Origin of the sequence: Dyella sp. EPa41, from assembly GCF_016586165.1 — a bacterium.
In the GTDB taxonomy this organism is placed as follows: Bacteria; Pseudomonadota; Gammaproteobacteria; order Xanthomonadales; family Rhodanobacteraceae; genus Dyella.
Window position 1 is genome coordinate 1 of the sequence record NZ_BCPR01000024.1, and the last position, 57671, is coordinate 57671.

At 59.3% G+C, this 57671-nt stretch carries 48 protein-coding genes and 1 pseudogene (1 of these 49 running past the window's edge); 24 read left to right on the forward strand and 25 right to left on the reverse strand.

Going from position 1 to position 57671, the window contains the following annotated elements; genetic code table 11:
• On the reverse strand, positions 1-2781 hold a 2781-nt coding region (locus JMF82_RS09725), incomplete at its 3' end, for an exo-alpha-sialidase (protein WP_201314337.1).
• A 115-nt stretch (positions 2782-2896) separates the two neighbouring features.
• A complete protein-coding gene (locus JMF82_RS09730; protein WP_201314338.1) occupies positions 2897-5086 on the reverse strand; it encodes a TonB-dependent receptor plug domain-containing protein in 2190 nt (729 codons plus the stop codon).
• 244 nt (positions 5087-5330) lie between these two features.
• On the opposite strand from JMF82_RS09730, the gene JMF82_RS09735 reads away from it, so the two are divergent.
• The 11 genes from JMF82_RS09735 (at position 5331) to JMF82_RS09785 (ending at position 22360) form a co-directional block, all read left to right on the forward strand.
• Positions 5331-6098 carry a hypothetical protein gene (locus JMF82_RS09735; protein ID WP_201314339.1) on the forward strand — a complete coding sequence of 256 codons (768 nt, stop codon included), beginning with the start codon at positions 5331-5333 and terminating at the stop codon, positions 6096-6098.
• Complete coding sequence (locus JMF82_RS09740) at positions 6095-9328, forward strand: hypothetical protein (protein ID WP_201314340.1); 3234 nt, start codon at positions 6095-6097, stop codon at positions 9326-9328. The genes JMF82_RS09735 and JMF82_RS09740 overlap by 4 nt, the downstream gene beginning before the upstream one ends.
• 134 nt (positions 9329-9462) lie before the next feature.
• Complete coding sequence (locus tag JMF82_RS09745; protein ID WP_201314341.1) at positions 9463-12585, forward strand: hypothetical protein; 3123 nt, start codon at positions 9463-9465, stop codon at positions 12583-12585.
• Positions 12586-13508: 923 nt separating this feature from the next.
• The gene (locus JMF82_RS09750; RefSeq protein ID WP_201314342.1) at positions 13509-13718 is read left to right on the forward strand and encodes a hypothetical protein; all 210 of its coding nucleotides are present in this window, start codon (positions 13509-13511) and stop codon (positions 13716-13718) included.
• A 73-nt stretch (positions 13719-13791) separates the two neighbouring features.
• Positions 13792-15024 (forward strand): radical SAM protein, encoded by a 1233-nt coding sequence (locus JMF82_RS09755; protein WP_201314343.1) that lies wholly within the window; start codon positions 13792-13794, stop codon positions 15022-15024.
• Positions 15025-15034: 10 nt separating this feature from the next.
• Positions 15035-16948 carry a prolyl oligopeptidase family serine peptidase gene (locus tag JMF82_RS09760; protein WP_201314344.1) on the forward strand — a complete coding sequence of 638 codons (1914 nt, stop codon included), beginning with the start codon at positions 15035-15037 and terminating at the stop codon, positions 16946-16948.
• 83 nt (positions 16949-17031) lie between these two features.
• Positions 17032-18036 carry a hypothetical protein gene (locus JMF82_RS09765; protein ID WP_201314345.1) on the forward strand — a complete coding sequence of 335 codons (1005 nt, stop codon included), beginning with the start codon at positions 17032-17034 and terminating at the stop codon, positions 18034-18036.
• A 128-nt stretch (positions 18037-18164) separates the two neighbouring features.
• Positions 18165-19292, forward strand: a complete 1128-nt coding sequence (locus JMF82_RS09770; protein WP_201314346.1) for an HlyD family efflux transporter periplasmic adaptor subunit — start codon at positions 18165-18167, stop codon at positions 19290-19292.
• 27 nt (positions 19293-19319) lie between these two features.
• A complete protein-coding gene (locus JMF82_RS09775; RefSeq protein ID WP_201314347.1) occupies positions 19320-21437 on the forward strand; it encodes a peptidase domain-containing ABC transporter in 2118 nt (705 codons plus the stop codon).
• A 343-nt stretch (positions 21438-21780) separates the two neighbouring features.
• Positions 21781-22119, forward strand: coding sequence for a hypothetical protein (locus JMF82_RS09780; protein ID WP_201314348.1), 339 nt, complete (start codon positions 21781-21783; stop codon positions 22117-22119).
• Positions 22120-22129: 10 nt separating this feature from the next.
• Complete coding sequence (locus JMF82_RS09785; protein ID WP_201314349.1) at positions 22130-22360, forward strand: hypothetical protein; 231 nt, start codon at positions 22130-22132, stop codon at positions 22358-22360.
• A gap of 7 nt (positions 22361-22367) precedes the next feature.
• Here the strand turns inward: JMF82_RS09785 and JMF82_RS09790 are convergent, their stop codons facing one another.
• From JMF82_RS09790 to JMF82_RS09800, 3 genes are all read right to left on the reverse strand, one after another.
• On the reverse strand, positions 22368-22607 hold the full coding sequence (locus JMF82_RS09790) for an MbcA/ParS/Xre antitoxin family protein (protein WP_201314350.1): 240 nt from the start codon (positions 22605-22607) through the stop codon (positions 22368-22370).
• A gap of 670 nt (positions 22608-23277) precedes the next feature.
• Positions 23278-23421, reverse strand: a complete 144-nt coding sequence (locus JMF82_RS09795; RefSeq protein ID WP_201314351.1) for a hypothetical protein — start codon at positions 23419-23421, stop codon at positions 23278-23280.
• A 275-nt stretch (positions 23422-23696) separates the two neighbouring features.
• Entirely contained in the window at positions 23697-24662 is a 966-nt protein-coding gene (locus JMF82_RS09800) for a GlxA family transcriptional regulator (RefSeq protein WP_038618377.1), read from the reverse strand.
• 124 nt (positions 24663-24786) lie between these two features.
• Between JMF82_RS09800 and JMF82_RS09805 the strand changes: the two genes are divergently transcribed.
• The 3 genes from JMF82_RS09805 (at position 24787) to JMF82_RS09815 (ending at position 27168) form a co-directional block, all read left to right on the forward strand.
• Positions 24787-25428 (forward strand): HD domain-containing protein, encoded by a 642-nt coding sequence (locus JMF82_RS09805; protein WP_038618374.1) that lies wholly within the window; start codon positions 24787-24789, stop codon positions 25426-25428.
• Positions 25429-25473: 45 nt separating this feature from the next.
• Positions 25474-26466 carry an MBL fold metallo-hydrolase gene (locus JMF82_RS09810; RefSeq protein WP_051595347.1) on the forward strand — a complete coding sequence of 331 codons (993 nt, stop codon included), beginning with the start codon at positions 25474-25476 and terminating at the stop codon, positions 26464-26466.
• Between the two features lie 453 nt (positions 26467-26919).
• A complete protein-coding gene (locus JMF82_RS09815) occupies positions 26920-27168 on the forward strand; it encodes a hypothetical protein (protein WP_038618371.1) in 249 nt (82 codons plus the stop codon).
• Between the two features lie 23 nt (positions 27169-27191).
• On the opposite strand, the gene JMF82_RS09820 is transcribed toward JMF82_RS09815, so the two are convergent.
• Positions 27192-28598 carry a PLP-dependent aminotransferase family protein gene (locus tag JMF82_RS09820; RefSeq protein WP_038618368.1) on the reverse strand — a complete coding sequence of 469 codons (1407 nt, stop codon included), beginning with the start codon at positions 28596-28598 and terminating at the stop codon, positions 27192-27194.
• A 92-nt stretch (positions 28599-28690) separates the two neighbouring features.
• On the opposite strand from JMF82_RS09820, the gene JMF82_RS09825 reads away from it, so the two are divergent.
• The 4 genes from JMF82_RS09825 to JMF82_RS09840 all read left to right on the forward strand — a co-directional run bounded on the left by JMF82_RS09825 (position 28691) and on the right by JMF82_RS09840 (position 31063).
• Positions 28691-29101: a cupin domain-containing protein gene (locus JMF82_RS09825; protein WP_038618365.1), complete on the forward strand. Its 411-nt coding sequence runs from the start codon at positions 28691-28693 to the stop codon at positions 29099-29101.
• A gap of 7 nt (positions 29102-29108) precedes the next feature.
• Positions 29109-29570, forward strand: a complete 462-nt coding sequence (locus JMF82_RS09830) for a carboxymuconolactone decarboxylase family protein (RefSeq protein ID WP_038618363.1) — start codon at positions 29109-29111, stop codon at positions 29568-29570.
• A 17-nt stretch (positions 29571-29587) separates the two neighbouring features.
• Entirely contained in the window at positions 29588-30232 is a 645-nt protein-coding gene (locus JMF82_RS09835) for an HD domain-containing protein (RefSeq protein ID WP_201314352.1), read from the forward strand.
• A 108-nt stretch (positions 30233-30340) separates the two neighbouring features.
• Positions 30341-31063, forward strand: a complete 723-nt coding sequence (locus JMF82_RS09840; protein ID WP_038618360.1) for an SDR family oxidoreductase — start codon at positions 30341-30343, stop codon at positions 31061-31063.
• 249 nt (positions 31064-31312) lie between these two features.
• Here the strand turns inward: JMF82_RS09840 and JMF82_RS09845 are convergent, their stop codons facing one another.
• On the reverse strand, positions 31313-31924 hold the full coding sequence (locus JMF82_RS09845) for an NAD(P)H-dependent oxidoreductase (protein WP_201314353.1): 612 nt from the start codon (positions 31922-31924) through the stop codon (positions 31313-31315).
• A gap of 218 nt (positions 31925-32142) precedes the next feature.
• On the opposite strand from JMF82_RS09845, the gene JMF82_RS09850 reads away from it, so the two are divergent.
• The 3 genes from JMF82_RS09850 (at position 32143) to sugE (ending at position 34816) form a co-directional block, all read left to right on the forward strand.
• Positions 32143-33564, forward strand: coding sequence for a PLP-dependent aminotransferase family protein (locus tag JMF82_RS09850; RefSeq protein WP_201314354.1), 1422 nt, complete (start codon positions 32143-32145; stop codon positions 33562-33564).
• Positions 33565-33842: 278 nt separating this feature from the next.
• Entirely contained in the window at positions 33843-34298 is a 456-nt protein-coding gene (locus tag JMF82_RS09855; protein WP_201314355.1) for a carboxymuconolactone decarboxylase family protein, read from the forward strand.
• A 197-nt stretch (positions 34299-34495) separates the two neighbouring features.
• Entirely contained in the window at positions 34496-34816 is a 321-nt protein-coding gene (sugE, locus tag JMF82_RS09860) for a quaternary ammonium compound efflux SMR transporter SugE (RefSeq protein ID WP_201314356.1), read from the forward strand.
• A gap of 482 nt (positions 34817-35298) precedes the next feature.
• Here sugE and JMF82_RS22230 read toward each other — a convergent pair.
• The 3 genes and pseudogenes from JMF82_RS22230 to JMF82_RS09875 all read right to left on the reverse strand — a co-directional run.
• Positions 35299-35484, reverse strand: a pseudogene (locus JMF82_RS22230) (hypothetical protein); the annotation flags it as partial.
• A 237-nt stretch (positions 35485-35721) separates the two neighbouring features.
• Positions 35722-39294 (reverse strand): DNA methyltransferase, encoded by a 3573-nt coding sequence (locus tag JMF82_RS09870; protein ID WP_201314358.1) that lies wholly within the window; start codon positions 39292-39294, stop codon positions 35722-35724.
• A 257-nt stretch (positions 39295-39551) separates the two neighbouring features.
• A complete protein-coding gene (locus JMF82_RS09875) occupies positions 39552-40796 on the reverse strand; it encodes a hypothetical protein (protein WP_201314359.1) in 1245 nt (414 codons plus the stop codon).
• 232 nt (positions 40797-41028) lie between these two features.
• Here JMF82_RS09875 and JMF82_RS09880 point away from each other — a divergent pair, with 232 nt between their 5' ends.
• Entirely contained in the window at positions 41029-41286 is a 258-nt protein-coding gene (locus JMF82_RS09880; RefSeq protein WP_201314360.1) for a hypothetical protein, read from the forward strand.
• A gap of 462 nt (positions 41287-41748) precedes the next feature.
• Here the strand turns inward: JMF82_RS09880 and JMF82_RS09885 are convergent, their stop codons facing one another.
• From JMF82_RS09885 to JMF82_RS09915, 8 genes are all read right to left on the reverse strand, one after another.
• Positions 41749-42444, reverse strand: a complete 696-nt coding sequence (locus JMF82_RS09885) for a hypothetical protein (protein ID WP_201314361.1) — start codon at positions 42442-42444, stop codon at positions 41749-41751.
• Between the two features lie 20 nt (positions 42445-42464).
• Positions 42465-43118 carry a hypothetical protein gene (locus JMF82_RS09890; protein WP_201314362.1) on the reverse strand — a complete coding sequence of 218 codons (654 nt, stop codon included), beginning with the start codon at positions 43116-43118 and terminating at the stop codon, positions 42465-42467.
• Between the two features lie 71 nt (positions 43119-43189).
• Complete coding sequence (locus JMF82_RS09895; protein WP_201314363.1) at positions 43190-43717, reverse strand: hypothetical protein; 528 nt, start codon at positions 43715-43717, stop codon at positions 43190-43192.
• A gap of 32 nt (positions 43718-43749) precedes the next feature.
• Positions 43750-45594 carry an ATP-binding protein gene (locus tag JMF82_RS09900; protein WP_201314364.1) on the reverse strand — a complete coding sequence of 615 codons (1845 nt, stop codon included), beginning with the start codon at positions 45592-45594 and terminating at the stop codon, positions 43750-43752.
• Complete coding sequence (locus JMF82_RS09905) at positions 45594-46760, reverse strand: SIR2 family protein (RefSeq protein WP_201314365.1); 1167 nt, start codon at positions 46758-46760, stop codon at positions 45594-45596. Before JMF82_RS09905 ends, JMF82_RS09900 begins: the two co-directional genes overlap by 1 nt.
• Positions 46761-46924: 164 nt before the next feature.
• Positions 46925-47146, reverse strand: coding sequence for a DUF6538 domain-containing protein (locus tag JMF82_RS21985; protein ID WP_307837965.1), 222 nt, complete (start codon positions 47144-47146; stop codon positions 46925-46927).
• A gap of 161 nt (positions 47147-47307) precedes the next feature.
• Positions 47308-47868 carry a hypothetical protein gene (locus JMF82_RS09910; RefSeq protein WP_201314366.1) on the reverse strand — a complete coding sequence of 187 codons (561 nt, stop codon included), beginning with the start codon at positions 47866-47868 and terminating at the stop codon, positions 47308-47310.
• A gap of 482 nt (positions 47869-48350) precedes the next feature.
• The gene (locus JMF82_RS09915; protein WP_201314367.1) at positions 48351-48677 is read right to left on the reverse strand and encodes a helix-turn-helix transcriptional regulator; all 327 of its coding nucleotides are present in this window, start codon (positions 48675-48677) and stop codon (positions 48351-48353) included.
• A 74-nt stretch (positions 48678-48751) separates the two neighbouring features.
• Here JMF82_RS09915 and JMF82_RS09920 point away from each other — a divergent pair, with 74 nt between their 5' ends.
• Together JMF82_RS09920 and JMF82_RS09925 are read left to right on the forward strand one after the other, a co-directional pair.
• On the forward strand, positions 48752-49144 hold the full coding sequence (locus JMF82_RS09920; protein ID WP_307837966.1) for a hypothetical protein: 393 nt from the start codon (positions 48752-48754) through the stop codon (positions 49142-49144).
• Between the two features lie 3 nt (positions 49145-49147).
• A complete protein-coding gene (locus JMF82_RS09925; protein WP_236585391.1) occupies positions 49148-49459 on the forward strand; it encodes a hypothetical protein in 312 nt (103 codons plus the stop codon).
• Positions 49460-49489: 30 nt separating this feature from the next.
• Here the strand turns inward: JMF82_RS09925 and JMF82_RS09930 are convergent, their stop codons facing one another.
• The 7 genes from JMF82_RS09930 to JMF82_RS09965 all read right to left on the reverse strand — a co-directional run.
• Positions 49490-49921, reverse strand: a complete 432-nt coding sequence (locus JMF82_RS09930; RefSeq protein ID WP_201314368.1) for a hypothetical protein — start codon at positions 49919-49921, stop codon at positions 49490-49492.
• Positions 49922-49971: 50 nt separating this feature from the next.
• Positions 49972-52293, reverse strand: a complete 2322-nt coding sequence (locus JMF82_RS09935) for a hypothetical protein (protein ID WP_236585392.1) — start codon at positions 52291-52293, stop codon at positions 49972-49974.
• Entirely contained in the window at positions 52286-53815 is a 1530-nt protein-coding gene (locus tag JMF82_RS09940; RefSeq protein ID WP_201314369.1) for a tyrosine-type recombinase/integrase, read from the reverse strand. Before JMF82_RS09940 ends, JMF82_RS09935 begins: the two co-directional genes overlap by 8 nt.
• A 19-nt stretch (positions 53816-53834) precedes the next feature.
• Positions 53835-55049, reverse strand: a complete 1215-nt coding sequence (locus tag JMF82_RS09945; protein ID WP_201314370.1) for a site-specific integrase — start codon at positions 55047-55049, stop codon at positions 53835-53837.
• A gap of 207 nt (positions 55050-55256) precedes the next feature.
• Positions 55257-56174: a bifunctional helix-turn-helix transcriptional regulator/GNAT family N-acetyltransferase gene (locus tag JMF82_RS09950; protein WP_201314371.1), complete on the reverse strand. Its 918-nt coding sequence runs from the start codon at positions 56172-56174 to the stop codon at positions 55257-55259.
• Between the two features lie 491 nt (positions 56175-56665).
• Positions 56666-56932, reverse strand: a complete 267-nt coding sequence (locus JMF82_RS09960; RefSeq protein WP_201314372.1) for a hypothetical protein — start codon at positions 56930-56932, stop codon at positions 56666-56668.
• A 217-nt stretch (positions 56933-57149) separates the two neighbouring features.
• Positions 57150-57671 carry the 3' portion of a hypothetical protein gene (locus tag JMF82_RS09965; protein WP_201314373.1) on the reverse strand. 369 nt of this gene lie beyond the right edge of the window, so the window shows 522 of its 891 coding nt (coding positions 370-891); the start codon falls outside the window, past its right edge; its stop codon occupies positions 57150-57152.

The following is a 57671-nucleotide window of genomic DNA, read 5'->3' on the forward strand; positions in this document are numbered from 1 at the left end:
GCCTTGCCATACGCGTTGAAGCAAAGCCGCTATGTTGCGCGAGTAGGTGAGCCCGGCGGCCAGTTCGTCCTGGCTGACCTGCTCGCGCGGGTCCAGCGCGACGAGCAGCGGCGCGCGATACGACTTGCCGTCCACGTGAAGCACCACTTGATAGTTGCCCGGCAAGACGAGCGGCCCTTCTGGTGTCACCGGCGTGTCCGAATCCCAGGTGGCGGCGATGCTGTAGCCGTACTCAATTGCCTGCGGGCGCGGATAGCGCAGATCCCATACAAAGCGATGGGTACCGGCCTTAGTGGACAGCGCGGCCGGTGGCTTCACCCAGTCGTCCGCGAAGTACCGCTCAGCGTCGAGCGTCGGTGGTTGATCGGCGCTGGAGAACTGGCGCACGAGTTTGCCGTCGCTGTCGAGGATGTCGAGAGTTACGGGCCCCTTGGCGTTGGCTGCGAGCCGATAGTCGATCACCGCGCCGCCAGGTGGATTCTTGCCAACCGGCGTTTCAGGCGGCAGTGGCGTGTCCTTGTTTTGGTTTGCGCGCACACGCAGTGCCGTTGCCGGTGTATAGAGGTGCGCCGCGGCGCGTTCGGTGCCGACGGTAGCCTGGCGCAAGGGCGTTACGTCGTCGAGAATCCAGATCGCGCGGCCCTGAGTGGCGGCGATCAAGTCGTTGCCGTGCACGAGCAGGTCACGGACCCAGGCGGTCGGCAGGTTGCGTTGCAGCGATTGCCAGTGCGTGCCGTCGTCGAACGAAACAAAGGCGCCGCGGTCGGTGCCGGCGTAGAGCAGTCCGGCACGCACGGGATCCGCGCGCACGACGCTGACGAAGCTGCCTGCCGGCAATCCCCCGGCGATGTCGGTCCAACTGGCGCCGTAATCCTGCGTGCGCCAGGCATGCGGATTGAAATCGTCCTGGCGGTGATTGTCCACGGCGGCATACGCGGTGCCCGCTTGCAGCGACGAGACATCCAATGAGCTGACCTGCGCCCACTCGGGCAGGTCTTTCGGAGTGACGTTGTGCCAGCTCTTGCCGCCGTCCCGCGTGAGCTGGATGAGGCCGTCGTCGGTACCGATCCAGATTTCGTCGTTGCTCCGAGGCGACGGCGCGATGCTATAGATCACGCCATAGCCGCAGTCGCGCGCTTGTGCCGTGGTGGGGGATTCGTCGCAATGCGTTGCGCCACCTTTCCTGGCGTTCAACTCGGGACTGATCACATCCCAGTGCCGGCCCTGGTCGGTACTGCGGAACAGCACTTGCGCACCCAGATACAAGGCATAGGGAGCCTGCGCCGAGAACGCGATCGGGGTGATCCAGGTGTAGTGGTATTTGAAGTCGGTCGGACGCTCTCCGTAGCTGTTGACCGGCCATGGCGTGACGTTTTGCACGGCGCCCGTGCGCCGATCCCAGCGCGATACGCGCCCACCGAGGCCGGAGCCGAACACGATGTTGGGGTCGCCCGGGTACGGCAGGTCGTAGTCGCGCTCGTCGCCGCCGACCGGACGCCAGTCGCGATAGGAAATCGAGCCATAGTCGCTGCGACTGGCGATACCGACGGTGCCCGAGTCCTGCTGGCCGGAATAAATCCAGTACGGAAACTGCTGATCGGCGCTGAGGTGGTAGAACTGGCCGGTGGGCTGGTTGTACCAGCTGCTCCAACTTTGACCGCCATTGGTGCTGACCACCGCGCCCTGATCGCTGGCGGTAATCATCCGCTGCGTATTTTTCGGGTCGATCCACAGGTAGTGGTAATCGTCGCCGCCTGGCGCGCCTTTGAAGACCGTCCAGTGTTGACCGCCGTCATCGGAACGGCGGATAGACTGTCCGGCGGAGTAGATGCGGTCGCGGTTGTCGGGATCGACGGTGATGCGGCTGAAGTAGTCGTTGGCGAGCCAGCCTTCGTGACTGGTCGCGTGCCACGTCGCGCCGTCGTCATCCGATCGGTACAGCCCGCTCTCGCTTTTCGTCGTCGCATCGTTGACTACGGCATAGACGCGACCATGACCCGCCGTCGCGATGCCAATGCGTGCGAGCGTGTCGCTGGGCCAGCCATGTCCACTGATGCGCTTCCAGCTGATACCGCCGTCGCTGGAGCGGTAGAGCCCGCTGCCCGGCCCGGCGTTGGGCTGGAAATAGGACAACCACGGATAGTTGCGCACTTGCCAGGCCGCGGCATAAATGATGTTGGGGTGATCGGGATCGGCGGCCAGATCGACCACTCCGGTACTCGCATCGATGAAGAGTGTCTGTTTCCAGGTCTTGCCTCCATCAGTGGAGCGGAACACGCCGCGCTCCTGGTTCGGGCCGTAGTAGTGGCCGAGGGCTCCTACCAGCACGGTATCGGGATGCATGGGATCCACCAGGATGGCGCCGATGTGGCGAGTCGCATCCAGACCGACGTGTTGCCAGTGTTTGCCGCCATCCACCGAGCGATACACGCCGTTGCCCGCACCGACGTCGTAGCGGGCAGCCACTTCGCCGGTACCCACGTAGATGACGTTTGGATCGGACGGCGCTACGGCCAACGCGCCGACGGGCGAGGCCGATTGTTCGTCGAATAGCGATTGCCAGGTGCGCCCGGCATCGCCGGTCTTCCACACGCCGCCTCCGGCCGTGCCCATGTAAAACGTATTGGGCTGCGTCGACACACCGGTCGCCATCGTCGCCCAGCCGCCTCGAAACGGTCCTACCTGCCGCCATTCAAGCGAATCGAGCACGCTCGAACCCGGCCCAGTGGCGTCAGCCGCCCGGGCCTGATGGGCGCCGGCCAGTAATAAAAGGCCGGCCATCACGATGACGGGACAAAGCGCTTGGCGTTTCAACATGAGGCGGCTCTCGCGGCGGAGTGGCGACATCGTTGTGGGAAGAGTAGGGCGGGCGAGCGGCGACGTGCCACGTCGTCCCTCACAGGGTGAGCTTCACGCCGGTATACCAGGTGCGTCCCGCCGCCGGCTCCAGTCCCGTCTGCCACACCCGACTGTAATACTGGCGATTGCTGAGATTGCCGATGCCCCCCAGCAGCTTGACGGTGCGATTGAGCTGCCAGTCGCTCGCGATATCCAACACGGTATAGGCGGGAATCCGTGCCGGCAGATACGTATTGCCGCTGCCCAGCGGCTGATTGGAGTCCTGCCAATACTGCGCCGCCGAGGACACCGCCGTCAGGCTGAGCTTGACGCGTTGTTCGACGCGCCAGGTCACGCCGGCCTTCAGCAGATAGCGCGGCGCATAGGCCGGTATCTTGCCGACTTGTCCCGGTATGGCGCTGGCGGTGAAACGGGCATTCAACAGGCTGGCATTGAGGAAGCCTTCCAGGTGCTCGTCGCGATCAGCCAGCGAGGTCCGCGCGAAGAAGTCGTAGTTGAGCTGCCCCTCCATGCCGCGGCTGCGGGTGTTGCCGGTGTTCACCTCGATCACGTCGGTGGCGTTGATGTGCTGCGCCTCGATGCGGTTCTTGAAGTCGATCCAGAACAGGCTCGCGTCGTAGTAGAGGCCGGTGACCGGCACACCGTGTACGCCGGCTTCCCAGGACAGCGACTTGGACGGATCAGGCGCACGCCCCGGCACGATATTGGCGAACGGCGAGGCCATGTCGAAGTAGCGCAGCGGCCGCCAGCCCTGCGACACGTTGAAATAGGTCTCGTTGCCGTGGCCAAAGTCGTTGCCGACGCCCAGCCCGAACAGCGGCACCGTGCGCGCATCCGCCTCGTTGATCAGCGGGCGGCGGAGGAAGGGCGGTTTGACGGTTTCCTCCACCGCTACCCGTTCGTGCTCCAGTCGAACCGAGGGCACGATATGGAAGCGGTGCGGCAGACGGAACACGTTTTCGGCGAACACCGAGGCGTAATGCGAGCTGCGCGCCTGCACCAACCGTGGCGTGCCGCTGCGGTCGTCGCGGTCGACGTAGAGGTCGGTGCTGGTCCACTGCCGGAACGGGTCGTCGCCGTCGAACAAGGTGGTGCCGATGGTGAAGGCATTGCCCTGGCCCCACCGCTTGCGCAGGCGCAGATCCAGGCCGGTGCTGCGGAATTGCTCGTCCTGGAGTGTGGTGGTGGACGGTGGCGGCTGGGGCGGCAGTGCCCCGTTGGCCGCACGACTGGCGAGGTCCTGGTAGGCGAACCACAGCTTGCCGGTCAACAGCCAGCCATCGCCGAACTCGCGACTATGCCCCAGCACCAGCTGGTCGCGATCGACCCAGTCCCGGTTGTATGGCGTAGGTGTCGCCTGCGGGTTGGCCTGCCATTGCGGGTAGCTCAGCCGCCCGGCATCGCCGGAGGCCGCGTCGATCACGTGCAGGTCCAGCCACCACTGTTGTTGCGCGGTCGGGCGGTAGGCGAGGTAGAGATCCGCCTGGCGCATCTGCGAGTCCGCGTTGGGGCGGGTGCCGTCGCTGCGGACATAGCCGGCGTCGACGCGGTAGCTCCAGCGTCCGCTACTGCCTTCGAGCGCATTGAAGGTCGAGTACAAGCCGCGGTTGCCCACGACCTGTTCGGTGGTGAACGACAACGGCGCGTCGGCAGCCGGGCGGCGCGACACCAAGTTGAGCACGGGTGCGGGCTCGGGCCCGTACAACAGGCTGGAGCCGCCACGGATCAACTCCACGTCGGCGAGGCCTTGGCTGAGCGGCATGGCATACAGGGTGGGAAAGCCGATCCAGTCGCTTTCCAGCGGGATGCCGTCCTGCATCACCAGCACGTATTCGGATTCCTGCGGATTGCCAAGGCCCCGATAGCTCAGGTTGAACTGGGTTGGGGTTGGCTGCTGGGATACCTGGATGCCGGGAGTGCGTACCAGCAGCTGGTCGAGGTTGTTGCCTATCACCGTGGGCTGCTGATCCAGATGCGTCACCGTGGTCTTCTTGGTCACGGTGATCAGGGTGCCGTCGACTTCGGCCAGCATGTGCTCGAGCTTGGCCTTGAGGGTCTGGCGCCAGCTCTGGCCTTTGACTTCGACGACCGGAAGATTGGTCGCCGGCTTTGGCGAGCTCAGGGCATGGTCGACTGGCGTATCGGGCGCCTGTTGCGCCAGTGCGGTCATGGAAGCCAAGGACAGGGCCAGGATCAGCGGCCGGGCGGTGTGATTGGGAATCGACAAGGGCTACCCAGGGTGGCGAGGCAAAGCGCTCTTTATCTTCCATTGGCAAGGGCATCGCCATAGGCCAAGCGTTTAGTTCCATGACTTCTGTCCCATCGTGCCACTACTGTGACCTGTGTAGTGTCGGGAGTCAGCGGCGTCGCCAGGGGATCGGCGCCAGCCTTGCATCCGTCTTCTTGGCCGGTCGCGCTGCGACCGGGTGTGAGTACTTGGCGCAGGCTTCATCAGCGGGAGGTTTGGTTTCATGCCTACACAATCGTTGTTCCTGGTGGCCGGGCTGCTGCTCATGGCCACGTCGGCGCACGCCATGACTGCCGATGAGTTGGTGGCCAAGAACGTCGACGCCCGTGGCGGGCTCGACAAGATCCACGCCATCAAGTCGATCAAGCTCGACGGCAAGCTGCGCGTCGGTGGCCAGTTCGAGCTGGCCCTTGCCCAGTACAAGAAGGCACCCGATTCGGTGCGCACCGAGGCCACCATCCAGGGCCTGACGCAGATCCAGGCCTGGGACGGCAAGAGCGCCTGGCAGATCTCCCCCTTCGAAGGACGCCGGGATCCCGAGGCGATATCCGGTGACGACGCCAAGAGCCTGTCCGATGACGCGCCGATAGGCGGCCCGCTGGTGGACTGGAAGGGCCAGGGCAACAGGCTCGAGTACCTCGGCACCGAAGACATCGACGGCACCGAGGCCCACAAGCTCAAGGTCACGCTGAAAAACGGCGATATCGAGTACGTCTATCTCGATCCGGACCACTACCTCGAGATACGCACGATCGCCGACCAGGTCGTGCGTGGCACCCACGTCGAGACCGTGACCGACTACGGTGATTACGAACAGGTCGACGGGGTGTATTTCCCGTTCTCCATTTCCTCATCGACCAAGGAGGCCGGCCCGTTTGCCAAGCTGCAGATCACGATCGAGAAGGCTGTAGCCAACGTGGCGATGGACGACGCCCTCTTCGCTTTTCCGCACACCGGGGCCGCGCACGCCGCTGCAGGAGCGAAGCCATGAAACACCTTCCGTGCAAGCTCGCGGTGCTACCCGCCATCGTGCTTCTCTCGTCGTTTTCGTTCGCTGCGGACGCGCAAGCGGCAGCGCCTGACGCGCCGAAAACGCCGGCCAAATTCGACGCCGGCGTGATCTCCGGCCTCGGTGCACGCAACATCGGCTCGGCCGCCATGAGCGGACGTATCTCCGCGCTCGCCGCCGTGCCGGAGAAGGACGGCAAGCTGACCGTCTACGTCGGTGCGGCGAGCGGTGGCGTTTGGAAATCCAGCGACGGCGGTACCACCTACAAGCCGGTATTCGACAAGCAGGCGGTGCAGTCGATCGGTGATATCGCGATTGATCCGTCCAACCACGAAACCATCTGGGTCGGTACCGGCGAGTCGTGGACGCGCAACTCCGTGTCCGTCGGCGACGGCATCTACAAGTCCACCGATGGTGGCGAAACGTGGACCAACATGGGCCTGAAGGGCTCCGAACGTATCGCCAAGATCCTGATCGATCCCAAGGACAGCAATACCGTCTACGCGTGCGCTCCAGGCAAGCTGTGGAGCGATTCGTCCGATCGTGGCCTGTACAAGACCAGTGACGGTGGCAAGCACTGGAAGCTCGTGCTTACCGGCAAGAATCTCTCCACGGGCTGTGCCTCGATCTCGATGGATCCCAAGGACTCGAGCGTGATCTTCGCCGGCCTGTGGGATTTCCGTCGCAAGGGCTGGACCTTCCGTTCCGGCGGCGAATCACCGACCGCACCGTCCGGCAGCGGCCTGTTCCGCTCCGCCAATGGCGGCCAGTCATGGACCGAAGTCACCGCCGCGGCCAACCAGGGTTTCCCGAAGCAACCGTTTGGCCGTATCGCGGTGACGGTGGCGCCTTCGAATCCGGCCATCGTGTACGCCCTGGTCGAGTCGACGGATTCGGCGTTGTACCGTTCCGACGATGGTGGCAAGACCTGGCAGCAGCGTGACAAGAGCCAGTTGATGGTATGGCGGCCGTTCTACTTCGCCAGCCTGATCGTCGATCCGAACAACCCGGATCGCTTGTTCAAGCCCGATCTCAGGCTGATCCAGAGTCTCGACGGCGGCAAGAGTTTCTCCAATGTCGGTGGCGGCGCCCATGGCGATTCGCATGTGCTGTGGATCGACCCGCGCAATACCCGGCATGCCATCGTCGGCGACGACGGCGGACTGTGGTATTCGACGGATGGAGGCAACAAATGGTGGAAGGGCAACAACCTGCCGGTATCGCAGTTCTACCACGTGAGCGTGGACGACGCCGATCCCTACCGTGTCTATGGCGGCATACAAGACAACGCCTGCTGGGTAGGTGATTCCGCCTATCCCGGTGGCATCACCAACCAGCAATGGACGAACTATTGCGGTGGCGACGGTTTCTGGATGTTCGCCGACCCGGCCGATGCCGATTACATCTACATGGAGACGCAGGGCGGCAGCATCACGCGCGTCAACCGGCATACCCATGAAGCGCGAGACATTCAGCCCAAGGCGAACTACCACGAGAAGTTGCGCTGGAACTGGAACACGCCGATCGCGCTGAGCCCGAACGAGAAGGGCACGATCTACATGGGCGCGCAGTTCCTGTTCCGCTCGCGCGACCATGGACAGAGTTGGCAGCGCATCTCGCCGGACCTGACCACCAACGATCCGAAAAAGCAGGAACAGGAGAAGTCCGGCGGCGTCACCGTGGACAACTCCGCGGCGGAAACCTATACGACGATTTACTCGATCAGCGAATCGCCGAAGCAGGCCGGCCTGATCTGGGTCGGCACGGACGATGGCAATCTGCAGCTCACCCGCGATGGCGGCAAGAGCTGGACCAAGGTTGGCGGCAGTATCAAGGGCCAACCTGCCGACACCTGGGTGTCATGGGTGGAGGCAAGTCCGCATGAGGCCGGCACCGCCTACGCAGCGTTCGATCGCCACAGCTTTGGCGACATGAACCCGTATATCTACAAGACCACCAATTACGGCCAATCGTGGACTCCCCTGGTGACAGGGCAGGACAACAAGGGTCTGCGTGGCTATGTGCACGTCATCCGGCAGGATCCGCTCAAGCCGAACCTGTTGTTTGCCGGCACCGAGTTCGGCCTGTGGATCTCGATCAATGGCGGGGCAAACTGGGCGCAGTTCAAGGGCGGGGACTTCCCGGCCGTGGCCGTGCGCGATATCGCCATCCAGCCGCGCGATGGCGACCTGGTACTGGCCACCCATGGCCGTGGCATCTGGATCGTCGATGACATCACGCCATTGCGCGCGCTCGATCCCAAGATCCTCGGCAGCGAAGCGACGTTCTTGCCGTCGCGGCCGATTCAGCAACGCATCGATGCGTTTGGCGGCTGGCCGGGCGGAGACGCCGGTTTCGTCGGCCAGAATCCCCCGGAGGGCGCGGTCATCACCTACTACCAGCGCGATCGTCATCTGTTTGGCAAGCTCAAGATCGACGTGCTGGATAGCAAGGGCAACCTGGTCGATACCATTCCGGCCAGTGTGCGTCGTGGCATCAACCGGGTCCAATGGACGATGCAGACCAAGGCGCCGCGCGTGCCTCCGGCTGCGCAGATCGCTGGCAACTCCATCCAGGGGCCACGCGTACCGCCGGGCACCTATACGGTGCGCATGACCAAGGGCAAGGACATGTTCGAGAGCAAGCTCGAGGTCGGTCTTGATCGCCGCGACAAGTTCAGCGTGGCCGATCGCCAGGCGCAGTTCGACGCCGCCAACCGGGTCAAGCAACTGTTTGGTGACATGAGCGACCTGGTGGCCCGGATCAACTCGGTGCGTCACGACGCTGAGGCCGAAGCCGCCACGCTGCCCGCCGAGGATGCCACCCGCAAACAGCTCGCCGATCTCGGCGACAAGGCGAACGATATTCGCAAGAAGATCGTGGCGACGACCGAAGGCGGGGCGATCACGGGTGAGTTGCGCCTGCGCGAGCACACCGATGAACTGTACGGAGCGATCATGTCGTACGAGGGCCGTCCGTCGGACTACCAGTTGGCTTCGCTCGACGCGCTCAAGCGCGAGCTCGGTGATGTGCAGAAGGCCTATGCCGATTTCACCGCCGACGACCTGCGCAAGACCAACGCTATGCTCAGCGCGAAGCACCTCAAGGAAATCACGGTGCCGGAGACGATGCCGGAGGAGGATGGTGCAGCGGGCGGTGGCAAGGCGGCGCTGGAGGCGGCCATGAGGGGCCTGGAGCAAGAGCGCGATTGAAGACGGCGCTCACCGTGAAAGTCGAAAGATGGCAAGAATCGGGGCGCCTCGGCGCCCTGATTCATTCGCGATCTGGCCAATGGTTGTCAGCGTCGCATTAACCCTTTGACTCGCTTTGTACCAAGGAATTGCCCATGCTCTTGCGTCACCGCCTTGCCGTTCTCGCCTTTGGCATCTCCACAGCGCTTAGCGCGCATGCGGCCGTTGATCCTTCGTTGTACCAGGATCTGCACTGGCGCCTGATCGGGCCATTTCGCGGTGGTCGTGTGCTGACGGTCGCCGGCATTCCTGGAGACAGCCGCCATTTCTATTTTGGTGCGGTCGATGGTGGCGTATGGGCGACCCAGGATGCGGGACGTACCTGGCAGCCGATCTTCGACGGGCAACAGGCTGGTTCGATTGGCGCGTTGGCCTTGGCGCCATCCGACCCGAACACGATCTACGTGGGCTCGGGTGAGGCGGACATGCGCTCGGACATCGCCCATGGCGATGGCATGTACAAATCAACGGATGCCGGCAAGCACTGGACCCATATTGGCCTGGAAGACACACGGCAGATTGCCAGTGTGCTGGTGGATCCGCGTAACCCCAAGGTGGTGTTCACCGCCGCGCTTGGCCACGCCTATGGTGCCAATGCCGAGCGCGGCGTATTCCGCACTACCGACGGCGGCAAGCATTGGGACAAGGTGCTGTTCAAGGACGCCGACACTGGCGCGATCGATCTGGCCTTCAAGCCGGGCGACCCTGACACGATCTACGCGGCGCTGTGGCAAACGCGGCGCCCACCGTGGAGCGTGTATCCACCCTCGAACGGGCCGGGAAGTGGCCTGTATGTATCGCATGACGGCGGCAATCACTGGAGCCAGTTGCAAGGCAACGGCTTTCCTGCACATCCGGGCCGCATTGGCATCGCGCTGGCACCAAGTCAGCCCAATCGCGTGTATGCCCTGGTCGACGCTGCAGAGGGCGAGGGCGGTCTGTACCGATCCGAGGACGGCGGCGCGCATTGGACGCACCTCTCCGACGACGGGCGTATCTGGAAGCGCGGTTGGTACTTCTCACGCCTGACGGTGGATCCGAAAGATGCCGATCGCGTCTACGTGATGAATACGATCGTGTTGCGCTCCGACGACGGCGGCAAGCAGTTTGTCGCCATGAAGGGCGATCCAACCGGCGACGATTTCCACCAGATGTGGATCGACCCGACCGAGCCGTCCCGACAGATCCTGGGTGTCGATCAGGGGGCCATCGTTACGCTCAACGGCGGCAAGACCTGGAGCACTTGGTTCAACCAGCCAACGGCGCAGATCTATCACGTCAGCACGGACAACCGCTTCCCGTACTGGGTTTACGGTGCGCAACAAGATTCCGGCGCGGTGGCGCTACCAAGCCGTGGCGGCGGTGATGGGATCACCATGGCGCAATTTCACGAGATCACGCCCGGCGGCGAGAGCGGCATGATTGCCCCTGATCCCGACGACCCGGACATCGTCTACGGCGGCAATGTCGACAAGCTCGACACCCATAGCGGGCAGACGCGTGACGTCGACCCCACGCTGGCCTATCCCGCCGCGCACTATCGTGGCGCGTGGACGCTGCCGCTGACGTTCTCCAAGCGTGATACGAAGGTGTTGTACTTCGCCAACCAGCGGTTGTTCCGCACCGCCGACGGTGGCGATCACTGGACGCCGATCAGCCCCGACTTGACCCGCGAGGATGCCGGCATACCGTCCAATCTCGACGCGGCCACGGCGGCTGACGACAATCACATCGATGCGCGCCGTGGCGTGATCTACACCATCGCACCTTCACCGCTCAGCGCCAAGGCGCTGTGGGTAGGCACGGACGACGGGCTGGTCTGGCGTAGCGACGACGACGGCGAACATTGGCGCCAGGTGACGCCTGACGCGCTGACGCCATGGTCAAAAGTCGGCGGCATCGAACCGTCCCACTACGACGCCAAGGTTGCCTATTTGGCCGTTGATCGTCATCGGCTGGACGACGATACGCCCTACATCTACCGCACCCGTGACGGCGGCAGCAGCTGGACGCGCATCGATGCCGGGCTTCCCGCCGGCAGCTTCGTCAACGTCGTGCGTGAGGATCCCGCCAAGCGTGGTCAGTTGTACGCCGGTACCGAAAAGGGCATCTACGTGTCCTTCGACGATGGCGCGCATTGGCAACCGCTACAGCAAAACCTGCCGATGACCTCGGTACGCGACATCGACGTGCATGGCAGCGACCTGGTCATCGCCACGCACGGTCGCGGTTTCTGGATCATGGACAATGTCACGGCGCTGCAGCAGGTCAGCGACGTGCACGCCGGCGCGGTCACCTTGTTCAAGCCGGCCGACGCGATCCGCGTGCGACCGCCCGGCTTCACCGGCACACCGTTCCCGAAGGACGAGCCGATGGCGGCGAACCCGCCCGACGGTGCCGTCATCGACTACGCACTGCCCAAAGGCATCAAGGGCAGCGTGACGTTGACCGTGTTCGACGCACAGGGCAACAAAGTGCGCGCCTTCAGTAGCGCCGACGCGGTGACACCGCCGGATGCGAGCAAGCTCAATGCCGCGCCGGAATGGGTGCCCGAACCGATACGCCTTTCCACGACCGCCGGCATGCATCGCTTCGTGTGGGATCTGCACTATCCGCAGCCAGTAGCCGCCACGCCGGACCCCGAGAAGGAAAACCTGGGCGTGTGGGCGCCACCCGGCAACTACACCGTTGAGCTCGATGTCGATGGCCGGCGCTATCGACAGCCGTTGCGGCTGCTTGTCGATCCTCGCGTGAAGGTTTCCGACGCCGCCTTGCAGCGCGAATTTGCGCTGGCACGCAAGGTAGAGCAAGCCGCCGAACAAACGGGAGTGGCCACGAACGAGGCCACCCACTTGCTCAAGGAGCTGGACGCGCGACAGGCTCACGCTGACAACACGCTGCACACCCAGATCGCGAGCCTGCTGGACAAGACCAAGGACCTATCCGGCGTCGAGCTGCATCCCGATCCGCGCAACAGCATGGGCGCACCACCCAGGCGCACCGATAGCCTGAGCGCGCTCTCGATCAACCTGGGCAAGCTCAAGCAAGCGGTCGATGGTGCCGATGCCGACCCCAGCAAAGATGCCCTGGCGTCCTACGCTGCACTCACGCAGACACTGACCGCCACGCTGGATGCGTGGAAGCAGTTGAAGCATGCCGATCTGGCAGCGATCAATGCACAGCTTAAGGCGGCCGGGCAAAAACAGATCGCCTTGTGAGATACGTTATAGGCCACGCGCTTGCACACGCGTGTGCCTATAGACTTGATGGGCCGTTCGAATATGTCCTGGGCTCGTCAATAAACGCGAGTGGTTCGTGTCTTTCGGCCTGTGGCATGGCTCCCACCTTCCTGACCGAAATTCTGTTCGACACCCCGACCACGGCGCACTGTGCGGGTGGTTACACGTTTCGGCTCAGGTCACTGGTTCTGGCGCAAAGGCCAACCGGCCCAGGGGCCGACGAGCTCGAAGTGGCAAGTGACCTGGTCTTGCTGTCTGACGACAAGAACGACCGGCGCCTCGTGAGGCTAATGTAGGTTGGCCTACAACCAGCGATCGGGGATAGGCGTCGGGAGACACGTACGCCAGCACACTCACGCGTTATCCACCTTATCGCATGCGATAAGGCGGTCGGGGACTACAGGCAAGAGGGCGGCTCTTTGCGCGGACACGGCGGGACCCAAGTCGCGGGCAGCCGGACGCAAGAAATCGCATACAGCTAGGCCGCGCACCGGTCCAGCCCAAGACGGCTCATGAGTTCCAGGGAAAGTTCCCCGCAGCGGCCAGGTGTGGGGCTCATCGAGCACTTGCAACGCCCCCGATCCCGTGACGGTCTTCACAGCTTCGCCGACACAAAATCGTAATTTCTTGTGATAGATTGAATTCAGGGTCCGACGCGCGCAGCGCTCGTTGGTGCCGAGTGATTCAAGGAGGAGCTCGGTGGGAAGGTGTCTTGAGAGACATATTGTTGAATGGAATCTTAGGGAGCTTGCCTCGTCCAAGCTGTGCGTGTGGGTTGTTCCACGCGTGGCCTCCTAGCGCCGCATTAGCGGCGCGACTCACCTTACTGCCAAAGCATCGCTTTGGGTTGCCTAACGGGCAGCCCATTACGGCCCTTTGCGGCCATCACAAGGAGAAGAGGCATGTCAGTCAGTGAAAAATTGCGTGCTCAGTTTGCGAAGCACGGGTACGAGACGACACCAAGCGAGGCGACCGAACTCACGCGTCAGCAGATCGATGGTATTGCGGTCAGCGGCGCCGACTGGTTTGAACAGTTTCATCAGGACAGCTCCGGGCCAGGCCAGGGCGGCTTCTGGAAGGAAATCCTGCATGTTGGTCAAATGGCGAGCTAAAGCCAGGTAAACCGTAAATGATGACGCGCGGAATCATCCGCGCGTCATTTCCTGCCAAGGGATGGGAGGGGCGATGAGCAATCTGCTGGAAACCGTCTATCACGTCGAAGCAGTTATAAAAGTGGCGGCGCGATGCAATATCAACTGTTCGTATTGCTATGTCTTTAACAAAGGGGAGGAGTCGTTCAAGGATCGCCCCATCAAGATGTCGCGAAGCGTTATGGCGGACACCGCGGCGTACCTGGCCCAAGGCGTACGAGAGCTCGGCGCCAAAAGTGCGAATGTGGTTTTTCACGGCGGCGAACCCCTCATGCTTGGCAAGCGCGATTTTGACGCTTTTGCATTCCTCTTGCGCGACGCGCTAACCGGTGTACCCAGCGTGCGCCTGGGCGTCCAAACAAATGCCATGCTGCTTGACGATGAGTGGATTGATATCTTCGCGCGGCACCGCATCGGCGTGGGTGTTTCATTAGACGGGACGAGTTACATCAATGATCTTGAGCGAAAGGATCATCGGGGCCGGGGCACATACCGTCGGACCGTGGACGGTCTGAGGCTACTCCAAAAGCACGCCAAGCTCGGCGCTTTTCCTTGGCCCGGCGTGATTTCCGTCATTCACCCTCTGGCTAGTGGGAAAGCCACCTATCGTCACTTTGTGGATGATCTTGGTGTGCGTGGCATGACCTTCCACTTGCCGATGGATACGCATGACAGCTTCGAGAGCCAAGACGTCATGGTCTACGCCCAGTTCCTATGTGACGTGTTCGATGAGTGGGCCAGGGACAACAATCGGGACATCTACGTGCGTATGTTCAGCCAGTTGTTGTCGTTCTTTGCGGGAGGCGAACAACAAACCCAAGACGCCTCAGGACACTCGCGGATGCAGCACGTCACCATCGAAAGCGACGGAAGTGTTGGCGTGGATGAGTTGAAGCCCACCCGGCTGAACACCGGGTCGTTCAACGTTCGGACTTCCTCGCTCCGCGACTTTGCCAACTCCCCAGCCTCCGCCCTGCTGCGGGAACTGCCCACACGACTCGCCGATCAATGTCAGCCGTGCGTTTGGCGTAACTACTGCAAGGGGGGACTGCAGCACGGCGTCCAGGTCAACCGCTGGAGCGACACCAACGGATTCGATAATGCTTCCGTGCTTTGCGAGGGCTTGATGAAGATCTATTCGCACGTGGCTCACCACGCGCTGCTTGCCGGGCTACCCGAGCAGCGCATGCTGGACGCTCTCGAGCATCATCCGCTGCAGTTCGCCTCTTCGCGGGGCCTGCATCGCCAGGCCTTCCTGAGGGCGTGAGATGAGGACGTTGGGCCTCGCCGTCCTGTGCATCCAAACTGCGGTGTTCTGGTTGGTCATGGTGGCCGGACAGGCTCGCGCTGGAACCCTCTCGATCGTCGCCGAAGGCGATGTGTATCACCATGTCCGGCTCTCGAAGGACGGTACCGCTCTCACCTACGTCGAGCGAACGGAACGGGGCGAAACTCTTCGACGGCGCCGTCTCAAGGATCAAGGGGTCCAAGATGTTGCGGATTGGCCTTCCACCATGATGGGTTATCAGGTGTCGGCGGACGGCTCGTCGTACCTCTTGTTCGAACGACCGGACGGAGGACGTCCAGTGTTGCTCTATGTTCCTTCACCGGCAGCTCCGCCGCGCCTCATAGACCTACAGGAAACGATCGCCGGGTTTGGGGAGGAATCGGGCGACGCGTTTGTCGTTCTCACGCAGGATCGATCGGCCAATCTTCATGTGCAACGCGTTGACTTTGGTTCGGGGTACTTGGCCATCGGCGCCGAACTAGGCCGATCGCGCGATGTAGGGTTCGATGGTCGCGGATTGCTGCGCGCGATCCGTCAGCCCGACGGCGCGTGGCGCGGGCTTAATACAGCGATGGGCCCAGGTTACGTGCCAGCCGGGTCGGACTCCGTTGTCAGTGCCTCCAATAACGGCCGGTACCTGTGGTTTCGGAGCATGGACGAACAGGGATTTCGCATCCTGAAAAGGATCGATCTACGTGGCGACCAACCCGTGCGCGTGGAGCGGATGACTGAGGCCGATATCACGTGGACAACGATCAATCCGACGACGGGCGAGGTCGACGCCTATGCGTCAACCAAGGCAGCACCTTATTGGGTGGCAAGCTCTCTGCTGGCCCCGGAGCTCCAGGCCCTTACGTCCAGTCTCCGAGCCTTTCCCTATATCGTCTCGCGCTCTCAGGACGATCGTGTGTGGTTGATCGCCTCGATGTCTGCTCGCGAACCGCCCCGCTACTACATCTATCACCGCTCAAGCGGCGAGCTGACCTATATGTTCGCAGCGCGTCCAAGTGAGCGCGACGGCCCCATGCCAGAAACCATGGTGCACTGGCTGGACGGCGGCGATGGCGTTCGACTTCAGGTGCTCGTGTCCCCGCCATCACATACATGCCGAGTCACCGCGTGTCCGTTTGTGGTGAAGCTACATGGCGGACCGCACCGCCAAGATACGTCAACGTTTGATCCGGAAACGTATTGGCTGCAGTCCTTGGGCTTTTGGGTGCTGCGCGTCAACTTTCGCGGATCCACGGGCTTTGGCGACCAATTCGCCCACGCCAGTAACCGCGAATGGGGCGGAAAAGTCATTGACGATATCGCTATCGCGGTCGACTGGTTCACTCGCCGCTATCACGTTAACCGGACGGCAGGCATCTCCATGGGAGGTAGCTTTGGAGGCTTTGCAGCCTTGGCGCTCGCAGCCAAACGACCCGACACGGTTGCTTGCAGCGCATCACTCAATGGAGGCGGGGACTTGGAGGCTTTTGCGCAACTGCTGCCGCAGCGCCTTCCAGGGATGGCGACTGATATCCACACGGAAGTGGGGGACGTCCATATAGCGGAAGAGGCAACCTCTATACGAGCACAGTCGCCTATGACCCATGTGGCTCGAATACAGGCGCGCATGCTGGTCGAATATGGTGACAAGGATACGACGTCGGTGATGGAGGAGTCCTCGAACTTCGCTTTGGCGGCTCGAGGGACCGGAAAATCCGCGCTGGAGGCGATCTATCGCGGTGAAGGCCATGAGCTTGCGGCGCCGCCCGCCCGCGCGTACCACTACGAACTGTTGAGACACTTCCTCCACACTTGCGTAGATGCTCGTCTTGCGGAACCGTTGCCCTCACCGCCGCCGAACGTATCGATCATTGGCAACTCCGCGCGAATTCTCCAAGAGGGACCCCCATGACGACCTGTCGTACACCTGAGGGCCGCCGACCAGGTCGACGTCTTGTGGGCGATGGCCTCCGGATACACCTTAGGAGCGTCGGGATGCGCGTGGTAACGCTATTCCTGATGGCGCTTGCTGCAGTCACGCACAGCGATGAGGTAGTCACTCAACGTGAGGTTAAGCTGAGCCCGGATGGCGCTTGGCTTGCCTATATTGAGAACGTTGGCGCGACACCCTATGTGTGGATCGCCCGCGCCCATAACCCGGCTGACCGGAGTGCCCTGACGACGTGGGATCGAGGCGCGGTGGCGTATGCATGGGCCGCTGATTCATCGAACATCGTGATGCAACGTCGCCGGGGAGACGGCGACTACGAACTCGGGGTGTTTGCGCTCAGCCGCCAGGCCGTGGTTTGGCACCGCGGCTCTCGCAGTGAATCCTTGCAGCGATTCGGCTTGTCCCATGGCGGGGTGCTCTTTGCTCTTGAGGTGGACGAACAAGGAGTTCGAACCAAGGTCTTTCCTGAGGGCCGGCCCTCGCAGGAGACCGGTCGTGTTGCCGGCGCAGACAGGGCCATCCTGGATAAAGCAGGCATGCTGGCAGCTTATCGCCTCGGCGGCCAATGGTATTGGACCGCGTGCGGTCACACCCAAGCTCTGGTAGGTCAGCTGAATGTCCAACCCATCTCGGTGGAAGCCGAAACCCTCTATGCGACCACGCGCAAGGATGGGGTGGGGCGTCAATTGGTCAGGTATCAGGCAGGAACGCCGACAGCCGTGGTCATTGCCTCCCTGGGCGACCAATCCGCGTGGGCGCTGGGTCCCGACGGGCTACTCGCGTTTCGACCAGACGCAGACCAAGCGTGGATTGGTTTGTCGACCAAAGCCCCGCCATTCCTTGCCTTTGCCACCAGTCGGGGGTTTGGCGCATCCGAGTGGATTCAAGTGTCGGCAGACGGCAGGACATGGTTGCTGAAACTCGACCCGGTCGCGGTCCCGGGCGCGGCTCGCTACGCGGTCTTTCATGGGGAGTCGATGTCGTTTGCGATGCTGTTTGGGCCCACCGGATCCGCACTGGGCACGTTTGACCCTCTTCGGGGGCCCTGACTATTAGCCGCAATCGCGACTCGATCTTTCGGCCTGAAGCGCTCGCGGCGGCAGCGTCAACGAACCTGCCTTCGATCACGTTACGGCCGCCGCCCGTTGGGTGGCTCTTCTGCGGTTTGGCAGGACTCGTGTTGACGCTGATTGGCTCGGTCCTATGCCTTGGCAGTTACACCAGCTTTGTCAAAGCCGAAGGCGTCCTTGCGCCCAGCCGCGGCCTTCTGCCCGTCCAGGCCATTGGTGCGGGCGTTGTCACCAGGCTCTATGTAAAGGAGGGCGATCGGGTGGCGAAAGGCGACCCATTGGTCGAAGTCAGCGACGACCAAGTTACCGAGGCGGTCGGATCGATGCGCTCGGCGCTGGCTGAAGAAATGGCGGCCAAGCTTGCGCGTTTCCGAGACGACCTGGTGGGCGCAGGCGCCGATACAGCGCGTCGCGCATCGGACCTGAAGACGAAGATTGGATTTCTGGACGAACAGATAGCGCACCTGAGCAAGGAGATGGCGATTCAGCGGCTCCGGGCCGAAAGTGCGATGTCGCTCTACCTGGCTTGGGACGGCGCCAGCCATAGCGGTGTGGTATCGCGCGTCCAGATACTGCAACAGCGCGACACCGCGCTTCAGCTGAAAGCGCAGATCGAGGCTTCCGAGCGTTTGATGGCGGACATCACTCACCAGCGCAACGAAACCGCCTCGGATCTCGTCGCACTCCCGGCGGCCTTGGCCGAAAAGCGACGCGCCATTGAAAGGAGTATGGCCGACGTTTCCCAGGCCATGCTCGAAAACGAGGCGCGGCGATCGCGCATTCTGAACGCGCCGTTGGAGGGGGTGGTCGGAAGCGTACTGGTTCATGAGGGTGATGCGATCGAGGCCCAGGCTCAGACCATGGCGCTCGTTCCCACCGACTCAGAACCCCGCGCTGAACTGTGGCTGCCAACGGAAAGCATCGGTTTTGTGCAGGTTGGCGATCAAGTACGCCTTCGCTACGACGCCTTTGCCTATCGGCGTTACGGCCAGGGGCGAGGAGTCGTGGAAGAAGTCAGTCGGACAGCCGTGTCACCGGATCAAGTGCAGCGACTCTCCGGGTTGAAGGTAACCACGCCCCGTTATCGTGTCGTCACTCGCCTTTCCAAGACCACGGTAACCGCCTTTGGCAAAGAGCAACCGCTGCTGCCCGGCATGACGCTGCGGGCTCAGATCATCCTGCAGCGGCGACGGCTCATCGAGTGGGCAGCCATGCCATGGCAATCGATTGACTAGTCGTATGAATCTTCCGGTGATTGGACCATGACCAACGCGGTGACGAGCCCCTTTACCCTCGGCCGGCAGGCACGGCTGAAGCTCATTGTTCAAAGTGAAGTCGCGGAGTGCGCCTTGGCCTGCTTGGCGATGGTCGCCAACTACCATGGCCACCACGTGGATCTTCCAGGATTGCGCCGCCGCTTCGGGACCTCGTTGCAGGGCATGAAGCTCGGCCGCGTGGTGGATCTTGCAGCAGCGCTCGGATTGAACGCCCGGACTCTTCGGAGCGAGATTGGCTATCTTTCCAAAGCAAAGACGCCGTGCATTCTTCATTGGAATTTCAACCATTTCGTCGTATTCAATGGCGTCCGACGGGGCAGGGCAGATATTTTCGACCCGGCCCGAGGCCGGTACTCGCTTTCACTGGCGGAGCTGAGCAATCATTTCACCGGCCTTCTGGTCGAACTGACCCCGTCGCCGTCTTTTGCTCCCATCAATGATCGGCGGTCCACGACACTTAAGGCCCTGATCGGTCCTATTTCAGGACTTCGGCGAACCCTCGCGCAAGTCCTGATTCTCGCGCTCGCCATTGAGCTGCTTGCGCTGGCGCTTCCATTCCAGATGCAATTGGTTCTAGACCAGGTCATTCTGTCGAATGACCGATCTTTCCTCGCCGTCACGATCGCCGCCTTTCTCGTGCTGGCTGCGTGCCAGTCTGGACTGACCCTCATCCGGGGCTGGCTCATCAGCTGGTTCGGCGTCTCGCTCAGCACGCAATGGACGAACAATCTCTTCGGTCACCTCATCAAACTTCCGATCGACTTCTTTACGAAGCGCCATCTAGGCGACATCGTGTCGCGCTTTTCCTCCATCAAAACCGTGCAAGGAACACTGACCGGCGCCTTTATCGAGGCCCTGCTGAACGGCCTCATGAGCATTTTCAGTCTGCTGATACTGTGGGTTTACAGTCCGCCATTAACCCTGGTTGTCCTGGCCTGCTTCGCGCTATATGCAACTCTCCGGTTACTATCTTATCGGCGGCTGCACGCGATACAGGAGGAGCAACTCGTATACGCCGCGCGTCAACAATCCGAGCTGATGGAATCGATTCGTGGTATTCAGCCGATCAAGCTCGCGAACAAGGAAAGGTTGCGCTGGACTCGTATGGCCAATGCGACCCATGAGGCGTCTGACCGGGACATGCGGGCCCAGCAGTTGGCGATTACGTTTGGTGCGATTAGTCAGGGGCTATTCGCCGCGCAGCGGACCCTGGTGCTTGCACTGGGTGCGTTGATGGCCATGCGCGATGCATTTTCAGTGGGCATGCTCGTTGCCTTCCTAACCTATGCCGACCAATTCACACTCAAGTCGAGCGGTTTTATCGACAAATTTGTGGGGTTGAAGTTGCTGAAGCTGCACGGTGAACGCATCGGCGAAATCGCCCTGCAGGAGTCGGAGCAAGGACTAAACGACACCAGCATGAAACGACACTCGATCGGGCGCATCGAGTTGCGCGGAGTGAGCTTCCGTTATGAAAAGGATGGTCCATTCATCTTGCATAACGTCTCATTTTCCATCGAGCCGGGCGAATCCGTTGCCATCGTCGGTAAGTCGGGGTGTGGCAAGTCCACCTTGGCAAAGATCGTGCTCGGACTGCTAACGCCCAGCAGCGGCATCATCTTGGTGGATGGTGTCGAGCTAAGGACCTATGGCCTCGCCCGTTACCGCGCTGCGGTAGCCGCGGTGATGCAGGACGATCAGCTGTTTGCTGGCTCGATCTTGGAGAACATCGCGTTCTTTGACACCGAGCCCTGTGTGTCGGAGGTCGAACAGTGCGCTAGAGATGCGGCCGTTCACGAGGATATTGCCCGATTCCCTATGGGGTACGAGACGCTCGTGGGAGACATGGGGTCGTCCTTATCGGGTGGGCAAAAGCAGCGTGTGTTACTCGCCAGGGCGCTCTATCAAAAGGCCTCACTACTCGTGCTGGACGAGGCGACCAGTCACTTGGACGCCGACAGCGAGCGTCAGGTGAACCAAAATATTGGGACCTTGGGGCGCACCAAGTTGGTGATCGCGCATCGCCAAGAGACGGTCAATCAATGCGATCGCGTCCTTTCGCTGGAGTCGTTGTCCTCCCCGTCGCGACCGGTGCACGCGTAATGGCACATTGTTATGGTCGCAGCTACCGCAGTGAGCTCCTGCAGCGCGTCGACGACACGCAAGGGAAGGGTGGTCACGTCAGGCATCGTTAGTCATCCGCTGGCCTCCGCCGAGGCGGCGATAACCATGATAGCGAATAAGTGCCATTATTTGCCATTTCATGCGACGGTATATATTGAGTATATTCAATGTTTTACATAAATTTCTTCATAAGATAGCACATGACTCCTCGCGTAATGCCGGCAGCGCCTCGATCGGCCCGACGCGGCATCGCCTCGCACCGTCTCGAACGCTGAGATCGCGATGCGCGACGCTGCCCGGCAATTGCAATGGAGGGGTGGACATGTCTTACGTCGATCGCATGTGCGTACGCCTGCTGTGGCCAACCCTGCTGCCGCTGGCGGGGTCAGTCCTGGCGGCGGTTATGGCGCAAGCGCTTTCGAACCTGCCGGCACAGTTGGGTGGTGTACCCGCCTGGCCCGAGCTACCCGGCCTCATCGTCGAGGGCGGGGCGCTCGTCAGCGCCGCCTATGGCGCGACCCAACTCGTCCGGCTGCTGCGCTGGCGCCAAGGCCGCACGGACTCGTGCTATGTATGCACCTGCTTGTTGGGGCCTGAACGCCAAGGGCGCCGAGGTGAATATCGACGCTGCCTGGGCTGCGGCATGACTCATTCCATCTAAGGAGCAAGGTATGGCGACCAAGCTACCGCGCGGACTGGACGGGCGTACCCGCGACCAGCACTCGCCGAAGGCTGGCGAAATCCGCCAAAAGCGCAGCGACACCCTGGTGTCCACGCTGCGGAACGAATATGGCGCGAATTTCGCTCCTGGCATTCGCGCCGACGCCACACTGGGCACGGTGCGCGAGCGCACTGGCAAAAGTCTGCACCAGCTGGTGCGGGACATACCTAAGACGAAGTGACTTTGTGCTAAGCATAGGCGCCCGATTGCATCTGACGAAGCAGTTGGACGAGAAGCTCGCAACCTGCGTCGGAATCCAGGTAGTCAATGGGAAGCTTTTTGCCCAACGCAGGAACGGGATGATGAAGCCAGTCGTCCAACCAGCGGGCGGCATCGAACCCAGCGGGCTCGCCACTTTCCGAGACGATCACTGTGACGATCACTGTGACGAGCCCCAGCAGCTCTTGGTACCGGTCACTAGAGGACATGTCGATCACCGCAGTCTCAGCTTCACGCTTGAGAGCAATGCTAGACCAGTCTGCACGGGCCGGGAATCTGTTGGGCCGACGCGACCACGCCAGTGCACGAGAAACTAAAAAGACCATCGTCCCCAAGAGTGAACACCAACATCTGCGGAGCTCTCAAAGATGTACACCTTGGATTGCGTCGAGCGAAATGTGCGCACTCAAATCTGCGCGTAGTGGACATCAGTACTGCGCAGTCAGGCCACTCATCAGTGCGCTCAAGACGCGGGAGTCGAAGTTCCACTGCGGAGAACATGAGCCAAAGCTGCGCCAGCGGCGAGAATCATCCATAATTTCGCATTCTTGGTAATTACGGGACCTGTTGCGCTCGGAGAGCACCCTAAAATTCAGTGTTTTCCGATGGAATTGGCCAAGAAATCCGTTGTGCCACCCGGAACAGCTCAGCGTTGCGCAACGATTTGAGCATGCCGCAACACTTCAGCGGGCTGTTGCGCGATTTCAGGCTTGACCGTGTTGCGTGTCGCCAAGGAAGCCGCAGTGGCCTGCGCCCCTTGCAACTGATTTGCTCGCGGCGCTCGGCGCAAGTTGGCATTTCGACCAGCGATTAGGGCAAGTTATCGAGGGTATGGCGCGCGTCTATCTTCACTTACGCAACGTTACACCCATTGGCCGTTCAATACCGCCTCTGCAGACCTAGCGCGCGGCGGTATTCATCGAGCTGCTGCTCCAGAGTCGGATCTTGAGGCTCGCCCTTCGGCCGGAACCATCTGGGCATATCGGCGTGAGCGGTGCCGTGGCTGGTGATCTTGGTGGGCATCCCGAGGATCCATGCTTGTGCGTGGCGAATTCGTACGGCCACGCCTTGTGGGCCGGCATCTACCACACATCTTGCCTATCCGCTTGCCGCGTTGGTGGCGATGCTGTTGGTCCTTCAGTTAGTGCTACGCGCAGATATTCATTTCTATTGAGATTAGGGCGCAGGTCTGGATCGATTAGGCTATAGCGGACGGTCGCCCAGCCGCACTCCAGCGGTTTACTCTGAATCACCATAATGCATGACAGCTATCGCACGCCTAATGCGCGTGTCCGCGTCTATGGCGTTTGCATCGCATGTTGCTTGCGATACTCGGCCGGCGAGACACCTACATGCTTCGTGAAGGCTCGACGCAAAGTATCAACATTGGCGAAGCCGCACTTGGACGCCACCAGTTTCGGGGTGTCATGGCCGTTTTCAAGCAGCGTCCGTGCTGCAGCAATGCGCGCAGTTTCCACCCATGCTGCGGGTGTGATGCCCACTTCGGCATGAAATAGGCGCGCGAAATGCCGGGGGCTCAGACCGGTATGCTCAGCGAGGCTGGCAATGCTGTGGTTCAGTTCGGGTCTCGCAGCAACCCAGCGCTGCACTTCTTGTAGGACCGAGCGCCCCGTGGGGCGTGTCTCGCCTTTGCGACTGAACTGAAGCTGCCCACCTGGGCGCTTGAAATACATGACCAACTGGCTCGCAACACGTTTGGCAATGTCACGGCCCAGGTCTTCTTCCACAAGGGCGAGGGCCAAGTCCAGGCCCGCGGTGACACCGGCGGCGGTGCGGAGTTTGCCGTCCCGCACGTAGAGTGCATCTTCATCGATCCGAAGGGATGGGAACGCACGGGCTAAGTCGTCTACCGCTGCCCAATGCGTCGTGACTCGCCTTCCGTCGAGCAAACCCGTGGCTGCAAGCATGAAAGCGCCGGTGCAGATCGAGCCATAGCGCCGGCTTCGTGCGGCGGTTGCGCGGAGCCATTGCAGGACGTGAGAGGACAGTGCGATCTCCGCAGCGTTTGGGGCTCCTGCCACCAATAACGTATCGACGCGCTCGGCACTCTCGCCGGCAACCATATCGGGGAGCAGGCGCGCGCCGGACGAACTGTGGATGGGACCGTGCTGGCTGCCAACGACTTTCATCGCATAAAACTTCTTGCCGGCCTCAACGTTCGCTTGAGCAAAAACATCAAGTGGTCCCGAGACGTCGAGGAGTTGGACGCCCGGAAGGGCAACAACGGCGATTGTTTTGGCCATTTGGGCTAACTCCGCACGGCATGTCCGCTTGACGCGTGAAATGGCAGTATATGACGTATTACGCCTATTGATGCCACAAATAAGGCTTCCGACAATGGATCTACCCAGCTTATGGAGATCCAGCATGCCCCCCATTATCAATGGCGTTGTAGTTCCCGATAGCCAGCTCGCCCGCGAGATCACGGACGTCGTTCGCGATACCGTTTCGCCGCTCCTGTTTCACCACTCCAGTCGTGTGTACTACTTTGCTGCGCTCACAGGGAGGCGACAGGGGCTGAAGTTCGATGAGGAACTGCTCTATTGCGGTTGCATGTTCCACGATATGGGGCTAGTGCATCCGCATAGCAGCGCCAACGAGCGCTTCGAAGTGGACGGCGCCAATGCCGCGCGTGCCTTCTTGAAAAGCCATGGCATCAGACAGCAGGACGTCGATACGGTATGGACGGCCATAGCGCTCCACACGACACCCGGTATACCGCAGCACATGCACCCCGTGGTCGCGCTAGTCACGGCCGGCGTCGAAATGGACGTGCTCGGCTTCGCGTACGACCAGTTTAGCGATGCGGATCGGGACGCCATCGTCCAGGCCCATCCGCGTGGAGCGCGGTTCAAGGAAGAGATCATCCAGACGTTCTACAACGGCATCAAGCACAAGCCCCAAACGACCTTCGGCAACGTCAAGGCCGACGTGCTCGCGGACAAGGATCCCCATTTTCATGCTGGCAACTTCTGCAGCGTGATCCGCGCGTCGGCATGGTTGGCGTAAAGCCTCCCGTGCAGGTAATGGGCACATCTCAGGAGATCTCTTTTTATGAAACCGCTCTACAGCATGCCGTTCGCATTGACGTTATTGCTGGCATCTGGTTCCGCCGCGCTACTGTTTCCCGCCATAAGCCTCGCCGTCACCGTGCCGCAAGCTGCATCTAGCTCCAACGTCGCGCCGAAAGACTACTTCCACTCCGGGGCCGGCGCGCGTTATCTAGCTCGTGCAAAGATGGATCTAGACATCGAGCCGCAACGCGACAACATCACCGTCATTTCCGGATCCGGCGGAAACATCACTGTACTGTCCGGGCCGGACGGCAAGTTTCTGGTGGATGCTGGTATCAGCCCTTCAAAGGAAAAACTGCAGGCAGCGTTCGAAAAGCTCGGGCCTGAGCCTGTCAGGTACGTGGTGAATACGCATTGGCACTGGGACCACACGGATGGCAACAACTGGCTGCATGCTTCAGGCGCGACGATCATCGCGCACCCGAATACATTGAAGCATCTGTCGGAGAGCACATACGTCGTTGACTGGAATTGGACCATGGAGCCCGTCCCGGCTGGTGCCCGCCCCACACTTCTTGTGCAGGCGCGGAAGAACTTCGACTTCGATGGAACCAGGGTTGAAGTGGCAAATCTAGGCCCCGGCCACACCGACGGTGACCTGTGGGTCTACTTTGCCGAGGCTGACGTATTGGCTCTTGGAGACACGTTCTGGACGGCGGGCTACCCGTTCATCGACAACCAGGACGGCGGAAATATCGATGCGGCAATTCATTGGGCCGACCAGGCTATCGCGCTCACGACTAATAGGACGATAGTCGTTCCTGGTCACGGGCCGGTGGGAACGCGCGCTGACCTGATCGCGTTTCGTGACATGCTTGTAGCCGTCCGAAAAAACGTGGCGACGCTTAAGGAGCAGGGGAAGTCGCTTGACGAAATCATCAAAGCCAAGCCGACTGCCGACTTCGATGCCCGATGGGGGCATTTCGTGATCGATCCGACGCACTTCACCAAGCTGGTTTATGCGGGGCTCTAGTGCAGCCATTGCGTGTCTACATGACAATCTCGGCCAGAGCAAGAGTGGTTTTGCTTAGCAACAGCTCAAGGAATACGGACGCGCGCTCGGTCCACGGAAGCGCCAATGAGCTGGCCGGACCACAGCGCTAAAAGGTCGACTTCGAGGGCCACGACTGCTCACAGATTGGATCAATTCGCGCTGCCAGTAAAAGCTGGACCCGTGCAGTTTATTCACTCGGAAAAGCGGGCAGCGGAGCCTGTGGCGACTCCGCTGCCGCGCGCCGCTTCCGCGGGCTGCACTAGTTCGCGAGGAGATCCCGAACCCGACCACGCAAGCCTCGGGAGACTAAGAATTGCACCGTAGACAATGCGTGAAGTGATGTGAGCGTTTTCGTATTTCGAAGGCCGACGGTTAAGGAAATGGACGGCCATCTCGTTGCATGATCACGATGTATGGGAAGGTGATCGCCCAATGATCTACACGCGAGAAGAACTAGCGGCGATATTCCGCCAACTTGATTCTGAGCTCAGGAGTTTGGCGTCCTCAGGCGCGCCAGAGGAAGAGCGCTGGGAGGTGGTAGAGGATATGGCTCACATTCCGGCCTCAGCGATTTCCGAGGAAGACCGTCTTTGGTGGTGGCAACAGCTCTACGATGCGCTTGAACGGCACGGCCTCACCGAGCTTGGCGCCATCGCCCGCATGAATGTAGAAAACCCCTAGCCCAAGTTCGCGACTCGGCCGCGCTAACGATGCTGCCCGATCAAATGATCCAGGCGCTCGCATGCAATGGAAAGCTTCGTCTCGTCCGCCGTGGCTATGCCAAGCAGCAGCCCCGATTTCCGCACGCCGTCAGATGCGAACCATGTCGACAGTGGTTCAGGCGCGAGTCCCAATGCCCGGGCTTCTTTCGCCACAGCGACATCAGGCAAATCGTCAGGCAGGTGCACGATGGCTGCCAGTCCGCCGATCTGCACCTGATAGCCCTTGCGCTCCATCGCAATTTGAAGCGCTTCGCCTCTCGCCGAGTAGACACGCTTCATTCGACGAAGATGCCGCATGTAGTGCCCTTCGCTCATGAATCGTGCGGTGGCCTGCTGCACGGCTGGGCCGGGGGACGACCCTAGGCACATCACCGCTTCGTTGAACCTGTCTACCAGATCCGCGGGCGCGACAATGAAGCCAAGCCGCAGCGAGGGACTGATGGTCTTGCTGAAAGAACCGATGTGGATGACGCGACCGTGGCCGTCCAGCGACGCGAGCGCGGGCGCAGCGCGGCGACGGAGCTGGAGCTCACCCAGGTAATCGTCCTCGATGACCCATGCACCGGTACGCGCCGCCCACTCAATAAGCGCCACTCGACGGCTAAGCGATAACGTTCCGCCAAGCGGCGCCTGTTGGCCCGGCGTCACCAGGGCAAGCGTCGCGTTGGGAAAGTGCTCCACGCCGTAGGCAACGTCCATTCCCTCGTCGTCCACCGGTACCGGCGCGGATACAAGCTGAGCGAGTTCCAGCGCCCGGCGGCTGTGGAAGAACCCTGGATTTTCCATCCATGCCGTGGCACCCGTCGCCACGCGCAGGACTCGTAGCGTAATCTCCAGCGCACCGGCGAAACCGGCCGTGACGAATATCTGCGACGGGCGGCATTCGATACCCCGCGCGAGCGCAAGGTGTGCGGCTATTTCCCGACGAAATTCCGATTCGCCGCGGGGGTCGGGATATACCGCCGGTGCGGCGACCTCCCGCCGCGCGGCGTGCGCCCGCAAGCGGGCAAACAGGCTTACGGGGAAGAAGTCGGACGCAGGCACGCCCATTTGGAACATGGCCGATCCGACGAGCAGGTGTTGATAAAGCTCGGGTACGGCATCGGAACCGGCTGCCTGCGCGACCCGCGCAGTCGCGGGATGGTCGGCCACACGCGTTCCGCCCGGTCGCGACGAGACAATGACTTGTTCGTCGGCCAGCCGTTCGTACGCCGATTTGACCGTGCCGCGAGCGACGCCCAGCTGTGCAGCCAAGGCCTGCCACGACGGCAACCGTGCGCCCGGTGCGAGGGCGCCGCTGCGGATGGCCGCCAGAATGCCGAAGCAAATCTGCTCCGTCAGCGTCGATGCGGCAGACCGATCGATTCGGATATCGAGCGCGTACGGCATGCTGTCATGGTACAGCGAAAATATCGATTTCTGGTTCTTTGAAGTAAACCTAGGCAGGCGCAAGATCGCGCCAATCCGAACAGGAGCCCGCCATGTCCATCAAACGCCTGCTTGCCGCTCTGCTAGCCACCGCCGCATTCGCCGGAACTGCCTACGCGCAAGCTCCTGAGGCGACGGTCAAACCCAACTTCGCGCAAGCGATCCCGAACCTGCCGGGCAAGTCGCTTGTTGCGGTCGAAGTGAGCTATCCCCCTGGCGGCGCCTCCACGCCCCATCACCACGCCCGTTCCGCGTTCATTTACGCGTACGTGGTTTCTGGGGAAATTCAGAGCCAGGTCGACGATGGTCCCATGCGGACCTACCGGGCCGGCGAGTCCTTCTACGAAGCACCGGGCGCTCATCACCGCGTCAGCGGCAATGCAAGCAAGACCCAGCCCGCCAAGCTGCTTGCTGTGTTCGTCGTCGACACTGGCGAGCAACCCCTCACCACTCCCGACAAATAGGTCCTCCATGTCCCCCCGCATCGATTACACGCATGTCGCGCCGGACGGCGCCAAGGCGCTCGGCGCTATTTACGCCTACGTCATGCAGTCCGGCCTCGATCCCATCCTGGTGGATCTGGTCTACCTGCGCGTAAGCCAGATCAACGGCTGCGCGTACTGCCTCGATATGCATACGCGTGACCTGGTGAAGAAGGGAGTCACGATCGACAAGCTCGCGCTTGTACAGGCCTGGCACGAGGCCGGCAAAGTTTTTAGCGAGCGCGAGAAAGCGGCTCTTGCTTGGGCCGAAACCGTGACGCGCGTTGCGGAGACCGGTGTGCCCGATCGTGACTACCAAGCCGCTTCGGCCGTTTTCAGCGAAAAGGAATTGGTCGACCTGACGTTCGCCATCGGCCTGATGAATACCTACAACCGCCTCGCCATCAGCTTCCGCAATCCGCCCACGGCAGCGCTCCAGGCAGAAGGCTGATAACCGGAGAAACCATCGTGTCGACACCACAGATACCGGGTATCCAGATCCCCGACAGTTTGATCGCCCGCGATGCCACCGAGCTCGTTCGCGATACGGAAAGCGAACTGCTGTTTCTGCACTCGATGCGCGTCTATGCCTGGGGCGCGCTGGCAGGCATGCGCCAAGGTCTGAACTTCGATCCTGAACTGCTCTACGTGGGCGCGATGTTCCATGACCTTGGTTTGGCCGATCGCTTCCATGGAAGTGCACTGCGTTTCGAAGTCGACGGAGCCAACGCCGCCCGCGACTTCCTGCGTAGCCACGGCCTGCCGGAGCAGGAGATTGCCAAGGTGTGGAGCGCGATCGCGTTCCACACGACGCCCGGTATTCCGCAGTTCATGCATCCGGAGGCCGCGTTGCTACACATCGCGGCAGGCATGGACGTGGCCGGCCGCGCCTACGATCAATTCACCGACGCCGAACGCGATGCCGTGACGGCTGCGTGGCCGCGCGAAACCGACTTCAAGCACGCCATTATCGATACGTTCTACGAAGGCCTAAAGCGTAGGCCTGACAGCACCTTCGGAACGTTCAATGATGACTTCCTCGCCTTCAAGGACCCAGCGTTCCGGCGAGGGGATATCTGCAGCGTTATCCTTCATTCGGCTTGGGCCCATTAGCGCGCCCGTCGGTCTTTACAACGCACCGAATTCGTCGCCCATGGCCGATGCCCCGGCTCGTGCTTGATGTGGCAGTGTTGGGCAAGGTGCCTCCCGCTGGAAATATCTATGTCTTCTCGTACGTTCCTCATCACTGGCGCCAGTAAAGGTATTGGTCGCGCTTTGTCCGAGCGGCTGGCTCGCGACGGCCACCGTGTCGTTGGAATCGCGCGGCAAGGTGGCGATGCCAGCTTTCCCGGCGAACTCGTCGCCTCGGACCTTGCCGACCGCCAGGCCACCGAGCGCACCCTGCACGATTTGAGCTCGCGCTATGCCTTCGACGGTGTCGTCAACAATGTTGCAATGGTTCGCCCGCACCGTATCGGCGAAGTCGATATCGACGACCTCGACGCCACGTTCGCACTCAATCTTCACCCAGCCGTGCAGGCCGTGCAGGCGCTGCTGCCGGGCATGCGAGCGCGCGGTTGGGGCCGTATCGTCAATATATCCAGCCTGACGATCCTGGGCATGATTGAGCGTACTGCCTACGCAGCCGCCAAGAGCGCCATGGTGAGCTTTACCCGCTCGTGGGGACTGGAGCTGGCTCGCACCGGCATCACCGTCAATGCCGTTGCGCCCGGTCCAACCGAGACTGTCCTGTTTCGCGAGAACAATCTGCCGGGCAGCGACGGTGAAAAGCGATACCTTGCCTCGGTTCCCATGAACCGCTTTGGCAAGCCGGAAGAGCTGGCAGCGGCGATCGCCTTTTTCCTGTCGGAGGAGGCGAGCTTCATTACGGGGCAGACGCTTTACGTCGATGGCGGTGCCTCGATCGGCAAGCTACCGTTCTGATCAAGCTGTTACAAGCTAGCCATCAACTGGCTCGACCTGAGGAAGAAGGGGGTTCCAATTGGAAGCAAGGTCTTCTAGCAGCCGGACGGTAATATCGTGGGTGGAAAGTGTCCGTATATGGCCCCTCCCCGTTGCAAAGCCCCTGTGCACTGGCGTCCGTGACGACTGCACACGTATAGCAGACACCGGGGCAGGGCGATTAGCCCGTGTTATCGGGGGTAGGGGAGGAAGTTTTTGCCTCGCCCTCCGCTAGGGAGAAAGATGGCGAAAATGTTCCTGCAGAATCCGATCAGCCTGGTCTCTTGACGCAGCCAGCGCCTCGGGACCAAAAGCTGTGCCCTGAACCGAGAGAAACGTCAGATCGCGCAAGCCAATGATGGCAAACACAGCCTTCAGGTACGGAGTGAGGAAATCCGGCTGGCGCGTACCATCCTCGGAGAACTTTCCGCCGGAGGATACGGCGACGAAAACGGGTCGATCGCGAAGAAGGGGGACCTTCCCATGATGTCCGACGTTGAAAGTCCAGCGCACGCGCACCACGTGGTCTATCCATGCCTTTAGCCCGGAAGGCGCGGTGAAGTTGTGCATGGGAGTACCAATGACGACGATATCCGCGCCTTCAAGCTCCCTGATCAGTTCGGCCGACGTCGCGGCTGTACCTTCCTGGGAAACATCCTCGGTAGAGTGCTGGGATATCGCGTAATCGGCATCGACATGAGAAAGCGAGCCGTCACCGACCATTCGGTCCACCACCGTCGCGGCAGGATGCCTTGCCAGCAAGAGGTCCACGATCTTTCGCGAAAGCCTGTGGCTTTCGGAGGCCCGCCCACGGGGACTGCTACTGATGTGCAGAATGTTCATGCCTGGAACCCTGGAGTGTGTAAGAGCAGCCTCAATCCTACAAACGGCGTGACCCGTATCGAAGGTCCATAAATGGAACTTTCATATGGTCCATAACCACGACGTCGTCTGACCGACACAACAGTCCGTTTCCGCTTGTCGTTGCCGACTCCCCTAAGTGCCCCCCGATTTCCGGAGGTACACTCCATACCTCAATGAACTGCAAGATCGGCTAGTCCATGAACGTGACCCGAAACAGCAGGATGTCGCCGTTGGACCCCACGGCTGCCGAACCTTTCTATCGGCAGATCTACGACCGGTTCCGCAGCGCCATCGCCAATGGCTTGCTCAAGCCTGGCGACCGCATACCCTCGGCACGCGCGCTGACCAAGGAGCTGGGCCTAGCCAGAGGGACGATCGAGACAGCCTATTCGCTGCTGGCTGCCGAGGGGTACATTCAAGCCCGCGGCCAGGCGGGAACCATCGTGACGCCGGGACTGACGCCACAAATCGCGAAGGCTAGCGCGGCGCCTCGTACGGAACGCGTCGCTGTAGCAAGCGATTTCCGTCCCGACTCGATCTTGCCCTTCCAAATGGGTTTGCCCGCACTGGATGCGTTTCCCAGAAAAATCTGGGCCCGGCTGGGCGCGCGCTGCATGCGTTCGATGCAGCCGTCGGACATGGTTCATCCTTCCGTATTCGGCTTGTACGGCTTGCGCGCCGCCATTGCCACCTATCTTCAAGTGTCACGCGGCATCGACTGCTCTGCGTCTCAGGTCTTCGTCACATCGGGATATCGTCATACCCTCGAGCTGATCGCACATGCTTTGTTCAAGCCGGGAGATCGCGTCTGGATCGAGAACCCGGGCTACCCACCCACGCGGGACTTGCTGGGGCTGATGCACATGACGTCCGTGCCGGTGCCAGTGGATGCGGACGGTATGATTGTTTCTGAGGGATTGAAGCTGGCGCCCCGGGCGCGTGCCGCTGTCGTCACGCCGGGTCACCAAAGTCCGCTCTGCGTGTCGCTATCGCTTCCTCGGCGCTTGGCGTTGCTGGACTGGGCAGCACGAAACCAGGGCTGGATTATTGAGGACGACTACGACGGTGAATATCGCTACGTCAGCCGTCCTCTGCCTGCATTGAAGAGTCTGGACCGGGATGGGCGAGTGCTTTACGCAGGCACGTTCAGCAAGGTGCTACTGCCGGCGCTTCGGCTTGCTTACCTTGTTGTGCCGCAAGAGCAGGTACAACGGTTCGAGGACGTCAGTCGCACCTTTGTCGGCGGCAGTCCCCAGCTTACGCAGGCCATCGTCACGGCATTCATCACGGAAGGACACTTCGCGCGCCATATCCAACGGATGCGCAAGCTCTATGCCGAACGTCGGGAAGCGACCGCAGCCGGGCTGGAGAGCGTGCTACACAAACACATACGCATCGATCCACAGCCCGGAGGGATGCACCTGATTCTCCGGCTCAAAGGAAGGCGGTCGGATCGCCGGCTCGTTGCACGCATGTGGGACGAAGGCCTGTACGCAGAGGCGCTGACGGATTGGATGGTGGGCAGCAGTGGCGCTTCGGCCTTGCTACTCAATTTCACCAATATCAGCACTCAGCGCGGTGCTGAGACGCTTGGCAACCGCATCCTGAAGTTGGTGTAGCTTGATCGAGAGCGCTCGCCAGAAGTGGGCAAACAGCCTTACGTCGAGTCGATCGACACCGCCATCAGTTAGGGTGCTCCCCGCACGCGCAAACCCTTCCGCTCATCGAGACCTGTTTGCTGTCGGGAGATTGTGCCCTCCGTACCTTTGCACGCGACGAGATCGGTGTCTCCGATTGAGAGATCATGGTCCATAGGAAATCACCATTCATGGCTCTTCATGAGTGATCCAAGTTGCAGGACGATGGAACCCTCCAACAACAAGTGAAGGGCTACATCATGAGCAACCGTATCGACTACGCCAAAGCCTCACCCGAGGGATACAAGGCCTTCGGTGGCGTGTATGCGTCTCTCCTGAAATGCGGACTACCGCAAGAGCTGATCAATCTCGTGTACCTGCGGGTTTCGCAGATCAACGGGTGCGCGTACTGCATCGATATGCATACTCGCGACCTGATCAAGGGCGGCCTTAGCATCGAGAAACTGGTCCTGATACCGGTTTGGCATGACGCGGGCAGGGTGTTCACAACCCGCGAACGCGTTGCGCTGAGCTGGGCGGAGAGCGTGACGCGCGTCGCCGAGAGTGGTGTTCCCGAGGCAGCATATGAAGAAGCCGCCGCCGAGTTCACCGACAAAGAGCTTGCGGACCTCACCTACGCGATCGGCCTGATGAACGCGTTCAATCGCTTCGGTATCGCGTTCCGCTCGACGCCTGCAGCTGCTGCGATCGTATGAGTCGCTCCATGAGCGATGGCTAGGGACGGAAACGCCTGCCTTTTTGGCACGTTGTTCATGGACTGGCTTGGCCTGAGACCTGACGCGCTCACTTTAACCAACGGCCTGGACACTGTGCGGCAGCTCGGCCTGCCAGGACTCACCGATAACTTCGTCGGGCCTTAGCGCCCGGCGAATCCACGAAGAGACCTTTATTTATGGCATGGCTACTCCTCACGATCGCCGGCGTCTTCGAAATCGCCTTTGCACTTTGCATGAAGTGGTCCGATGGATTCTCGCGGCTGTGGCCGGCATCGCTGACGGTCATAACCGGTCTGTTGAGCGTGTTTCTGCTTTCGTACGCGCTTCGTACGCTACCGGTGGGTACCGCGTACGCCGTCTGGACGGGCATCGGAGCCGCCGGCACGGCCATTCTTGGAATCATTATCCTGGGCGATTCGATGGCGCCGATGAGAGTGCTTTGCATAGCGTTGATTCTGACCGGGGTCATCGGGCTCAAGCTCGTCTCCGGAAACTGAGCCAATTGCCTCGCGAGACGGTTTTCCCATCAGCGCATTGCCTGCAATGCCGCTCGAGTGTGAGCCCATAACGGAAGAACGTGATAGGCGGATGCTTTATCTGAGATTAGCCTCTTCAACGTGCTCCTGCCGAAATGACTGCCAGAGGTTCGCAGCCACTTCTCCGAAGAGTCAGAAGCACCGGAGGCCGGAATCTCGTGGATGCCCGCTCATTCGGACGCCGCGCCTTCATCGCGGCAGGTCACTGAGCAATGCTCGACGAGCTCGGCCCCCTCATGTCCCAAGGATGGGTCAAGCCATCACTCAATAGACACGTCGCAGGAGATGCACATGAATAGCATGACGATGACCAATCGCTATCATCGCCACACCAGGATGGCGCGATGCCGGGGCTGGTTTCGGCGCCAGCCTCATTGCCATTCGCAGCACAGAGCGCGCTGCCGAAACTCTGGCAGTTCGGTTGGCGTACCAGAGCATCATCATTAAAGGCCGTACTTGCGCTTCCGATTCTTAAAGGCAGGCTCGGTGCCTTCAAGAATTTCAACGACTGTGTTCTTGATCACTGCCGACTCGATTCCGCCAGAGATGTAATTGAACGTATTAGTTGCCTTGTCGCGGGTCGCGCAAATGATTTGCTCGGCGTCGCAGACCACGGCCAAGTTCGGATTGCAATTGGCCAAGAAAGCTGTTGCGCCACCTGGAATGGCCGAGCGTTGCGTACCAGTTCTGTCGTGGCGCAATACATCAGTGGGCTGTTGCGCGATTTCAAGCAGCACTGTGTTGCGTGTCGTTGTCGGAGTCGTAATAGCGGCGCTTCTTGCGATTAACGTGTTAGCGGTGCTTGGTCCGGGTTGACATTGCGGCCAGCGATTAGGAAGCGCTATCGCGGCTGGTACTGGTCGATGTCAGGTGCCGCTATAGCGATCGTCGCTCGCTCGCGCACGCCCCAAAGCAACCAGCATATCGAGCAGCTGGGGTAGGCGTTTCTTCCAAGGGCCGCGGGCAGTGAAGCGGGTAGCGATATCGTCCACGCTAAGGGGGACGGAGCTGGCGGCGAGGGTGTCGGCTACGGCTCGAACCTGGGCCACAGTGTCCTTTGGCCACTGTAGCGGCTTGCTACCAGTGATGGCGGTGATCGGTGCGCTGTCGTCATCGAGTGCGGTATCCAGATCGCGCTGTCCCGACGCCACCTGTGCCGAGGGGTTCTGGAATGCCGGGCGCAGCCAGCGCACCTTGCTGCTGGCTTCTTCGGCGGCGCGCTCGGCGTTGAGAGCGATCAGGCGTTCAAGAATGGCTTCGTCGAAGGCGCGCTTCGCCTCGTCGCAGCTGCTGCCTTCGGCCGGCACGTCGTTGCCGTGAGCCACGCGGAGCAGTGCCAACAGATCACTCCAGCCGTAGGCACTAAGCACGGCCGCGTCGATCTCGTCGTGCAGCTGACGCAGCACCGAGACGAGGCCATGCTCGTGGATCACGCGCTCCTTGGCGGTCAGCGCCTGGCCGCGGCGCAGTTTCTCTAGCACGTTGTACATGCCAGTGAGGGTGAGGTCGGGGTAGGCGGCCTGCTGACGCTTGCGGTGGGCGTCGAGCTGTTCGGCAAGGCCGTCTAAATGCGTGTGCGCTGATTCGAATGATGGGAACGGAAATGTTTCGAAGCAACGAGTTTTGTTGTAGCGCGGATCATTCCCAACCCCGAGCCTCCCGCCAGTTGTTAGTGCCCAGACTGTATGGACCTCGCTTGACAGCACGCCGAGTGTCGAGGCTCTTTCGTCTGCAATAGTGACAAGCGAGCTGTCGGGTGTCGTTGCGGTCGAAAGGAAGCAAAAAAAACGATGTTTGGAGGTTTCAAGCGTCACGATGTAGCGGTCGAGTCCTGCGACAGCTACTCTAAATTGCTGTCGAGGATGGCCGATAATCCACCAGCGCTCACGGAAGACCGCATTTCGGTTCAAGTCCCGCTCTGGTTTTGCGCGCTCTAGAAGGTGCTGATAGGGCGCAGGGAAATGCGCACGCACTTGATCCTCTTCCATTCCGTAGAAGTCGATCACATACAGGCCGCGTGGTGTCTGTGATACGTCGCGCCCGTTGATGTACGGTCTGATATGCTTTTCAAGTCCTGTCGACGTACCAAGCCCCAGTTCCACAGCTCTGGCGCCTTCAATTTGGAACGAAGTTCCGATCGTCTTCATGCCGACCGAACAAATAGCTTGATTGGCGTGAAGCGATGCGGCGCGCGTGACATCAACACCAACGCTAAGATCAGCATTGATGCGTCCGAAGCGACTCTCCATAGTCACGACCAGATCGTCATTTCCATCCTCAGCCTCGGTCCGCTCCTCGGTCACAATGAGCAACTGACCGATGCGCCGTCCCCTGGCCCCTACTGTGATGGCGATCCGTACAGCAGCGCCGTCCTCGCTATCCACCCAGGGGTGGTCAGGTACCGCGAACGCCAGTGACATTGGTGGCTCGCCATCGAGATGCGGCTCAACGGCGCGTCGGACATATGCTTGTCGAAGGCTGTTAGTGGTAATAAGCCCGAACCGTTGAAGGCCTCCGTGCGCAGTAAGCAAGGCTGCGTGATGCCACCAGCGCATCACAAAGTCGGTCGCTTGTGGAATCTCCGGCCACGCGGCCTGGATCGCATCTACATAGCCGTCACCGAGTGCATCACGCATTCGCTTCGACCCAATGAACGGTGGATTTCCGACCACAAAATCCGCTTGCGGCCACGCGGCCTTCCGCGGGTTCACATAGAGCTCCAGTGGTACGCGGCGGCTGTCATCGGGCACGGCCTCACCGGTAACGGGCGAGGGCTTCATGCTTACGCCGTCCCAGCGACTCATCGGCATGCCGCGCTCGTCAAGCACGTAGTCCACGCGGTCGTACGCCAGCACGGCGTCGCGATTCTCGATGTTACGAAAGTCGCGGATCACAGGCTGCGGTGGGTTCACGTCGCCGTGGGTGCGGTAATGCCACTGCAGATAGCCGATCCACAGCACTACCTCGGCGATAGCTGCGGCGCGCGGGTTGAGCTCGATGCCAAGCAACTGGTGAGGATCCACAGTTTCGCCACCCATTGTGTCAGCGCGTTCGCCACCCAGGGCTAGACCGGCCTGACGAAAGCCCAGCTCGTCGAGTGCGTTGAGCACCTCACCTTCGAGCCGCTTGAGGTGCTCCAGTGTCACATATAGAAAGTTACCGCTGCCGCAGGCTGGGTCGAGCACGCGCACAGTGCAGAGGCGGTGGTGAAAATCCTGGATGATCTTGATGGCCTCGGCCCGCGTCTCTCGCATACGCTGCGAGAGGTTCTTCTCTTCCTTTGCCCGAGGAGGGAGTTCAGCGATGGACTGCTCAAGCTCACTGGTTTCCGCGGCCTTGATCAACGCTGCTGCGTGTGCGTCGTTCCACTCCTCGCGCAGCGGCTCGATCACTGTGGGTAGCACCAGCCGCTCGACGTAGGCACGGGGCGTGTAGTGGGCGCCGAGCTTGTGCCGCTCTCCGGGATCAAGCGCACGCTCCAGCAGGGTACCAAAGATGGCCGGCTCCACATGCTCCCACTTGGCCTTAGCCGCCTCGATCAGCAGGGCCACCTGCTCACGGGTGAGGGGTAGTGTGTCTGGCTGCTTAAACAGCTTGCCGTTGAAGCGCAGCACGTCGCTTGCGATGGCGGCGGAAAAACCGCCGCCGTCCATGTCACGCCACAGCTGGGCGAGCATGCGCATAGCGGTGTCGGGCTGATCGGCGTACTTAAGCAGCAGATCACGGAAGCTGTCGGCTGGCAGAAGCCTTACGTCTTCGGCAAACATAGTGAACAGACAGCGCATGAGGAACTGGGCCACTCTCTCGGGCGCATGGCCGGCTGCTTCCAGGCTTCGCGCGAGGGCGGCCAGTCGGCCGGCGATCTCGCGGGTGACGCGAGCGGATTCGCGACTGGGGTCGAGCGTGAGCGGAGCGGTCCACACCTTTCGCAGGCGGTTGAGGATAGCTTCGTGGCGCAGGTCGGTAAGCGCGATGCGATGGCTGCGCGGATCGGGGAACGGCGTATAGGTGGCGCCGGAGCGCGAGAACTCCGAATACAGCTCGATGCGGTTGCCCACGTCCAGCACGATTAGGAACGGCGGGCGGCCCTCGCTGGCAGGCAGAGCGCGGGCGTACTGCTCGGCCTGACTGCGCGCGCGCAGCAGGGCATCGTCAAAGCCCTTGGTGTGTGTGGGCGCCTTGAGCTTCTTCGCCTCCAGCACGAAGCAGCCGCGCTTGTAGAGGTCGATGCGCCCAGCCGATTTGCTGCCGTCGCCGTGAGTAAAGGTCACCGGCCGCTCGAACATGTACTGCTGCTCGGCATCTGGATGCGGCAGCTCCACGCCGAGCAGGTGGCACAGGTCCATAGCGAAACTCTGCGCGGTAGACAGCTCCGAGGCGGCGACGCCACTCCACTTGGCGATGAAGTCGTCGCTGGCGTCCTTGTGGATGGAGGTCATAATGGTTCCGTTGGATTCCCTTAAGGCCAGCCTAAAGGAAAGCCTCGCTTCAGGGTAGGTGCGTCGGCGACTTGCCGCGGTCATCCAGCCGAGCCCCTCACTTGAAGGTGCTCTTTGGCCCCCGATCCTGAGCGATGAGCAGTGGACGCGTCGGCTCGAAGTCTTGGATTGCTCACCCGTGACAGTGGCGATGCGCGCAGGCGCAGAAATCGTCCGCGTTGGTAGGGCGCGATCCAGCGAATTTGACAGGGCAGCGACTATCCCGTTCCCAGGGTTGGAGCTCGGAGAGCGATGAGCATTTGATCTATTCGACTCCTGACTGCGTTGACGAACAGTCCGCGAGCATCAAGTCCGGCCGCTTCGAGCAGTGGCCACGTATATTCACAAAACAGGCCGGGCCGCGGGTGTGCCTTTTGGCGCTGACTGGCGGTGAACTCCCTGTCGAAAGCTTCCTTGCCCGATGCATCAAGGATGCGATCGTCCTGAAGCGTGGCCAGATACCCCTCCCATTCTGATCGTGTCAGCTCACGCGATTGCCTGATGTTTTCCACCCAGTACGCGCAATATTTCTCGATGCTGCAAGGCGAGCTTGCCCACGCATATCCCCCGGCCATGAATCCCCAATGGAAGTTGGACTCGACTCGCCACCCTTGGGACCTGAGCGCAATCAGGTCTCGCACTGATGCCGGGTCCGAAAAAAGAGCTCGTGCCTGTCCGAGCGTGTCGGCCGGATACATCCGAAGGCTCACGACAGCCGTATCGCTCGGATAGCCCAGCCAAGCCATGAAGATTTTCGGCGTGCAATTGAAGTCGCGCCAGCCTAGACCCTTGCCTTCCTCGCCGCCCACCGCAAGCCCCTGGATAGCATCCAGGCGCCGCTCCAACCGGAAGCGGTTGTTCCCGCAACGGCTGATCGTCGAGTAGGGACCGATATTGGGGAAATGTTCCTCAACAAAGTCCAGGAAGTCGCCGATCACCAGGCGCTCGGCGCCGTGAACTAGGTTGCGATCAACAAGATCGGAGAGCATCGCCAGCACATCTTGCCATCGCACTGATCGAGGTTGATCCTCAAATTTCACCGGTGCGCCGTGCAGGTTGATACGGTGTGGCTGCTCAGTCGGTTCGCACCAGTTGATCTTGTTTTCCACGACGACAACCAGTTCGCTGCCGTAGGTGATAATTGCGTCCAGCACCTGCTGCCGATCAGATACCTCAAAGGTGGCATTGACCTGCTTCGCATCAGGCGCCAACCAGACACTGATTCCCGGGATAGCGTCACCATCCGGCAAGGGTTCCTGCTCTGTCACGACGCGCTGGCGTTGCGTTGCGAACTCGGCCGGCGGCAAAGATTGCAGCGAGCATCCGGCTGAAACGAAATGAAGCCATGCCTGATGCGCCATGGGGCTATAGCGGAGCACGACCAATAGCGCGCGCGTGAGCTGATTCTCATGCCACGCCGCTGCGGACTGGAAGGGGACGAAGAAATTCAGATGGCTGGTCATGGTGTAAACGGATATCCGTATGCCTCAGCGAGGACGATGCAGTCGACGAACCAGCCCCCCCTGCGCTCACCATCACAACGCGCGGGAGGCAGGTGTAGTGGCGACGCCCCCCGGTTTCAGTAGCGGAGCGAATTAGAGTCCGGGGGTTACTTTAGCTGCTCGGCGTAGGCGGCGGGTGTCAGTCCGCCCAAAGGTTGCATTGCTGTGATTCTGAAGCAAGCTTGGAGCTAAGATGGCCTTCCTTCCCATGATTCCCTGCGGGGCTACCGTCATGGCAAACATCGAGTTACGTGACCTCCACTTGGTCAAGAAGGCGTTGGCCATCTCTGTCTTGGTGCTTGAGCGTCAGAATGGACCTCATGAATCATCCAGTGACAGACTCGATATGAAGCTCTTATTGGAGCGTCTGACTGCTACTGAAGAGCTCGAATATTATTTAAAAGCGGCTCGGATTGCGGCCATGGGCTTTCCCCCTGAAATGGGTGGCTGACGCGTCAAGAATCCTAAGTTCTGAGATGGGGGAGGCGGAAGATGCCGCTAGTCACCATCATCCGAGGAGAGATTCCATGTCGTACAGCACCAAGATGCAGCTAAGAATGCTGCTGCCGTGTCTTATGCCATTGTTACTAGGTACCCTGGTTTCTTGGGTTTTAAACACGATCGACAGCCTGCCTGGCGGTCTTGGTGGTCAGGCAGTCGAATCGCAGATGCCGGGATACATCTTTTTCACTGGACTTGCTGTCACAACCTTAGCTTTGGCGTATCAATGCTTTCGACTTTGGCGTTGGAGCAGGGGCGCGGGTGACACATGCTATGTGTGTGGTTGCTTGCTTGGCGATGAGAGGCAGGGGCGTTGGGGTGACTATCGACCTTGCTTAGGATGTCCAAAGAACCATGCCCTTCGCTGAAAATAAAAAGCCCTGCAGCAAGGGGCCTTTTGTTTCTTGGACGGCTATCCATGACTAGCTCCATCTGGGTTTTCTAGCATGGCGACGACGCGCCTACCAATTTCTGTGCCCCTGCCATTGACATAGACATCTGGAGAAGTCTCGTTGAGCACTGTCTTATGGTTGGTGATGACGTTCTTGTTGGCTACCAAGTAGAAGACGTTTTGCCAGTAGTAGGGTGTTCCTTGTTCGAAGGCGTGAGCCAGCTCTTGTCCTTGCCCATATTGCTCTTCCGTCGGGTACTTTCGTATCTCAGCGATACGGGTCGCGTAAGGACGCGGGTCGTGATAAAACTTCAAAACTTTCACATGGGACGGCGTGTAGTTGCTGATGACGTCGAGGATGATGCATAGCTCGTCTTCTGATACGTCAGGCTTCAGCGCGACATTGAGGGCGAAGTTTTGCAGGATTTCGAGTTGTTCTTTCTGGCTTGTTGCTGCGGCAATGTGGATGGTTCGAAGCAGAATGGCAGAAAAATCTTCGCGCTGGGAAAGTTCTTCAAGGTCTATTTGTCCGGCTTGATGCAGTAACAGTAGACGCTCTTCCACTTTGTCTATCCACTTCTCCAGTCGCCTTTGGATCGGTGGGGTGATGATTAATTGAAGTAAGGTGGTTCCTGCTGGAACGAGGCTGGCAGCGGCTTCGACGAGGCGGTATACCTTGTCGGACTCTGGCTCAACGATTGGAAAAACATCATTCATTTTGTCTGTATCCAATATCGTCAGGTGATTGCTTTGCTGGTCGAGTCTTGCAGGCTCTTGCTGCTTTCCCTGGGAATGGGGTTTACCACCTCAAGTTTTCGGTCTTCCTGATTGAAGTGAACTAGAAGCTTTCCACCCATCATGGGAGCTTCTTTGAGTCCGCTGACAAAATCGGCATCCAGCGCCCCATCATGAAACGATTTCAGGAAGTCCAAGAAGACCGCAATTGCTGCGGCACTTTCATCATTGGATAGATGTGGCTCAAGAAGTAGTTTCGCGGTGACGCGTTGACCGACGCGTTCACCTAGCTCTCCAACTACAGAGTAGGTCAGCGAGTATTCCGGGTCGCCAGGCCGAATCTTGCCCTCGGAAAAAACCACAAAGACCTTCTTGGCTGCCGGGCCAATGTACTCTTTCGTAAGTTTGACCGTCGCCTTCTTCAATAGGTTGTAGTGGTCCTTACCAGCCTCTTTGAGAAAGCCATCGAAGTAGGACTTCCCGAGGTAAAGGACCACTGCGGTCGGCAGAAGCCACTGCAATCCCGCGTAAGGCCCAGGAGCCGGCTGTGAAATTCTTTGCACCTCCAGGCCGTCTTGAGCAATGCTTTCGGTAAATTGTTCAGCTGGTTCTGATGACAGCTCGTCAATGTGGACGACGATGATGTGAGTGCTCATGTGGCTCATTTCCTTACGAAACCAAATCGTATGTACTGTGCATAAGGTGATATTGAACCCAATGTCCGTGCTTAATTTATTTCTGGTCTATGCTCTTCGATGACATTGCCATCCTTGTCGATGATCTGGACTTTCAGTTGATCACCTATGCTGAATTTTGCTTCAACAGACCTTCCGACACAGAGCTGTCCAAGAAATTCAATAACGTAATTCGTGGTTGTAGAGTTCTTGTCGAGCTTGACCTCAACAATTTTGGTTGCTGCTGCTACCTTTGCCGCACCTTTCTGAAGGCCGATTGGCGTTACAAGGATTCCACCATCTGCACCGGTGTCTCGAATCCGCCACGCCAGGCCAGCGGCTACCTCCTGCTCAATTCCACGGGTGGTATGGCGTTTGCATTCGACGATAAGAAAGGTTCCTTCATCGTCGGTACAACCCTTGGCATCGATTTCCCATGGAGTTCCGCTGATGTTTCCAGTGACATCCTGCTTGCCTTCAAACCTTCCTACGCCAAAGTGTGAGGAGAACTGATTGAGAAGGTGGACTGCTACTTCTTCGTAGGTCTTCCATTCCTTCGGTTTGCCTTCACTCAATGCCATCGAAAATCCCTCTATTCGGCAGTCATTGGCACCTAACCAGCCATGCGCTGAGCAATTTCTTTGAGCTTTTGTTCGTCAAGTCGCGGAGACGTCCAGCCTTCAGCGAATTTTGCGCTGTGAGAGCGAGGGCGTTGCTCGTCAGTCAAATTCCGGATACGAATACGTGCGGGCAAGGCGGCACCTTCTCCAACGAAAATTGCTTCCTGTTGTGCGAGGTTTGGCAATGCTTTGGTCATGCCGGAAAGGCCATCGGGCATGAAGCGCGAAACATGTTGCTGATCGATTTGATTGGTCAGGCGAAGCACAAGCCAGGTGCCGCACTGTGAAATAACGGTGCTTTCAACGTCGGAAGGTCGCTGGCTCACCAGCATAAGGCCGAGGCCATATTTTCGACCCTCTCTTGCAATGCGGCGAACAGCACTCTGCGCAGCGGCATACTCGGCTTCGCCTCTGTCAGGTACATACCGATGCGCCTCTTCGCAGACCAAGAGAACGGGATCTCGTGCACGCTCATCTTCGGTCTGATAGACCTTGTATTGAAACAAGAGTCGGGCAAGTGAAGCTGTTAAGGGTCCGGCAACTTCGTTTGGAAGGCCCGAGATGTTCAAGATTCGAAGGTCTTGGTTGGGCTGGTTTGGAATGGTGCCGACAAACTGGGAGATGATGACATCGAGGGTTGGGTCACCATCTTGCCAACTCTTCATCATGAATTTGATGCGAGGATCTCGACGGAGAACAGAGAGCTTATCCAGTACGGATTTGAAGGTCTTCGCAAATTCACCGGGCGGGACGGGGCTAAGCTTCCCCTTGTCTGTCTTCGCGCCCTGGAGGTAAATAATATGATTGACAAACTCGTCTAACGAGAAAGGCCTTGGTTTGTCGGGATCAAATTCTTGCAGCCTGTCAGGGTCTATCCCGGCTTTCGGCCTCGGGAAATCTGGTTCATTTCCATCCGCTGGCGCGTTCGCGCCATGGTCATGCGGGGCTTCGTCCACCAAGCCAGCGGCAACCATACGAGCGTGGGTGAGAGCTTTATAAATTATGTTGTGCTGGCTTGTTGCCTCAAACTCAGTCTTGCCAATGACAAGCATGCGGAACTCATCTGCCGACATCAGCCAATAAGGTAGGTGTATTGACTCTCCGGCCTCCTCCTCATGGCGGATAGGATCATAGGCGCGATATACCAATGCACGACCTTCGAAAGCCTTTCCATATTCAGCATGAGGGTCGAGGATAATTACCCTTGGATGGCATAGGTCGTCACCCTTTGCTTTGTGCTCAAGCACGCTGTGCAAAATTGCGGCAACAGCCCCCGACTTGCCCGAGCCCGTTGAGCCAAGCACCGCGCAGTGCATGCTGAACATTTTGTCGATGTTCGCGCGGCATGGAGCGGAGTCCGCTGCTACGTAGGTTCCAAAGGGGACCAGTGCATCCGCTTGGCCCTCTACCGCCTGACCTTCGGCAGCCGTATATAAGGCGACCGATTCTTCTCTCGTGAGTAGATAAACCCCTTGTCTTGGCAGTGGAAAGGTAGTTACACCGCGTATGAAGTTGAGTGATTCCCTGTTTGCCTGCCAGGTTCCCTCGGCAAACAACTCAACTTCCATGATTCTCTGGTCTGCCTCGGGTGAAATTGTCTGACCTTGCTCAAGAAGCTCCTCTGATCGCATTCGAAGAAGCGTCACAAAGCCAAATACGACTCGGCGACCAAAGTGAATCTTTACGACGCTCCCCATTTGGCCAATGGGATACACCCGTCCATCATGTGTGCGCGTTAGTTCAGTCACCTCTCCATCAAGTTCGATGCGAACCGACGTCCCGGCCACTTCTACAATGTGGCCTATTTTTAGGTCCTTGATGAGGTCAAAGGCAGCCATTACTCAACCCCTTCTTTGCCGCTTTCGAGGAAGGCCGTCATGCCGTCGAACTTCCACCAGTTGTGTGTTCCGCCGCCTTTGGGTGGGAAAAGAGGGCCTTGCTTACCTGCGTACAGACCGCGCTCGGTTAGGACGTACACTCTTTTTCCCCAGTCTGAGGCAAGCCAGCTTTGAACAGCGGATGGCAGTCCATTTCCTTGGAGGCAAAAGGCAACCAAAGTTGTCTTGTTGTCTTTGGATGACAGTGCTAGCTCAATCTCTTGATTGATATGGTCATCGCCAAAGCTATAGCCGCAAATCGCTAAGACGTTTTCTCCCGTGGCGAGCGCCTGCCGGAAGAGTGAAAATTGTGAGGCAAATGGATCGCGCTGTGTTGCAACATACTTTGTTGCTTGAGGGTAGATGAGAACTCTTCCCTTATTTGGTGGATAGGCATCTGAATCTCTTACGCGAAGAACGGAACCGTCTTCGCTTAGGAACCAATCGATTGACCCATGGAGTTTGACGACTATTGCTCTGTACCCGCTTTCCGGTGCAAGTTTTCCAAAGCGATGAGCTCGGAAAGCAATCGCGCCTCCATAGAAGCCATCCCAATAAGTAAGATGCGCCAGGGAAAGAGCGTCTTCAATCAAGGTGTCGTAATTGGTTGTAAAGATATGCAATGGCTTTCGTCGTTCAGATAAGCCAGCTTGACGCCTTCCGAAAAGAGCTCTGACGAAGCGAAGATGTTGGTCGATAGACACGACTGGCTTGTCGCGCGTGCCAGTGGTCCACTTGTCGGCACCATCCTCTTTGTCACCCCATCGAATGACGTTGGCGATACTCACTGCAATCTGGTTATGAGCATCTTCAAGTGTGGGAATGTTGTAGGTCTTGCCCTTGATGATGACCTCTTTGCTTCGACTACGGTCGGCCAGTGTGGTGTAGTCACCGAGTTGACTAAGCACGTGCTCGATATGGGCATTCTCTGGGAGCTCATCGAGCAAATCTTTCAGGATCTGCTCATAAAGCTTGCCTGCGGATTCTTGAAGAACACGAGTGGTTAGTCTTCCCATTAGAGGGAGGCCCGCGTCTTTGCTGATGCCTGCGCCGGTCAGCCAGACCTGATTGGGCCGGCTAAGCAGTTGGTCAACCTGTTCAAGCAGGTCACTATTGATGGCGGCCATACATCTCCCTTGTCTTTAGCGATAGCCTTGAAAGTTCGGTCAAGAATGGTTGGCGAATATCAAAGTCGTGATGCCGCTCGCCCTTTGCTAGTAGGGTGAACACGCCTTGCTTCGGCAGCTCAATGTCGTAAACCTCGCCGGTCTTCACCCCGCTAGAGCGAGGTCTAGCAGCCCCTTGGCTCGGTCATGGCGTCCATCCTCAACCGTTCAAATGCTTTGGATAGAGCATAGCCCAGGGCAGCCGCTATCAATCGGGCTGCGTCAGCCCGGACACCTTGAAGGCTTCGCATCAAGTATTTTGAACCGACCCGAGCTCGCAAATCGCTGGGCACAAAAAAGCGGACATAAAGTCCGCTTTTTCGGTTCAACAGAAGGGGTTTCGGCATTTGGCACCTCAATTAGTACCCCGAAGGGCGTAAGTGGGGCGCCAAATATCCCTTTTAAAACAAAGGGTATGACGAGTTATTGGTGGGGTGACGGGAGTCGAGCCCACGTCTCGAGGCCCCGGACGTCCGGCACTTTGCTTTCAAGGCCTGCAACGGGTTACTTACGTCCCACTGAGGCTTCGCAGCACCTCGACCGGATCATGGCCGGCTTCGATTTTGGCTCTCGCAATTTTGACATCAGCGATGGTCTTGGCGGGATTTGGGCGAACACCGGTCCCGAAGACGTGACCATTTCTCACATGAAGAAAACTGTTGTCAGCACGGCGCGTCGTGAATATGTAGGGATCCGGAATAAAGTCAAAACTACGTGCGGATACGTGCGGCACCGGGGTGATACAGGCGTATTCGCCGGCCGGCGACCGGATGACCGCATGCAGTACAAAATTGCCGGTTGCAACATCTACGATCCAGCCCGTAACGGCTTTCCACTCGCCGGCCGGATCGTTCGCCTCATACCACGCGCAATTGTCGTGACAGAGCCGCTCCTTCATACGCATCTTGGCCAACTGGTCAGCCGGCACTCTATCGACCCGCACGACAGGAAGTGACTGGATCGCGGCCAGTGCTTCCATTTCTCCGGCAGACGGCTCTGCTGACCATTGATCGAGCACTCTAAGGAAGTCGGCCCGTTGGCGTATGAGCCTCTTCTTCGCTTCACCCATTCGTAGTTCCCCTGCTGATGCGGCAATGGTCGGGATGGGCGATCCAGCCCCTAGGCCAACAAACCCTATCCGCCGCTGATCCTTCACGGCAAGTAGAGATTTGGCCGGTACAGCCATCGGCCTGGGCCCAGGTTTAGACCTAGAACAAGAGGCCGGCCGACCTGAGGGTGGACCTCTGGCGAGCCGGTGCGAGCATGGCGCGTTGTGCGCCCATTCGCCGCTGCTATGACCGGTCTACCCTCGTCTGAAGTATTTGCTCCAGGTCTGCAATAACCCGATCGGATTCGATATAGAGGCCCGTTTGTCGAGCTCGCTCTGCAGCGGCCAAGCCCCGGGCAACAAATTCTGCATCAACCTGACGTTTTCGGACGGCCCGCCTGATGGATACATCGAAAAACTGGTCGAGACTTTCGCCGTCTTGGAGCAATGCCTTGGCAGTCTCCAAGAGCTGGCTGTCTATGCTGACATTTGCTCGGGACACTTCACTTCCCCTTGCGGCTCGCTAGCTCTCGCAGAAACCGATCCTTGTCGCTCGAGCTAAGCTTATCGAAGGCCAAAATCATTGCCGCAAGCTTGTCATCTGCGGCGAACAGGTAGGGCAGGGGGACTTGGAGCGCCTTGGCTAGACGCTGGATAGTGGCCATGTCTGGCTCATGGATGCCTTGCTCATACCGGTTGATGCGGGTACTGGCCACAAACGGGTCGATTCCTGCCTCCATGCCCAGACTCTTCTGTGAAAGACCCTGGACCTCTCTTGCCTCTCTCAGCCGCCGCTGGAAGATCAGGCGGGCATCGGCTTTACTGGGCATGCAAACAAGTCTCGTAGTCGGATACTACGAGATTCGTAATTTTGCCTTGAGTCCGATACTACGAATTTCGTAGCATGTGGCGCAAGGCCCTTCAGGCAGAAACCTGGGAAACGGTCATGCGGCTATCGCTCAACAACGAAGATGACCCTATCGCTATTCCGATAGATGACGTCATCCGCGAGGCGTGGACCCTTCAGTATGACCGGGCGCATTACGACGGGGGGATGGACCGCTTCCGCGAGCGCCTTGCAGTTTGCTTTGCCAACAGCTTGGCGGCGTGTCTCGACACTGATCTGCAGCCGCCAACTGCGGCGCAAATGCAGTACGCGACATCTATAGCCAGAGAGCTTGGCGTCTCACTACCTTATGAAGCGCTTCGCTTCCGTGGCACCATGTCGGACTTCATTGATAGATACGCTGATGCGCTACGCGCCAAACGTGAAACCTATCTACGCAACGAGGAGTAGCTTATGGCAGATGACGACGATGATCGCTTTGGCATGCCACAGAGCGCATTTGAAGCGGCACGGGACAGCCATGGGCGGGACAGCCCTGTCTATCGCGTGGGAATGTATGTGCCCACGCGGGGAGAGGTGGCGTCACTACCCGTAGAGGATCTGCGGGTCATCCTAATCGACTGGATGTGGGAGTGCCCGAGCGAACTCATTCCAAATAACGACCAAATCTCTGCGGTCCGTTCCATTCTCGCAAAACGATCTGACGCCAGCGACCCTCGGGTGGTTCAGCTAATCTCCGAGTGCGACTCCTATCTCGAAATCTAGTCTCTTCAGGCGCGGGCGTGATAATTGATTTCAACGCTTTGGCTCGCTGGGCATATCTAAAACATCAGCATGGGGCAGGGCGCCCATTTCCAGAAGCGCCCTCCTGAGTGGCTCAGATCTTTCAAAGAACTTCGACCAGGCCCCGAACCCACCCATTTCGCCAAGCGCCCGGAGCATCGCGACGTGCGAGGCCTGCAGTAGATCCACCTGGCGCTGAAGCTCGGTCAGCTTGATCTCCTTCTCTGCGAGCTGCTTCGCTAACGAACCACGAGACTGCTTGTTCGCGTTAGCTGCCACGCGCTGGATGCGCTGCTGATCTAGGCGATATCTTTCCAAAATCGCTCTGCGCGGTGCTATTCGGGTAAAAGAGCTCGCCGACCTTATGGTTGGATGGCGTCTCGCCAGTTCCCTGGCACTTATCTCCACGCCAGCCTCTAGCATGGCGTCGAGAATCCTCGCCATCTCCCCGAGGTCACCCTCCCCAGGTCCGTCTACTTTCTCTCGTGCCATGGCTATATACCGCTTTTACTGGAAGAGAAATCCTTTCCATCCGGAAAAGGGGCCCGCCCTGGCTCGGTAAGCAACAGAGCGCGAACTCCATCTAATGTGCGATGAGCATGGTCAAGTTGATTCTGTCTCCCCAAGCTCGTGGACTCCCGAGACTCAATCTCTTCTACCGCGGCCACCAGCTTTATCTCGAGCTTTTTCAGGTTGGTCCTGGCTACTGGATTGGGGCTGCTCGTCAGGTGCCTGCATCCGTCGAAACACTGAAGATGCTTAGGGCAGGGGCTCACCGTGAAGCTAGAGACGCACATTCCATAGGGGGTTGCGTGAAAACCATCCGCCTCGGCCCGAAGAAAAGTAAAAGCTGCGTCGTCGCCTTCGTCGTCCTGAATTCGACGAAATTCATCGACAATGGGCCCAGTCGCTCTGTCCGCCTTGATCATTTTGTATACGGTAGCGGTCTTCTCGCCCAGGGCGAATTCCACATCCTCCGGGATCTCGATAGCATCCAGGTCCTCGGCTAGGGTCCGATGATCATACTCGTAGCTTTGGGCAATACTCTTTCGGTTAAATCGTTTAGTTATGATCGTGTCCGCAACGCCAAGTCGGAATAGTTCGTTGTTCTGGAAATGTCGGAGCATGTGAGATCGCAAGACCAGTGCCTTGTCTTCCTCTGTCATTCCATACCGCTGAAAGATCGATTCGGATTGCTCGATTTCTCCTAGAGCGATGTTGAGGAATTCCGGCCCCGGCCTATTGACGGCAAAGTATCGCGTCAAATCGCAGATTCCATCGGATCGCTCTTCTGCAAGTGAACGCTTGGGATGAATGAACATGAGCTCCCAAGTCTGAAGCAGGCCACCCTCAAGCCTCAAGGGTTCGACATCAGTGAGCTTTGTCTGTTTGCTCAGGCGCAAGTACTCTTCGAGTTCATCAACTCGAATGAAAGCGGCATGCCACTTAAGACGCTCTTGCTCGGATAGTGCGGCTCCATTGGCATGCCGTATGGAGAGACTGCAGTTCTTTGCGCCCGTCTTCTTCATCCGGTTGAAGTAAACGTATGCCGATCCGGATATTTCACGGTTTCCGTTGCGGTAGTCCTTGATCTGCGAGTGGAAGAGCCGATCAAACTCGCTGCCCGTAGGATCGCTTCGACACGCGGATTTCCAATGTTCCCGCTCCACGTCGCTGAACTCGGTCCAAAACGGGCTGCCGGACAGATGGGGATACAGATGAAGCATCGGAACCAAGTCGCTTGGTTCATACCACGGGAGCAGTCGTCCCGTTTCAACTTGGCTGCGCAGCGTTCTTCGGAGAGGCGAAGTGAGCTGCGCGACGCGCTCCAGCGTTTCGATTAAGAATTGCTCGAACATGCGGGGCACATAAGTTGTGGTCTCGCATAGCGTCAGGGACGCTCCGCCATCCAAATTCTGCTTCTCTGCAAAGTGCCGGATCATTGTGGATCGCCCGATGCCACCAAAATTTGAGGCACTTTTCCCTAAAGGTGTGAGGTGCTTTTTCTCAATTTGCCACTCCGCGGGGAGTAGGGTGGCCTCGCCAATACGAAACCCGGTGACAATCAAAAGTCTGAGTGCGGCAAAACGTAACTCATCCATGAAGGTGAGCGGCTTCTCGGTCATCACAATTCGAATCAGCTCCCAAAACGCCCTTTTCGAAGGCAGCTTTTCCGAGCGCTTTCTTTGCTCAAGGCTGTCGCGAATCGCGTCCGTTGACTTCAGATACTTGGCCCGGCGGTCATTGGACTGACCTAGGCGTAGGGTGGCGATCGTCGGATAGAGTGGACCGGTATCAGTGAGGTGATGCTGGTCCAAGACAGTCTTGACCAGCCCGGCGACCAGATCGCCCAACTTCCCGCACTCTTGGACCCTTTTGGCGGCTCTTACTGCTGCAGCCACTTGGTCAGCGATAATCTGCCAAGGCTCTGTGCCATCCGCGGCAGTCGCGAGAACACGTAGCGGCCGTATGATCGAGTTGATCACGTGTCCGGTTGAGTTCTTTCTTACAAAGAGTTGCTCGGCGACCGTTGCCTTGATGAGATCTTGCCAATTCGACGATAGCGCGCCCCCATGCAATTGTTCTGCAGGGCTAGCCGGCAGCTCCTCCTGGAGGGCGTTTCGGATTTCCAAGTCCGCGCCAAGATTGCTCAAATAGTGAACGGGCCCTGCTACAGCGCCAACCATGGCGCTCAGGTTCCAGGCTTGCCCTTTACTTGCCTTGCCGTTGCTGTCTAACTCAATCTCCCATTTCAGACCACGGTCTTGAATGAGGCCTTGGCCGAGCTTTACAAAGATCTCGAAGCCCTTATTCATGCGGGCCACCCTCAATGATTGCTATCACGTCTTGAACGCCACCAATGGTTCGCTGCAACTGGAGATATGCGGGCGAAGATGCTTCGGCGTGCGAAGCCTCTCGAAACAAGTTCACCGTATCCCGCAATCCACTGAGCACTTCTTTGTGGACTGCGGATTCCTTCAAGGGCATGAACCGCCGGCACGTATAGCAAGACAGGACTGGGTTGTAGGGGCAGGCCGGCTGACCGGATGAACACCCTCCAATGCCAGCAATCGGTATGCCATGGGGGATGCCGGCCACCTGCTGGTCGCCTTTTAAGGATGCGAGCTCGGCAGCACTAATAAATCGGTCTTCGGCAATGCCGGCGACACGTACGTACGTCGGAGAAAGACCGAGGGCTCGATTAATTCGCTCGGCCTGCGTTTCGGATGTCTGGAAGTAGACGAGGGACGTACTGATATCGGAATGACCCAGGAATGCGGCGAGTTCTTCGTGGTTGGCACCCGCATCAACCATGCGCTGAGCTGCTGAGTGACGAAGGTGAGTGGCTCCAATGTCATCGTCGTCGAGCAGTTCCCGTAGAACTGCCGCGATCCTTTGGCCGGCTTCCGTGTTTGAATGAACAGCAAATAGCCGTGTATCCAACGATACGTTCCCTGCGATTGATCGTGCGTAGAGCTCCGCGAACAGGACATTCCATTCTGGCTTGACCCTCCTTACAAGCGGCGGAGTATTCGCACCGGATCTCTGTTTCACCATAGGAAAGGACAAGTGCACAGCCGATGACGTTCCGTCCGATACTGTCCGGTGCTTGACGTCGCGCACTCTCAGACGGGCAATTTGCACCGGGCGAAGACCAAACTGAAAAGCACAGACGACCATGGCGATATCTGCCAACGAACGGTATTGCCAGGTAGTTGGATCCTTCAATACCGATCTTGCCGAATCATCGATTAGTCCAATAATCGATGCCTCCTGATCCGTCGTAAGGAACGCTTTTCCCGACCGCAAGCTGGCGTACTTATCCGTTGGCGGGGTGGCGAGCGATTTGCTTGCAAATTCGGAGTAGCTTGGTGCCCAGCCTGAGACGCCGTACTCGCACATTAGCTGCAAGAGGGCCTTCAAACCGCCATATACCGGCCGGGAATAGTCGCGAGCGAGGAGGCGAGACCAAATCGGCGCAATTGATTGCGGGCCAGCCAGGACTAGCTCCTCTGCTTCGCCGGCGGCGAGATGACTGACATGATTCACGTAGCTAGCCGCCGTGCCCTGGGAGAATCCGCGACTTAGGAGCCGGACAAAGGAGTGCTTGAGGAGCAGGGCGAGGGGGCTAGAAAACTTTCGAAAATCCACAACAAGTTCATTGCCGTTGTAGTGCACGCTAATGCTGTCGGATCGCTCAATGTTGGCTACCGATCGTTGAGTTTCCTCAAATTCATCGAAGTAGGCCACTCGCTGAGGAAGGGGCGGCAGATTGGATGCGACAGCACTGAGGTGATCATCAATCTTGTCTGCTGCGAACAAGTCTGGTTGCTGCATTTCCAATCTCCGGCACTTCCTAGGAAATAGCCCGTAACACTGACACTTGACTGTCAAACTGGCTGGACCAAACACCTTCAAGACGGTCTTCAAAAACCGCGCGTGCGTAACGCATGGGCATGCTCGATGTTCGAGACCAACCGAAGAACGCCCGAAGTTTCTGAGTTGCCTCGTCCATCGAGTCGCCTTGTGCAAGCAACTGAGTCAAACGAATGACGGCGCATGTATGGCGCAGGTCATGTGGAGTTATGGTCGCCCGTCCGATCCGATCATTGAGTTCTTTTTTCAACGGTGTGGCGAGGCTGCTGGAGGCCTTCGCGAAGATCTTTGTGAGCGACTCTGTGGACAGCGGGAGATTCTTCTGGGAGTTCAGAAGAAATGAATGGCTCGTTCTGCCTCGGTAGTTTTCGGCGTATGTTTGGACCAGGCCTGCCATGGTGGAGCTCACCGGAATCTGCCTGATCGATTGCTCAGTCTTAATGCTGGGCTTCGTGTAGCGCGGATCGTCATGTTCGTCTTCGTAAGGATTGGAGCGAACGTTCAACCAGAATCGCTGCTCTTGACGCCTGGCATCAAAGTCGGTTTTGACGGCATCCACAGGAAGGAGAAGGATTTCACCCCGCCTTAGCCCCTGATGCAGCATTAGCAAGAAGCTCAGGTATACGAGCCACTTAGTACGCTCTCGCTTAAAAGGGTTGTTGGGGGACGCGGGATCTAGTACTTGGTAGAGGCCTTCGACAACGCCACCTGGCAGCGACCTGACCGCAGTCGCTTGTCTTGGCTTTTGAATTCGGAGTTGCTTGTATAGGTGCGATAAACGTCGCGTAGCGGCGTGCACATCGCTAAGCGCCTTGATGTTGGAGGCGGACTTCACTTGCCACGCAACGATGAAGCTTACAAAGCCGAAGCCTGTCTGCCAGCGCAACTCATCCGACCCGGATGTTATGGGCTGATTTGCGATGCTAATGAACCAAGTTTCCAGGATTTCGGAGAACCGATCCTGGCTCAGAGATCCTAGAGACGCATCCAGCGAGCCGTGACCAAATACTCGGTCTGCATGCCGATAGAGATCGTCGACATGACGCAGGCGCTTTTCCTGAGTTGAAGGCGCCGCGTCGTTAAGCGTCAGGATTCCCCAGACCGTGGCCCAGTACCGAGGAATGCCTTGGTCATCGACCAGCAGCGGACCCCGCAGCCGATTCGGCAGGCCTTCCATGGACAACCGCTTGAACATTCGCCACCGGCGCAACAAGGGTAATGACCACAAACTTAGATCTGATTCTGGTCATTTGCCAAGTGCTAAGCCTTTGACGCAACAGGACCAAAATTACCAGCCATTCGCATAATGTATATTATGTAAAATTATGGATATGCCGTCCAGCCGGTAAAAGTGGCTCGCCGCCTGGGTCCCCTCTGCGACTCAATCAGCCCAGGCCAGCCATCACAGGTCCAGCGACCATGTCTGACCAACCAGGTCCTTGCCGAAGCTGTGGTGGGCTTCTTCTTTGACGAGTTGGAAGCCGGCCTTTTCATAGATGCGGCGGGCGTCGGCCAGGACGCTGTTGGTCCAGAGCATCATTTTCTTGTAGCCGGCTTGTCTCGCGAAGCGCAGGCATTCGTCGACCAGTCGGTGGCCGATGCCCAGGCCGCGTGCGTTGGCGTCTACATACAAGAGGCGCAGTTTCGCGGTGGCCTCGTCCTGGCGGACGACGAATATCGAGCCGACGACCTGGTTGTCCTTTTCGGCGATCCAGCACCGATCGGAGCGTGGATCGAACGCCTGGACGAATTTCGCGACGATCTCCGCAACCAGGGCCTCGAAATCGGCGTTCCAGCCGTACTCCTGGAAATAAAGCAGCCCCTGGCGATGGACGATCCAGCCCATGTCGCCGGGCTGCGGATCGCGAAGCAGATAGCTGGTGGATTCCGGTTCGCCCAAAAGGCCCTGTATCTGCCCCATGGCCTGGACCAGTCGCTCCTGTTGTGGCCCGGACAACGGCCGAAGCATGGCCATGACTTCTTCGCGGGATGCGTCATTGAGCGGCTGGAATGTCCGCCGGCCCTTGTCGGTGAGCTTCAGCTGCGCCGCGCGTGCATCTCCGGCCGAGCGGTTCTTGGTCAGCAGGCCTTTTTTCTCAAAGCCGCCGATCACCCTGCTGACATAGCCGGCGTTGAGGTCGAGCATGCGACACAGGTCCGCGCTGGTAAGCGCGGGCTGTTGGGCCAGCTCGTAGAGGATGCGCACCTCGGTAAGCGAGTACTCGCTTTCCAGTAGCCGCTCTTGAAGTGCGCCGATAAGTCTTGTGTAGAAGCGATTGAATTGGCGAACTTTTTCTGCGTGATCTTCCAGTAACGTCATGGCCGCGCCCTGCTCTTTTAGTTGCCTTAGGCAAATTTATAATTGCCTGAGGCAACCATGTAAATAGCCCGCTGGCCGCGGTGAATGGAAGATCGGGCCGGTGATCCGTCCACAGGTGCAGACTCGGACTGCCGGAAAAGCCGGGGCATGGCACGGCCCGATCCACGCCATCAAGAAAGATTGCCGAGGGGACGAAGAACAGGGTGCCTGTGCCCACCCTGCTGAAGTCCAGGATGCGGTCGTGGGCCCGGCGAACATGTTGGCCAGCATGCGCTCCATACGCGTCGGCGAGCGGGCATGGCCTATGAAGTAGGTACCGAACTGGCCATTGCCGGCTTCGTCGAACGGCATGACCAAGCGTGTACCGCCCTGCCCGGTGCCTCTCGCTCATCGATGACAAGCACGAGAAAGCACGTGGCTGATGCGGTGGGCGTTTCACGCGTGATGGCGCAGGCTGCGGCAGAAGGCGACGCGAGACCTGCGTCATCTCCTCACGGCAGCCATGCGCTCATCCACGACTCGAACAGCGCGATCTGGTCGCCGTTCCAGGGAGCGCCACTTGGCGGCATGCGCGGGGTTTCGGTGCCTTTCAGGCGAGCCAGTACATGGTGGGCGTTGGCATAGTCTGGAAACACGGCGTCACCTTCGGGGTTGGCCATATAGTCGTATTCACGGAGATGCACGCCCGCACCACCCATGCAATGCACATCGCGATCGGTGAACAGCGGTGCAATGTCTTTGGCGAATGATGTGCTCATGGCCTGCCTTTCAAGGATGGACGTTGAAGGGAAGCATCAGCGCGCCGGATCGCTATTGCTGGTCGATTTGCGCATGGCGAGGGATGTCGAGCGGTCTAGCGCATGGGCCCACGCCTGGATTGACCACATGCGGTTCTCCTGCGTGACGTTCTTCGCTTGATGCAAGCCTGGCAAACTCTCGACTTCGCGCAGGCGTGCGGGTTCTTGATGTGGCTATTCAGGGCGTCGTGACGGGGCGCCCCGCCAGCCACAGGGCCAGATTGGCGGCGTAGCGACGTATCGAGCGTCGTGCCTCGGGCGACCGGGCAAGTCCATCGCCAGGAGTTTCGCTGACGAAGCTGGGGCATCCTTGCGATGGATCCCAGTTGTAATCGGCGAAGTGGTGGAACGTCGAGACGGCCATTGCGGGGCCCGCTTCCGGCGAAGGTTCGAAAGCCACCGCGAGATTGAATGATCGTCCACTCAGCTTGCTATGGCCGGTGGCGATCACCCGTGCCGACGCATCGTGCCCGGGCTTGCCCACGGCACCCTCATGCGGATGCGATGGCAGGAATCGAATGGCGCCATCCGGCGCGTCGGGATCGATCAACACGGGATGCAGCGGCAGGTTCGGCTCGATGCGCTGGAAATCGCCGTTGGCTCCCGAGTGATAATTCGGCCACGAAATGGTGGTGGTGATCGTGTCGTCGACCTGATGGCGCGACGGATCAGGGTCGGGGTTTTTCGTATGGAAGAAATG

What these genes read in the sequence shown, in the direction of transcription:
- sugE (WP_201314356.1), top strand. Translation starts at nt 34,496, where the DNA reads ATGGCATGGCTACTCCTCACGATCGCCGGCGTCTTCGAAATCGCCTTT.
- JMF82_RS09935 (WP_236585392.1), bottom strand. Translation starts at nt 52,293, where the DNA reads ATGAATAAGGGCTTCGAGATCTTTGTAAAGCTCGGCCAAGGCCTCATT.
- JMF82_RS09825 (WP_038618365.1), top strand. Translation starts at nt 28,691, where the DNA reads ATGTCCATCAAACGCCTGCTTGCCGCTCTGCTAGCCACCGCCGCATTC.
- JMF82_RS09745 (WP_201314341.1), top strand. Translation starts at nt 9,463, where the DNA reads ATGCTCTTGCGTCACCGCCTTGCCGTTCTCGCCTTTGGCATCTCCACA.
- JMF82_RS09805 (WP_038618374.1), top strand. Translation starts at nt 24,787, where the DNA reads ATGCCCCCCATTATCAATGGCGTTGTAGTTCCCGATAGCCAGCTCGCC.
- JMF82_RS09795 (WP_201314351.1), bottom strand. Translation starts at nt 23,421, where the DNA reads ATGCCCACCAAGATCACCAGCCACGGCACCGCTCACGCCGATATGCCC.
- JMF82_RS09880 (WP_201314360.1), top strand. Translation starts at nt 41,029, where the DNA reads ATGGCCTTCCTTCCCATGATTCCCTGCGGGGCTACCGTCATGGCAAAC.
- JMF82_RS09755 (WP_201314343.1), top strand. Translation starts at nt 13,792, where the DNA reads ATGAGCAATCTGCTGGAAACCGTCTATCACGTCGAAGCAGTTATAAAA.
- JMF82_RS09950 (WP_201314371.1), bottom strand. Translation starts at nt 56,174, where the DNA reads ATGACGTTACTGGAAGATCACGCAGAAAAAGTTCGCCAATTCAATCGC.
- JMF82_RS09775 (WP_201314347.1), top strand. Translation starts at nt 19,320, where the DNA reads ATGACCAACGCGGTGACGAGCCCCTTTACCCTCGGCCGGCAGGCACGG.
- JMF82_RS09920 (WP_307837966.1), top strand. Translation starts at nt 48,752, where the DNA reads ATGTGGCGCAAGGCCCTTCAGGCAGAAACCTGGGAAACGGTCATGCGG.
- JMF82_RS09930 (WP_201314368.1), bottom strand. Translation starts at nt 49,921, where the DNA reads ATGGCGAGGATTCTCGACGCCATGCTAGAGGCTGGCGTGGAGATAAGT.
- JMF82_RS09790 (WP_201314350.1), bottom strand. Translation starts at nt 22,607, where the DNA reads ATGTCCTCTAGTGACCGGTACCAAGAGCTGCTGGGGCTCGTCACAGTG.
- JMF82_RS09855 (WP_201314355.1), top strand. Translation starts at nt 33,843, where the DNA reads ATGAGCAACCGTATCGACTACGCCAAAGCCTCACCCGAGGGATACAAG.
- JMF82_RS09875 (WP_201314359.1), bottom strand. Translation starts at nt 40,796, where the DNA reads ATGACCAGCCATCTGAATTTCTTCGTCCCCTTCCAGTCCGCAGCGGCG.
- JMF82_RS09890 (WP_201314362.1), bottom strand. Translation starts at nt 43,118, where the DNA reads ATGAGCACTCACATCATCGTCGTCCACATTGACGAGCTGTCATCAGAA.
- JMF82_RS09780 (WP_201314348.1), top strand. Translation starts at nt 21,781, where the DNA reads ATGTCTTACGTCGATCGCATGTGCGTACGCCTGCTGTGGCCAACCCTG.
- JMF82_RS09750 (WP_201314342.1), top strand. Translation starts at nt 13,509, where the DNA reads ATGTCAGTCAGTGAAAAATTGCGTGCTCAGTTTGCGAAGCACGGGTAC.
- JMF82_RS09850 (WP_201314354.1), top strand. Translation starts at nt 32,143, where the DNA reads ATGAACGTGACCCGAAACAGCAGGATGTCGCCGTTGGACCCCACGGCT.
- JMF82_RS09895 (WP_201314363.1), bottom strand. Translation starts at nt 43,717, where the DNA reads ATGGCATTGAGTGAAGGCAAACCGAAGGAATGGAAGACCTACGAAGAA.
- JMF82_RS09945 (WP_201314370.1), bottom strand. Translation starts at nt 55,049, where the DNA reads ATGTTCAAGCGGTTGTCCATGGAAGGCCTGCCGAATCGGCTGCGGGGT.
- JMF82_RS09870 (WP_201314358.1), bottom strand. Translation starts at nt 39,294, where the DNA reads ATGACCTCCATCCACAAGGACGCCAGCGACGACTTCATCGCCAAGTGG.
- JMF82_RS09845 (WP_201314353.1), bottom strand. Translation starts at nt 31,924, where the DNA reads ATGAACATTCTGCACATCAGTAGCAGTCCCCGTGGGCGGGCCTCCGAA.
- JMF82_RS09940 (WP_201314369.1), bottom strand. Translation starts at nt 53,815, where the DNA reads ATGCAGCAACCAGACTTGTTCGCAGCAGACAAGATTGATGATCACCTC.
- JMF82_RS09740 (WP_201314340.1), top strand. Translation starts at nt 6,095, where the DNA reads ATGAAACACCTTCCGTGCAAGCTCGCGGTGCTACCCGCCATCGTGCTT.
- JMF82_RS09820 (WP_038618368.1), bottom strand. Translation starts at nt 28,598, where the DNA reads ATGCCGTACGCGCTCGATATCCGAATCGATCGGTCTGCCGCATCGACG.
- JMF82_RS09885 (WP_201314361.1), bottom strand. Translation starts at nt 42,444, where the DNA reads ATGAATGATGTTTTTCCAATCGTTGAGCCAGAGTCCGACAAGGTATAC.
- JMF82_RS09840 (WP_038618360.1), top strand. Translation starts at nt 30,341, where the DNA reads ATGTCTTCTCGTACGTTCCTCATCACTGGCGCCAGTAAAGGTATTGGT.
- JMF82_RS09900 (WP_201314364.1), bottom strand. Translation starts at nt 45,594, where the DNA reads ATGGCTGCCTTTGACCTCATCAAGGACCTAAAAATAGGCCACATTGTA.
- JMF82_RS09785 (WP_201314349.1), top strand. Translation starts at nt 22,130, where the DNA reads ATGGCGACCAAGCTACCGCGCGGACTGGACGGGCGTACCCGCGACCAG.
- JMF82_RS09810 (WP_051595347.1), top strand. Translation starts at nt 25,474, where the DNA reads ATGAAACCGCTCTACAGCATGCCGTTCGCATTGACGTTATTGCTGGCA.
- JMF82_RS09925 (WP_236585391.1), top strand. Translation starts at nt 49,148, where the DNA reads ATGGCAGATGACGACGATGATCGCTTTGGCATGCCACAGAGCGCATTT.
- JMF82_RS09735 (WP_201314339.1), top strand. Translation starts at nt 5,331, where the DNA reads ATGCCTACACAATCGTTGTTCCTGGTGGCCGGGCTGCTGCTCATGGCC.
- JMF82_RS09905 (WP_201314365.1), bottom strand. Translation starts at nt 46,760, where the DNA reads ATGGCCGCCATCAATAGTGACCTGCTTGAACAGGTTGACCAACTGCTT.
- JMF82_RS09800 (WP_038618377.1), bottom strand. Translation starts at nt 24,662, where the DNA reads ATGGCCAAAACAATCGCCGTTGTTGCCCTTCCGGGCGTCCAACTCCTC.
- JMF82_RS09765 (WP_201314345.1), top strand. Translation starts at nt 17,032, where the DNA reads ATGCGCGTGGTAACGCTATTCCTGATGGCGCTTGCTGCAGTCACGCAC.
- JMF82_RS09830 (WP_038618363.1), top strand. Translation starts at nt 29,109, where the DNA reads ATGTCCCCCCGCATCGATTACACGCATGTCGCGCCGGACGGCGCCAAG.
- JMF82_RS09915 (WP_201314367.1), bottom strand. Translation starts at nt 48,677, where the DNA reads ATGCCCAGTAAAGCCGATGCCCGCCTGATCTTCCAGCGGCGGCTGAGA.
- JMF82_RS09960 (WP_201314372.1), bottom strand. Translation starts at nt 56,932, where the DNA reads ATGAGCACATCATTCGCCAAAGACATTGCACCGCTGTTCACCGATCGC.
- JMF82_RS09910 (WP_201314366.1), bottom strand. Translation starts at nt 47,868, where the DNA reads ATGGGTGAAGCGAAGAAGAGGCTCATACGCCAACGGGCCGACTTCCTT.
- JMF82_RS09815 (WP_038618371.1), top strand. Translation starts at nt 26,920, where the DNA reads ATGATCTACACGCGAGAAGAACTAGCGGCGATATTCCGCCAACTTGAT.
- JMF82_RS21985 (WP_307837965.1), bottom strand. Translation starts at nt 47,146, where the DNA reads ATGCCGAAACCCCTTCTGTTGAACCGAAAAAGCGGACTTTATGTCCGC.